This window comes from Streptomyces sp. NRRL S-337 (genome assembly GCF_000720175.1).
Lineage (GTDB): Bacteria > Actinomycetota > Actinomycetes > Streptomycetales > Streptomycetaceae > Streptomyces > Streptomyces siderophoricus.
The window spans coordinates 112,061-152,811 of record NZ_JOIX01000014.1 but is presented as its reverse complement, the minus strand read 5'-3'; the positions used below and the strand labels follow the sequence as shown (position 1 = coordinate 152,811).

The window sequence follows — 40,751 nt, the reverse complement described above, 5'->3', positions numbered from 1 at the left end:
TCGCCCAACTCGTCGCCTCCCTGCGCGCCCAAGGCGACGGCGGCCTGGACCACTCCGCCCTCCTCCGCGGCGTCGAACGCCTCTCCGGACACCCCACCGAAGGCTGAGCCGGTCCGCGGGCACGTCCCGCGACGGTCCCGGAACGGCCGGCGCCGCGACCGCCGCACTGCGGTCGCGGCGCCGGTGTACCCGTGTCCCACGTCCCCGTGGAGTCTCCCCGTTCCTGCGGCTCTCCGCCGAGCCCCCGTTCCCGACTCCCCGTCGAGTCAGCGGACGAATGTCACCGGCAGGCGCGCCGGACCGCGCATCAGACGCGCCCGCCGCCATTCCACCGCTTCCGGTCCGTGGCCCGCGGGACGGATGTCGGTCCAGCGGGTCAGCAGCACCTCGAACGCGATCCGGGCCTCGACGCGGGCAAGCGCCGCGCCGAGGCAGTGGTGCGGGCCGTGCCCGAAGGAGAGGTGCCCGCCCGCGCGGCCGAGTCGTACGGTGTCGGGTGCGTCGAACCGTGCCGGATCGCGGTTGGCGGCGCCGGGCGCGACCTGCACGACATCGCCCGCGGCGATCGTGACGCCGCCGAGGACCAGTGGCTCGGTGGCGAAGCGGAAGGTCGCGACGGTCAGCGGTCCGTCATGGCGCAGGAATTCCTCGACCGCGGCGGGCAGCAGTCCCGGGTCGGCCCGGAGCCGGGCGCGCAGGGCGTCGTCACGGAGCAGGGTCACCATGCCGTTGCCGATGAGGTTGGCCGTCGTCTCGTGCCCGGCGACCACCAACAGGGCGGCCAGCGAGACCAGTTCGGGCTCGGAGAGCCGATCGTCGTCGTCCCGGGCGGCGATCAGCCCGCTGAGGACGTCGTCCCCGGGCGCCGCGCGCCGGTCCGCGATCAGCCGGGTCAGATAGCCGCTCAGGGCGTGGGACGCACGGTCCACGGTGTCCGGGGCGGCCGCGGCGAACAGCTCGTTGGACCAGCGCCGTACCGCCGCTCGGTCCGGCTCGGGGATCCCCAGCAGCTCACTGATCACGGCGATCGGCAGCGGCACCGCGAAGCCCTCGACCAGATCCGCCTCGTCCCGCTGCGCCAGGGCGTCGGCCAGTTCCCCGGCCAGCACCCGGATGCGCGGTTCCAGGCGTGCGACGGCCGCCGGGGTGAACGCCGTCATCGCCAGTTTCCGCAGCCGGCCGTGGTCCGGCGGGTCGGTCGCGAGCAGGGTGCGGCTGACCGCCGGCGCCAGGTTGCGGTTGCTCGGCCGGTCGGCGAAGTAGCGGGCGGTGTCCTTCGACAGCCGGGCGTCGGCCAGCGCCGCCCGCGCCTCCGCCCATCCGGTCACCAGCCACGTCGTCCGGCCGTTCCCGGTCCGGATCCGCTGTACGGGACCGCGCGACCGCACGGCGGCGAGCAGCGGATACGGGTTCCGGAAGTACTCCGGCGAGGCCAGGGGATCCGCTCCCGAGGCGTTTCTCTGCACGGCAACACCATTCCTTGTGGGGTGTCTCTGTCGGGAAGTCCCGGTACGCAGTCCTCGTCACGCAAGCATTCCTTGCGTGGGCAACGATTGCTGCCCCTGGGGGCGGTCGACGTGCGGGAGTGCGCTGCCCGTCGCACGCTGGAGGCATGACCGAGCACCCGCCAGTCATCGTGCACCCGCCGACGCCGTCCGGTGGACGGCGGGTGACCGTGCGTGGGCAGATCGTCGGCCTGGCCCACGGCCGCGGCGACGTCGCCGAATTCCTCCGCCGGGCGGGGGTCGCCGGTCCGGCGGAGGACATCCGGCTGGACGACCCGCGGCTGGTCGAATGGCGGGGCGGTTCACTGGACGACTGGCCCATGCCGTCCGCCTGAGCCGCCGGCCGGGCACGAGGCCGCGTCCCCCCCCCGCAGCACGACGTCCGATTTCCGCCGGTGCACCCCGGCGACCTGCGGCACAGTGGTTTCCGTGACACTCATGACGCTCTACACCACCCTCGACAGCCCACTGGGCGAACTCCTGCTGGTCGGGCAGGAGTCGGCCACCGCACGGGGCGGTACCGCGCTTCGCTCGCTGTCCCTGCCCGGGCAGAAGGGCGGTGCGGCCGTGCAGGACGGCTGGGTCCGCGACCCCGCCGCGTTCGACGGGATCGCGCAGCAGCTGCGGGCCTACTTCGACGGGACGCTGACCCGCTTCGACATCGAGTACGCCGACACCGCGGCCACCCGTGGCACCGCCTTCCAGCGGCGCGTCTGGCAGGCCCTGGAGGCCGTTCCGTACGGCACCACGACCACGTACGGGCGCATCGCCGAGGCGATCGGGGCGGCGCCGGCGGCGGTCCGTGCGGTGGGGACCGCGATCGGCCGCAACCCGCTGCTGATCGTGCGGCCCTGCCACCGCGTGATCGCCGCGAACGGCTCGCTCTCGGGCTACGCGGCCGGCCCGGAACCCAAGCGGCGGCTGCTCGGCCTGGAGGGCGCCGCCCCGCGCCCCCTCTGAGCCCGCCGCCGGGCGCCGCACTCAGAGCATGGACCCGCCGGTGACGTCGATGCGCTGCCCGGTGATCCAGCGGGAGTCGTCGGAGGCGAGGAACGCGGCGACGTCGGCGATGTCGGCGGGGCGGCCGAGCCGGTTGAACACCGAGATCGCCGCCAGTGCGGCATGGGCTTCGGGCGTCGCCCGCATCGCGGCGTTCATGTCCGTCTCGATGAAGCCGGGGGCGATGGTGTTCACCGTGATCCCGCGCTCGCCGAGGTCCTTGGCGAGGGTGAGGGTGAGGGTCTCCACCGCGCCCTTGGAGACCCCGTAGGCGATGGTCGATGGGAACGCCGTAGTGGTCACCGCCGACGAGATGTTGATGATGCGTCCGCCGTCACGCATCCGGCGCAGCCCGTGCTGGGTGACGAAGAACGGCGCCTTGGTGTTGACCGCGAGGATGCGGTCGAACTCCTCGGGGGTCACCTCGCCGATGTGCCCCGGCAGGCTGATCGCCGCGTTGTTGACGAGGATGTCGAGGCCCGCCCGTGCGCCGTGCGCCGCCAGTCCGTCGTCGAAGGCGGAGAAGAGGGCCTCGGCGTCGCCCGGCACTCCCAGTTCCGCGCCGATTATGAAGGCCTGGCCACCGGCGCCTCTGATGTGTTCGACGGTCTCCTTTGCCGCGATGTCGTTGCTGCCGTAGTGGACGGCGACCAGTGCGCCGTCCTGGGCCAGGCGCTGGGCGATGCCCCGGCCGATGCCCCGGCTGGCGCCGGTCACCAGCGCGGTCTTTCCGTTGAGGTCACCCATGAGTGTTGGCCTTCCATGTAGGCGAGGCGGGCATGCGGCCGCCTATGACTGTGGCATGCGGGGGATTGCTGCGCTGTCGGCTGGGCCGCGAAGCGTGTGGCGGATGAGCCGCGTCGCTCAGTCGCGGGCGTCCAGCGCCGTCAGGGTGGTCACGAAGACCGGCTCGTCGTGCTGCGTGCCGGTGACCTGGACGGTGGTGCTGCCGGGCAGCGCCGAGGGGACGCGCCGGGCCTCGATCACGCAGGGCACGCCGTGCTCGGCGTAACGGCGGAATTCGGTGCCGACGGCGTACGGGACGAAGCCCCCGGGCGTGGTGCGGGCGCGGGCGGCCTGTTGCGCGGCGTCGAGCAGCACCATTCCGGGGATGTGGTCGTTCGCCGGGTTGACGACCGCGGCGTGACCGGGGGCGACGCGCAGCACCCAGCGGTCCGGCCGGTCGGTGGGGGAGAGCAGGACGTCGTGCTCGGTGGCGCTGCCGGTGAGGTGCGGCGGGACGGCCGGCGGTAGCGGGCGGAGGTCGCGCCGGGCGGTGAGGCGGTCGCCGCGGATCCGGCCGTAGACACCGGGCGAGGTGACGGTCACATTGGAGTGGCCCGTCGCGACGATCCGGCCCGCCTTACGGATGGTCATGTCGAACCGGCCGCTCACCAGAGTGCCGGCCCGCATCCGCAGCTTGCTGCAGGTGACGTCGATCGTCAGAGAGGTGGGGCGGTCGCCCACGGCGAGGTGTTCGGGGTCCATGGTGTAGACGAGGTCGCCGAGGATGAAGTGGTGTCCGACCGGAACGCCGAGTTCTGTGTGGCAGAGCAACAGCCCTGCCTGGCGGATGGTCTCCCCGGTGAGAATGGGATGATGCCGGCCGTGAGGGGTGGTGAAGTACCCGTGTTCGTGGGGCCACTCGGCGGTCAGCGAGAAGTGCGCGTCGTCCACGCGCCGCCAGGAGGTGACCAGCACGTCGTCGAGGAGGGGGCGATGGACCCATTCCCGGGGGACGCGGGTGCGGGCGGGGGGCGGAAGGCTGTCGCCGGGGTTGCGGGGGTGGTGCAGCTGCTGTGGGGTCGTGGGCTGAGCGGTGCCGCTGACGTGCATCGTGTCGCTCATGGCTGCCCCCAGGCGTCTCTACGGGATGAGGTCCATCGCTGTTAAGATACGTACCATCCGGTTTTATTTTCAATGCCGGGCTGAGGGAAGGGGGAAATACGCTGGTGGCGGGGCGACTTGCAGTGGTGGCCACACCGGCGGCAACGGAAGATTTCGAGAGACAGGAGGCGTCCTGTGGCACAACAGGACCGCGCGATCAGGACCCGGCGAGTGATCTTGGAGTCGGCCGCCGCGGTGTTCGACGAGCAGGGTTATGACCGTGCGACGATCGCCGAAGTCCTCGAACGCGCCGGGGTGACCAAGGGCGCCTTGTATTTCCACTTCGCTTCCAAGGAGCAGCTCGCGCTCGCCATCCTTCAGGAACAGGTGGTCGATATCGCCGTCGCGCCGCAGCCGATCAAACTGCAGGAATTCGTCGACTCCGGTCATGTGCTGGCCTTCCGGCTGCGCACCGACCCGATTCAGCGCGGGGCCGCGCGGCTGGCCGTCGAGCAGGGCTCCAACCACCTGGACCGCAGGCAGTCGATGCTCGCCTGGAGCCAGTTCGTCGAGGGGTTGTTCGACGAGGCGAAGGGGCGCGGCGAGGTGCTGGAGAGTGTTGACGTGCGGGACACCGCCGAGCTTTTCGTCGGCGCTTTCGCCGGGTTGCAGATGATGTCGCAGGCGTTTTCCAACCGGGCCGACCTCTCCCACCGGCTGACCGTTTTCTTCCAGCACACCCTGCCCAGCATTGCCGTGCCCGCCATCCTCGCCAAGCTCCAACTCGGCCCCGAGCGCGGGGAGAAGCTGGATGCCGAACTGCAGCAGAAGGCGCAGCCCGTGGCGCAGGCCGGCGCCGGGCTGGATGTCGCCGCGGGCTGAGAAGCGCCCTGCGGGACGATTCGCGTAGAGCGCAGAATTCGGGCAGGAAAACATACCGCGCACGCGGTGTTGATCGGTCGCGGTCCGGAGGCCTTGCGAAGACCTCGGGAAGGTGTCGCGGAAAAGCCGCGGCGCCTTCTTCGTGCGTCGGATTGTCAGTGGTGTGCGCTTCACTGGTTCTCGTCGGTCCGGTGGGCGGCGTGAGGCAGATCACCGCGCGGTGATGCGGATGCCTCCCGACGTGCGGAATAGACCGCCGAGTTGAAACGTTCGTCATGCACGTATCAAGGGCTCGCCGTGTCGACGCCCTGCCCCGTTCCCTGACGACTTCTCGCGCTTCTCACCCTTCGCACGCTTCTCACGACTTCTGACGACAGTCCTTCCGCCGCCTGGAGGCCGCACGTATGACGCAGACGACGACGGATCAGCTCCCCGGAAGGGGCGTGGGTGCGGTGGGCGCCACCGAGGCCCCCGCGGTGTCCGGACCGGCCGTGGGCGGACAGCGCAGAGCCGGTGGTGCCATCGTCCCGGTCCTCGCCTTCGCCGGCATCGTCGTCGCGGTGATGCAGACGCTGCTCGTACCGGTCATCAAGGACCTGCCGGTGCTTCTCCGCACCGCACCGAGCAACGCCACCTGGGTCATGACGGCCACCCTCCTCGCCGGTGCCGTCGCCACCCCCATCATGGGGCGGCTCGGTGACCTCTACGGCAAGCGGCGGATGCTGCTGACCAGCCTCGCGGTCATGGTCGTCGGCTCGCTGGTCTGCGGGTTCACCAGCGACCTGGTCACGATGATCGTCGGCCGGGCGCTGCAGGGTTTCGCCATGGGCGCGATACCGCTCGGCATCGGCATCATGCGGGACGCACTGCCGCGCGAACGGCTCGGCTCGGCCATGGGCCTGATGAGTTCGTCGATCGGCGTCGGTGGTGGACTCGCGCTGCCCGCCGCCGCCCTCGTCGCCCAACACGCCGACTGGCACAGCCTGTTCTTCGGCGCCGCCGGACTCGGCGTGCTCTCCATCCTGCTCACCCTGCTCCTCGTGCCCGAGACGCCGGTCCGCGCCCCGGGCCGCTTCGACGTGGCGGGCGCCGTCGGGCTCTCCGCGGGGCTCGTGGCGCTTCTGCTGCCCATCACCAAGGGCAGTGACTGGGGCTGGAGTTCACCCACCACCCTCGGGCTGTTCGGGATCGCGCTGCTGGTCCTGGTGCTGTGGGGCGTGATGGAACTGCGCATCGCCGACCCGCTGGTGGACCTGCGCACCACCGCCCGCCGCGAGGTGCTCCTGACCAACCTCGCCTCGATCACGGTCGGGGTGGCCTTCTACGCCATCTCACTGGTGCTGCCGCAGCTGCTGCAGCTGCCCGAGTCGACCGGCTACGGCCTGGGCGAGTCCATGGTGGTGGCCGGCCTGTGCATGGCGCCGCTGGGTCTGACCATGATGCTGGTCGCGCCGGTGTACGCACGGATCGCGGCCCGCCGCGGCCCGAAGGCGACGCTGCTGCTGGGCATGCTGGTCATCGCCGTCGGATACGGCGCGGGCATCGGCCTGATGAACGCCGCCTGGCAGACCGTCATCATCGCCGTGGTCGTCGGCGCCGGCATCGGGCTGGCGTACTCCTCACTGCCCGCGCTGATCATCGGCGCCGTCGACGCCTCCGAGACCGGCGCGGCCAACGGCCTGAACACCCTGATGCGTTCGATCGGCACCTCGGTCTCCAGCGCGGTGATCGGCATGGTGCTGGCCCATATGTCCCAGCGGATGGGCCCGGTCACGGTGCCCACGATGGCCGGCTTCCGGGTCTCCTTCCTGATCGCCACGGCCGCGGTCGTCCTCGGCGTGGCGCTGGCCTCCTTCCTGCCGTCACAGCGCAAGCCCTCCCGGCCGACCCTGGTGGCCCAGAGCACGGACGATGCCGAGCAGGGGATGGGTGAGGGCAGCGAGGACGACATCGACCACGGGACCGGTCAGGACAACGGCGAGGACACCGACCGCGGGACGGACCAGGGCAACGGCGAGGACACCGACCGCGGGACCGGCCGGGGTGGCGCGGAGGGCGGGGCCGCGTACGACCCCCGGTCCGGATTCCGGGGACGTGTCCTCGGGTCCCACGGCGGGCCGGTCCCCGGTGCGACCGTCACCCTGATCGACCATCAGGGGCGGCAGGCCGGCGTCACCACCGCCGCGTCCGACGGGCGGTACGCGCTCGCCGCCCCGGCGGCCGGTACGTACGTCCTGACCGGCGCCGCGCCCGGACACGCCCCGTACGCCACCTCCGCGACCTACCGCGGGGCAGGTACGACCGTCGAGACCGTCGAGACGGATCTGCTGCTCACCGCCAGCGGCCGGCTCCACGGCACGCTGCGCGGCGGCCCCGAGGGAACCCCGCTCGCCGGCGGCGGCATCGTCGTCACCGACGCGGCGGGCGAGGTGGTGGCCCGTACGGCCGCCGGGACCGAGGGGCGGTGGGAGGTGACCGAACTCCCGCCCGGCAACTACACCCTGGTCCTCAGCGCCCCCGGCCACCAGCCGCAGGCCCTTGCCGTGAACGTGACCGGTGACGCCGGCCCGGAGCGCCAGGACGTCCGGCTGCGGCCGGCCGCCACCGTCCGCGGCACGGTACGCGGACCGGGCGGCCGCCCGCTGGCCGACGCCGCGGTGACCCTCCTCGCGGACGGCACGGTCACCGGGCACACCGTCACGGGACCGGACGGCGCGTTCGCCTTCTCAGACCTGAGCGGGAGCCGGTACACCCTCACCGCGGCCGGCTATCCGCCGCACGCCACCCCGATATCCCTCCCCGGCGGCGCCGAGCAGACCCACGACCTGACCCTCACCCAGCCGTCCGCCCCCGATCTCCGGCCGGCAGCGACCGACCTCCGACCGTCCACCCCCGATCTCCAGTCGCCCGCCCCCGACCTCCAGCCGTCCGCCACAGACAGCTGAGCGAGGGGGCAGCGTACCGGCCCGGGCCGCACGCTCTCCCTTTCACCGCTCCGCCAACTGCCCCAGGGTTTCGTCGAATTCCTCCCGCAGGATCCGGCTCGCCGTCGTACCGTCGCCGTCCGCGACGGCGTCGACCAGCGCCGCGTGCCGGGCGTCGCCGGGCTGCGGGTCCCGGCCGCGCAGGTCCAGCAGCTCGACGAGGTCGATCAGACCCTGGCGCAGGGCGGGCACGAACTCGGTGAAGAGATCGGTCAGTACGGGGTTGTGCGCGGCCGCGACGACGGCCGCGTGCAGGGCGATGTCCGCGTCCACGAACGCCGCGGTGCCGGACCCGGCGGCGGTACGGCGGCCCTCCAGGGCGGCGCGCAAGGCGGCGACATCGTCGTCGGTGCGCCGGACGGCGGCCAGTTGGGCGGCCTGTACCTCCACCATGGCGCGGACCTCGTAGACGTCCCCGACGGCCGCGCGGCGCAGCCGGGCCGGCCAGTCCTCGGTGGGCTCGGTCGCGATCACGAACACCCCGGCGCCCTGCCGCGGCTGGACCAGTCCCGCGCCCGCGAGCGCCCGTAGGGCCTCGCGCACCGTGGAGCGGCCGACGCCGAGGGTCTTGGCCAGGGTGGTCTCACCGGGAAGCCGGGTGCCCACCGGCCAGTCGCCCCCGGTGATCTGGTCCTGCAGCCGCTGGGCGGCCTGTTCGACCAGGGGGCTGGGGCGGAGCGCTTCGAGCGGCATGCCGTGGTACCTCGCACCTTCCGAACACTCAGTTCCGGACACTCAGTTCCGAACATCTCGGTTCTAACTCCTCAGGTTGTCTGAGGAGTTGATGTGTGGTTACTGTACCCGGCATGACGCTGCGTGGTCTCCTTCTCGGCCGCCGTGGCGGGGCCTGACGCGACCGGCACCCCGCCGCGGGGTTCGGTGCTGCCGGTCTCCCTCCGGCTCCTGTGAAGGAACGCGATGTCCCACGAGATCTCCCGCGAGATGTCCAGCCCCGACCGCAGTACCAGCAACTCCCGCCCCGCCACCGGCACCAGCGGCACAGAAACGACCGCCGCCACCACCACCGCCACCTCCCTCGCACCCACCCCCGTCTCCGTCCCCATCCCCATCCCCATCCCCGCCCCCGCCCTCCGTACGCCCACCGGCCCCGTCCCCGCCGACGCGCCGGTGTGGAACCCGCAGCGCCACAGCGCGATGCCCTCCTACCGCTACCGGCCCGCCCATCAACGCGTCGAGGTGCCGCGCACCGCCCGGGCCTGGCCCGCCGCCCGGATCGTGCGGGCCCCGCTGTGGGTGCCGGTCGACCTGCGCGACGGCAACCAGGCGCTCGCCGAACCGATGGACATCCCGCGCAAGCGCCGGATGTTCGATCTGCTCGTCTCCATGGGCTTCAAGGAGATCGAGGTCGCCTACCCCTCCGCCAGCCGTACCGACTTCGACTTCGTCCGCCATCTGGCCGAGAGCGACGCGGTGCCGGACGACGTCACCGTGGTCGTCTTCACCCCGGCCCGACGCGAGCTGATCGAGCGGACCTTCGCCGCCATCGACGGGCTGCCGCGCACCGTCGTGCACCTCTACACGGCCACCGCACCCACCTGGCGCGAGGTGGTCCTCGGCCGCAGCCGGACCGAGGTGCGTGACCTGGTGCGGGACGCGGCAACCCACATGGCGCGGCTGGCCGCGGCCCGCCCGCAGGCCGACATCCGGTTCCAGTTCTCGCCCGAGGTCTTCAACCTCACCGAGCCCGATCTCGTCCTGGAGATCTGCAACGGTCTGACCGAGCTCTGGGACGCCTCCCCGGACCGCCCGGTGACCCACAACCTCCCGGCCACGGTGGAGGTCGCCACGCCCAATGTGTACGCCGATCAGATCGAGTACATGCACCGCCATCTGGAGCGGCGGGACGCGGTCGTGCTCTCCGTGCATCCGCACAACGACCGTGGCACCGGCGTGGCGTGCGCGGAACTCGCCGTGCTGGCCGGGGCGCAGCGCGTGGAGGGGTGCCTGTTCGGGAACGGCGAGCGGACCGGGAACGTCGACCTGGTCACCCTCGCGCTCAATCTGCACACCCAGGGCGTCGACCCGATGATCGACTTCTCGGACCTCGCGACCGTGCGCCGCACCGTGGAGGACTGCATCCGGCTGCCCGTGCACCCGCGGCACCCCTACGCCGGCTCCCTGGTGCACACCGCCTTCTCCGGCACCCACCAGGACGCCATCAGCAAGGGCCTGGCCCACCACGCCCGGCGCGCCGCCGAACTGGGCGTACCCGAGTCCGAAGCGCCGTGGGCGGTGCCGTACCTGCCGGTCGACCCCGCGGATCTCGGGTGCAGTTACGAGGCGGTCATCCGGGTCAACAGCCAGTCGGGCAAAGGGGGGATCGCGCATCTGCTGCGGCTGCACCACGGCCTGGACCTGCCGCAGGGGATGCGGCCGGACTTCTCCCGCGTGGTCCAGCGGGCGACCGACGACAGCGGGCAGGAGGCGACGCCCCAGGAGCTGTGGGAACTGTTCCGCGGCAGCTATCTCGACCCGGGGGAGGAGGGGCCGCTGATCCTGGCCTCCTGGACCGCGACCGAGCCCGTGCCGGGTGAGCACCGGATCCGCTGCACGCTGGGCCGCGCCGGGCGTCCCGCGGACGCACGGCAGGCCGAGGGCACCGGCAACGGTCCGCTCGCCGCCTTCACCGCGGCGCTGGCGGCCGCCGGCCATCCCGCCGAGATCCTCGACTTCGCCGAACACGCCCTCACCTCCGGGCCGGACAGCGCCGCCGTCGCCTACGTCCGGTGCCGCATCGGCGGCGTCGCGTACTGGGGCGCGGGCCAGGACACCTCCGTCCTGACCGCCTCCCTGCGGGCCGTGCTCGCGGCCGTCAACCGGGCGGAGCGGGACCGGGAGGAACGGACGTAGCGCCCGGCCGCGGTCCGGCTCCCCGGCGCTGGGGGCGGGCGTAACGGTGCCGAACGGGGGTAACCGGGATTTCTACGGCAACCCGGTCGCCGATCCGCCGACCACCGGAGCCGACCAGGGCCCCGGGAAGTAGGCCGAAGCTGGTGGTGCCGCGTCCGCAACTCGGGGATTTTCTGCGAGCCTGAGCGGCGCCCCGGAATCCCGGCTGGTCAATGACGTGCCGGAGGTATCGGCGCGCCGCCCGGGCCGGCTCGTTAGTGGTGTGTTAGTGCCTCGTTAGCGGACCGGCAGCGCCCGGGGCCACGCTGGAAGAGCAACGGACGGACCGTACGCAACCAAACGACGAGCTCGCACCTACCAGACGAGGGGGAGACACTCATGTCGCTCACCACCAAGACACTCGGCCGTGGCCGCCGTGTCGCCGCCGGATCGCTGATCGCCGTCGCGGCGCTCACGCTCACCGCCTGCCAGGACGGGACCGGCGCCGCCTCCCGCCCCTCGTCGGCCGCCGCATCCGACACCTCCCAGGAGGCCGGCAGCGGTGCCAAGCCGTCCGGCAGCACGACCGGCGGCGCCCAGCAGTCGGCCGGTGGCGAGCGGCCCTCGGCGAATTCGGCGTCTGCCGGCAGCAAGGCGAAGGGCAACGTGCCGGGCACCACGAAGTCGCACGCCTCGGCCATGACGGCGTCGGACCGCTGCACCGCCGCCAACATGTCGCTGCGGCTGGGCGCCTCCGACATCGGCGCCGGCAACATCCGCTACCCCCTGGTCTTCACGAACAAGGGCAAGAAGGCCTGTACGCTGCGCGGCTTCCCCGGCGTCTCGCTGATCCAGCGGGACGGCTCGCCGGTCGGCAAGCCCGCCACCCGCGAGGGCGGCCCGGGCGGTGCGGTCCGTCTCCAGCCGGGGCAGAGTGGGCACGCCGTGCTGCACACCGTCAACGAGGGCGTGTCGGACATCCCCTGCTGGAGTCGTTCGCAGCTCGTCTTCGTCTACCCGCCCGGCTCCAAGGAGTCGATGACCACCGGCAGCCGCGGCTTGCGGGTGTGCGGCGGCCGGTTCGACGTGACCGCGGTGCAGGCCGGTTCGCTCGGCTGACGGCCGGCACGGTTTTTGAGGGCGCCCGGTACTTCCGGGCGCCCTCGAACCATTTCCGGCCCTTCACCGCAACGGCCCAGCCCAACCGGCCGCGCACCGCGCGGGGTGTTACCAAGGTGAACGGAAGTCCTGTATGGGGCTTTCGTTGTAGATTCGCCGAGGAGACCCCATGTCCGCAGCATCGAGCGTGGCCCCCCAGTCCGCCGCGGACGGAAAGCCGTCCGCGGAGGACCAGCCGCCGATCCACATCCTCTGGATCAACGCCGGCCTGAGTTGTGACGGTGACTCGGTGTCGCTGACGAACGCGACCCAGCCGAGCATCGAGGAGATCGCGCTCAGCGTGCTGCCCGGCCTGCCCAAGGTCGCCGTCCACTGGCCGCTGATCGATTTCGAATGCGGGCCGGTCGGCGGCGCGGACACCTTCATCGAGTGGTTCTTCAAGGGCGAGCGCGGCGAGATCGACCCGTTCGTGCTGGTCATCGAGGGATCCATCCCCAATGAGGCCATCAAGCCGGAGGGTTACTGGTGCGGATTCGGCGACGACCCGGAGACCGGCCAGCCGATCACCACCAGTGAGTGGATCGACCGGCTCGCCCCCAAGGCCCTCGCCGTCGTCGCCATCGGCACCTGCGCCACGTACGGCGGGATCCACGCGATGTCCGGCAACCCGACCGGTGCCATGGGCGTGCCCGACTACCTGGGCTGGGACTGGAAGTCCAAGGCCGGCATCCCGATCGTCTGCGTGCCCGGCTGCCCGATCCAGCCGGACAACTTCGCTGAGACCCTGGTCTACCTCCTCTACCAGGCGGTGGGCGCGGCCCCGATGATTCCGCTCGACGACCAACTGCGGCCCACCTGGCTCTTCGGCGCCACCGTCCACGAGGGCTGCGACCGCGCCGGCTACTACGAGCAGGGCCAGTTCGCCACCGCCTACGACTCGCCGAAGTGCCTGGTGAAGATCGGCTGCTGGGGTCCCGTGGTCAAATGCAACGTGCCCAAGCGGGGCTGGATGGACGGCATCGGAGGCTGCCCCAACGTCGGCGGCATCTGCATCGCCTGCACCATGCCCGGCTTCCCCGACAAGTTCATGCCGTTCATGGACGAGCCGCCCGGCAGCAAGCTCTCCAGCACCGCCAGCGCCGCGTACGGCGGGATCGTCCGCCGCTTGCGCGACATCACCGCCAAGACCGTCGACCAGGAACCCAAGTGGCGGCACCGCGGCGACCAGCTGACCACCGGATTCCGCAGGCCGTGGTGACCGTACGGCCCCCTGAGCGGCCGGCCCGCCCCCGCTCACCGTCCGGCGCTCCCGCCACCCCGTCCGACCCCACCTCCCGCCTACAGAAGGGCAACGGCACACACGATGGCACCGACGACTAAGGCGGCCGGTGACGGCAGCGGTCTGACGGAGATGTCCTGGGACCCGATCACCCGGATCGTGGGCAGCCTGGGCATCCACACCAAGATCGACTTCAAGCAGAAGCGGGTCGCGGAGTGCTACAGCACCTCGTCGGTCTTCCGCGGCTACAGCGTCTTCATGCGCGGCAAGGACCCGCGCGACGCGCACTTCATCACCAGCCGGATCTGCGGCATCTGCGGTGACAACCACGCCACCTGCTCGGTCTACACCCAGAACATGGCCTACGGGGTCAAGCCGCCGCACCTGGGGGAGTGGATCATCAACCTCGGCGAGTCCGCGGAGTTCATGTTCGACCACAACATCTTCCAGGAGAACCTGGTCGGCGTCGACTACTGCGAGAAGATGGTCCGCGAGACCAACCCGGGCGTCTGGGAACTCGCCCGGCGCACCGAGGCCCCGCACGCCGGCGACCACGGCTACCGCACCATCGCCGACATCATGAGCTCCCTCAACCCCATCGAGGGCGAGTTCTACCGCGAGGCGCTCCAGGTCAGCCGCTACACCCGGGAGATGTTCTGCCTGATGGAGGGCCGCCATGTGCACCCCTCCACGCTCTACCCGGGCGGCGTCGGCACCATCGCCAGCGTCCAGCTCTTCACCGACTACCTCAGCCGGCTGATGCGCTACGTCGAGTTCATGAAGCGGGTGGTCCCGCTCCACGACGACCTCTTCGACTTCTTCTACGAGGCGCTGCCCGGATACGAGGAGGTCGGCCGGCGGCGCGTCCTGCTCGGCTGCTGGGGCGCGTTCAACGACCCCGACCACTGCGACTTCACCTACCGCAACATGACGGACTGGGGCCGCAAGATGTTCGTGACCCCGGGCATCATCGTCGACGGCAAGCTCGTCACCAACGACCTCACCGAGATCAACCTCGGCATCCGCATCCTGCTGGGCAGCTCCTACTACCAGGACTGGGCGGACCAGGAGAAGTTCGTCACCCACGACCCGCTCGGCAACCCGATCGACGCCCGCCACCCGTGGAACCAGCACACCATCCCCGCCCCGCAGAAGCGCGACTTCGCCGACAAGTACAGCTGGGTGATGTCCCCGCGCTGGTTCGACGGCAAGGAGCACCTCGCGCTGGACACCGGCGGCGGACCGATCGCCCGGCTGTGGTCCACCGCGCTCTCCGGGCTCGTCGACACCCCCTACGTCAAGGCCACCGGCCACAGCGTCGTCATCGACCTGCCGCGCAGCCTCACCCGCCCCGAGGCCCGCTTCGAGTGGCGGATCCCCAAGTGGAGCAACGCCCTGGAACGCAACCGCGCCCGCACCTACTTCCAGGCGTACACCGCCGCCATGGCGCTGCACTTCGCCGAACAGGCCCTGGAGGAGGTCCGCGCCGGACGCACCCGGACCTGGGAGAAGTTCGAGGTCCCCGACGAGTCCATCGGCGTCGGCTTCACCGAGGCTGTCCGCGGCGTCCTCTCGCACCACATGGTCATCCGGGACGGGAAGATCGCCAACTACCACCCGTACCCGCCGACCCCGTGGAACGCCAGCACCCGTGACAGCTACGGAACTCCCGGCCCCTACGAGGACGCGGTGCAGAACACCCCCATCTTCGAGGAGAACCCCCCGGAGACCTTCAAGGGCATCGACATCATGCGCACGGTGCGCAGCTTCGACCCCTGTCTGCCCTGCGGCGTCCACATGTACGTCGGCGACGGCAAGACCGTCCGGACCGAGCACGTGCCCACCGGCCTGAGCGGACTGGCCGGATGAGCGCCCCCGCCGACCGCCAGGCACCGCCCGCCGCCCCGAGCGCCGAAGAGGCCGGCCGCCGCGTCGAGGAGGTGCTCGACCGGCTCACCCGGAACGGCGACCACGAGACCGGCGCCGCCGCCGAGGAACTAGTCCGCGTCCTGATGGACTTCTACGGCGCCGGGCTCGCCCGCATCATGCACCACCTGGAGCGCACCCCGGACGGCACCGGCCCGCACCCCGCCCTGCGCACCGCGCTGCTCGGCGACCCCCTGGTCACCAGCCTGCTCGCGCTGCACGACCTGCACCCCGAGGACACCGAGGCCCGCATCGGACGGGCCCTGGAGAGCGTCCGTGGCCGGCACCCCGCACAGACCGCCGGCTTCGACCCGGACACCGGCACGCTGCGGCTGCGGGCGGCCGACTCCGGCGGCTGCGGCTGTTCCGGCGCGGACGGAACCGGCCGGCAGGCCGTGGAAGCAGCGGTCAGCAGCTTCGCCCCCGAGGTCAGCACCGTCGAGTGGGAGGCGGCCCCGGCCGCGGAGGAGCCGGTCCTGCTGCAGATCTCCCGCCGACCGCCGGCCCCTGCCACCGCCTCATGACCGGCCGTCAGCCGGTGGCCACCCGCCTGGGCCCGCACACCGCCCACCGCGGGCTGCGCCGTTTCCGCGCCCCGACCCCGGCCACCCCCGAACGCTGCGAACTGTGCGGCGTGGTGCTCGCCGACCACAACCACCGCCACCTCGTCGACACCGAAGGCCGGGCCCTGGCCTGCGCCTGCACGCCCTGCGCCCTGCTCTTCGAACAGCCCGGCGCCGGCCACGGACGGTTCCGCACCGTCCCCGACCGCTATCTCACCGACCCCGGCCACACCCTCGACGAGGCGGCCTGGGACCTGCTGCGGATCCCCGTCGGCGTCGCCTTCTTCCTCCGCCACACCGGCCTGGACCGGCTGGTCGCGCTCTACCCCAGCCCGGCCGGCGCCACCGAGAGCGAACTCGACCCCGCCGCCTGGGAAACCGTACTCGCGGGCAGCCGCCTCGCCCCGCTCCTCCAGCCCGACGTCGAGGCCCTGCTGCTGCGCCGCACCGACGACCGCACCGACTGCTACCTCGTACCGATCGACATCTGTTACGAACTCGTCGGCCGGATGCGGCTGTTGTGGCGCGGCTTCGACGGCGGCGCCGAAGCCCGCGCCGCGCTCGCCGACTTCTTCACCACGGTCGCCCGCCGGGCCCGTGAGCCGAGGGAGGACGACCGGCCGTGACCGAGCTGTCCTTCGACTGCACCGGCGTCCGCGCCGACCGCCGCGCCGCCGCCCCCACCCTCCTCTTCCGGCTGCGCCTGTCCACCGCCGACCCCGCCGACCGGGTGCACGCCGTCGCGCTGCGCTGCCAGATCCGCATCGAACCCGCCCGCCGCGACTACCGGACCGACGAGGCCGAGGCGCTCACCGACCTCTTCGGCGACCGCTCCCGCTGGAGCAGCACCCTGCACCCCCTGCAGTTCGCCCAGGTCTCCCACGTCGTCCCCGGCTACACCGGCACCACCGAGATCGAGCTGCCCGTCCCCTGCAGCTACGACCTCGACGTCGCCGCCGGCCGCTACTTCCACGCACTCGCCGACGGCGAGGTCCCGCTGCTGCTGCTGTTCTCCGGCACCGTCTTCGCCGGTGCCGGCGGCTTCCGGGTCCACCCCGTCGCCTGGCACAAGGAAGCACAGGTGCGGATGCCGGTGACGGTCTGGCAGGAAATGATCGAAACCCACTTCCCGGGCTGCGGCTGGCTGCGGCTGCCCCGCACCACCCTCGACGCGCTGCTCGCCTACCGCTCCCGGCACGCCCTGCCCTCCTGGCAGCAGGCCGTCGAGGCGCTGCTCGCCGCGGCCGGCGACGATCCGCCACCCCCGCCGCCCGCCCGGCACGCACGGCCGTTCCCCGGCACCGCCGCCCGCCCGCTCGCCGAGAGGACCGCCCCATGACGACCGGCATCCGGCCCGACGAGGCGACGGACCGCTTCGCCGCCGCCCGCCAGGTGGCGGACGCCGTGCTGTTCGAGGGCTACGTGCTCTACCCGTACCGTGCCTCCGCCGCCAAGAACCGGCTGCGCTGGCAGTTCGGCGTCCTCGTCCCGCCCGGCTGGACCGCCGCCGGCGCCGAACACTCCCACCAGCGCACCGAATGCCTGATGGAACCGAAGCCCGGCGCCCGGCTCTCGGCCGAACTGCGGTTCCTGCACGCCCAGCGCCGCACCGTCCAACGCCTGCGCCCCGACGGCGAGTTCGAGACCGTCGACGAACTGGAACTGCCCGACCGGGTGCTGGTCCCCTGGGACGAGGCCACCGAGGAACGCCTCACCCTCGACGCCGCCGTCACCGAACTGACCGGCACCGGCCGCGCCCTGCCGTTCACCCGGCCGGCGAGCGAGGAGACCGAGCCGGTGCACGACGCCGACGGACGCCTCATCGGCCGGCTGGTGCGCCGCCGCGCCCGGATCGACGGGCGGATCCGGCTGACCGCGAGCCCGCTCGACGGACCGTACGCCGCGCTGCGGCTGACCGCGACCGTCGAGAACACCGGCGACTGGACCCCCTCCGGCACCACCGACCGGACCGCAGCACTGCCGCACGCGCTGATCGGCGCCCACCTCTTCCTCGGCCTGAGCGCCGGCCGCTTCCTGTCCCTGACCGACCCGCCGGAATGGGCCCGGTCCGCCGTCGCATCCTGCCGCAACGAGCACACCTGGCCGGTGCTGGCCGGCGAACTGGACCGCGCCGACGTGGTCCTGTCCTCGCCGATCATCCTGGAGGATCACCCGGCCGTCGCCCCCGAAAGCCCCGGCGCGCTCTACGACGCCCTGGAGATCGACGAGATCCTCGCCCTGCGCACCGCGGCCCTCACCGACCAGGAGAAGCGTGAGGCCCGCGGCACCGATCCGCGCGCAGCCGACGTCATCGCACTCGCCGACACCATGCCCCCCGAGGTCCTGGAGCGCCTGCACGGGGCCGTACGCGCACTGCGCGAGGTCACCGGCCCCGGCCCTGAGGCACCCGGCGAGCGGGCCCCCGACGTGCCCGGCACCCGCCCCGGCACCCCTTGGTGGGACCCGGGCGGCGACCGCGGCGTCGACCCCGCCACCGACCGGATCAGCATCGACGGACGGCCGGTCGGCGCCGGGAGCCGGGTGCTGCTGAAGCCCGGCCGGCGCCGCACCGACGCCCAGGACCTCTTCCTGCACGGCCGCACCGCCCTCGTCGAGGCCGTGCTGCACGACGTGGACGGCGGGGTGCACCTCGCGGTGACGCTGGAGGACGACCCGGGCGCCGACATCCGGCGCGAACAAGGCCGCTTCCTCTACTTCCAGCCCGACGAACTCGCTCCCCTGGAGGACATGTGAGCGCCCCCGCCCCCGGCGCCGCCCGGCCGCCCGCGAAGACGCTGATCGCCGGCGTCGGCAACATCTTCCTCGGCGACGACGGCTTCGGCGTCGAGGCCGTCCGCCGGCTCGGCGCACACCCCCTCCCGGACGGCGTCGAGATCGTCGACAGCGGCGTACGGGGCGTCCACCTCGCCTACCAGATACTGGACGGCTACGACACGGTGCTGCTCGTCGACGCCACCGCCCGCGGCGCCGACCCCGGCACCGTCCACCTCCTCGACGCCACCGAACCGGCCACCCCGCGCCCGAGGGCCGCCGCCCTCGACGCCCACCACATGACCCCCGACGCGGTGCTCGCGCTGCTCGACACGCTCAGCGCCGGCACCGGTGGCCGCCCGCCCCGGCGCGTCCTCGTCGTCGGCTGCGAACCGGCCGACACCGCCGAGGGGATCGGCCTGAGCGACCCGGTCGAGGCCGCGGTCGACGAGGCCGTGGCACTCATCCTGCGGCTGGTCGGGGCCGACGCGCACGCGTACGCAGACGCTGACGCGGAGGAGGACGTGGACACCGACGCGGACACCGACGCGGACACCACCGAGAGGAGCACCACCCCATGCTGAAACTGATCCTCGGCACGGCGGCCGCCGCCGTGCTCGCCCTCGCCCTGAAGAGCAACCTGCCCGACATCAAGCGCTATCTGCGCATCCGCGCGATGTGACCGCGGCGGCGCTGCACCGAACGAAGGACGCCGCAGCGCCGCCCGGCGAGGCACCCCGGCCCACCCGCGCCCGCGCCGTCTAATGAGCTCAAGGGCCCGGGGCGGGCCCGCGCGAATCCGCGGACCGGCCCGGCGGCACCCATTAGTCCCGCAGCAGAGAGGGACCGATGCACGAGATGTCCATCGCGCTCGCGGTCGTCGACCAGGTCGACGGCGCGGCCCGGCCCGCCGGAGCCACCGCGGTGCGCAGTGTCCGCCTCCAGGTCGGCGAACTGGCCGGAGTGGTCCCCGACGCACTGACCTTCTCCTTCCAGCTCGCCTGCGCGGGCACGGCGCTGGAGGGCGCGGATCTCGACATCGAACCGGTACCGGCCCGCGCCCGCTGCGGCGCCTGCGCCCGGATCTGGCCGCCCGGCATGCCTCCGCGGCTCACCTGCCCGGGCTGCGACGGGACGGACACCGAGCTGCTGTCCGGCCGTGAACTGCAGATCGTCCGTGTGTGCTGGCACGACACCGCGCCGCACCCACCGATTTCCCAGGAGCGCTGAACCATGTGCCGTGTCGTCGACCTGCAACAGGCGGTTCTCGCCAAGAACGACGCCTGCGCCCACACCCTGCGCGAGGACCTCGCGGCCCGCGGCACCGCGCTGGTCAACCTGCTCTCCAGCCCCGGCAGCGGCAAGACCGCCCTCCTGGAGCGCGAACTCACCCTCGCCCGCGAGCGCGGCATCCCGGTGGCCGCGCTCACCGCCGACCTGGCCACCGAGAACGACGCGGTCCGCCTGGCCCGCTCCGACGTACCCGTCAAACAGATCCTCACCGACGGGCTGTGCCACCTGGAGGCCGAGATGCTCGGCGGGCACCTGAAGGACTGGCTCCCCGCCGACACCCGGCTGCTGTTCATCGAGAACGTCGGCAACCTGGTCTGCCCGGCCTCCTACGACCTCGGCGAGACCCTGCGGGTGGTGCTGGCCTCGGTGACCGAGGGCGAGGACAAGCCGCTGAAGTACCCCACCGCCTTCGGCCTCGCCCACCTGGTCGTGGTCACCAAGACCGACATCGCCGAGGCGGTCTCCTTCGACGGGGAGGAGTTCCGCGCCAACGTCGAACGGGTCAACCCCGGCGTCGAGGTGCACCTCACCTCGGTGCGCCAGGGCGTCGGCGAGGGAGTGCTGCTGGACCGGGCACTGGCGGCCCGCGACGGCGCGCCGGTCCACATCCCCGTGATGACCCGCACCTCCCACCACGTCCACGACGACGGCGAACCCCAGCCGTGCGACGAGCACTCCGCCGACCTCGGCACCGTGGCGTCGAGCCGCTCATGACCACCGGGCAGGTCGACCGGGCCCCCGCGGGCGCCCCCGCCCCGGTCACCGCACGCCGCAGGATCACCGTGCGCGGCGTCGTCCAGGGCGTCGGCTTCCGCCCGTTCGTCCACGCCCTCGCCACCGAACTGGGCCTGGCCGGCCATGTGACCAACACCGGTGAGGGCGTGCTCGCCGAGGTCGAGGGCCCGCCCGCCGCACTCGCCGCCTTCGGCGCCCGGATCGCCGGCGAGGCGCCGCCGCTGGCCGTCGTCGACGCCGTGGAGGGCGAGGACCTCGCCGCCACCGGCGACACCGGATTCCGCATCCTGCCCTCCCACGGCCAGGGCCCCTCCCGCACCCTGGTCGCGCCGGACGCCGCCACCTGCGACGCCTGCCTGGCCGAACTCGCCGACCCGGCCGACCGCCGCCACCGCCACCCCTTCATCACCTGCACGCACTGCGGTCCACGCTTCACCATCGTCACCGCGCTGCCCTACGACCGGGCCCGGACGACCATGGACCGCTTCCCGATGTGCCCGCGCTGCGCACGGGAGTACGCCGATCCGGCCGACCGGCGGTTCCACGCCCAGCCGATCGCCTGCCACGACTGCGGCCCCCGGCTGCGGCTGCTGCTCGCCGACCCCGCCGACCCCACCGCCGCGCCGCGGCCGGCACCGGACCCCGCCCCGGTCGCCGCCACCCGTCAACTGCTCGCCGCCGGCGCGATCGTCGCCGTCAAGGGCCTCGGCGGCTACCACCTGGTCTGCGACGCCACCGACGACACCGCCGTCGCCCTGCTGCGCCGCCGCAAGGCCCGCGGCGACAAACCCTTCGCTCTGATGGCCCGCCACATCGACGACGTCGCCCACCTGGTACGCATCCGGCCCGCGGAACGCGCACTGCTCACCGGACCCCAGCGCCCCGTCGTCCTGCTCCGCCGCAGCCCCCACCCCGCGCCGCCCGCCCCGGACGCGCCGGTACCGTCCTCCGCGGTCGCCCCCGGCAGCCCCGACCTGGGCGTCATGCTGCCGTACACCCCGCTGCACCACCTGCTGCTCGGACTGCCCGACGCCCCCCATGGCCCCCGGCTGCTCGTGATGACCAGTGGCAACATCGCCGGCGAGCCGATCGTCACCGACGACGAGGAGGCCGTGCGGCGGCTCGCCGGACTGGCCGACGCCTGGCTCACCCACGACCGTCAGATCCGCGTCCCCTGCGACGACTCGGTGGTCCGGGTCACCGACGACGGCGAGCCGCTGTTCGTCCGCCGCTCCCGCGGCTACGCCCCGTTCCCGGTCCCGCTCCCGGTGCCGGTCCGTCCCGCGCTCGCGGCCGGCGGGGACCTGAAGAACGTGCTCTGCCTGGCCGAGGGCCGCCGCGCCTGGCTGTCCGCACACATCGGCGACATGGACGACCTCGCCACCCAGCTCGCCTTCGAACGGGCCGAGGCGCACCTGGAGACGGTCACCGGGGTCCGCCCCCAGCTGCTCGCCGCCGACCGGCACCCCGGCTACCGCTCCGGCCAGTGGGCCCAGCGGCACACCGACGGCCGTCCGCTGGTCCGCGTCCAGCACCATCACGCCCACATCGCCGCGGGCATGGCCGAACACGGCCTGGACGGCAGCCGCCCGGTCATCGGCGTCGCCTTCGACGGCACCGGCTACGGTGACGACCAGGCCGTCTGGGGCGGCGAGATCCTGCTCGCCGACTACGACGGCTACCGCCGCTTCGGCCGCCTCGCCTACGTACCGCTGCCCGGCGGCGACACCGCCGTACGCCGCCCCTACCGGATGGCCCTGGCCCACCTGCGCGCGGCCGGCATCGACTGGGCCGCGGACCTCCCGCCGGTCGCCGCCTGCCCGCCCGACGAACGGCGGCTGCTCGCCCGGCAGCTCGAACGCGACCTCAACTGCGTGCCCACCTCCAGCATGGGCCGCCTTTTCGACGCGGTCTCCTCCCTGGCCGGGATCTGCCACCGCGCCGGATACGAGGCGCAGGCCGCGCTCGCCCTCGAAGCCGCGGCCCTGACCGCCGGCGAGGACCCCGCACCCGGCTACGCCTTCGCCCTGCACACCGGCACCGACGCCCCGGCGGACCGCGCGGCCGCCGACACCGTCGCGGACCCGGCGCCGCTGCTCACTGCCGTCGTCGCGGACCTCCGGGCCGGCACCGCACCGGCACTGATCGCCGCCCGCTTCCACACCGCGGTCGCCGGACTCGTACGGCGCTGGTGCGCGCTGGCCCGGGAACGCGCGGGCCTGACGACCGTCGTCCTGACCGGCGGGGTGTTCGCCAACACGCTGCTCGCCGAGGCCGCCGCCCGGCTGCTCGGGCAGGACGGCTTCACCGTGCTGCGGCACCGCCGGGTCCCGCCCAACGACGGGGGCCTGGCGCTCGGCCAGATCGTCGTGGCGGCGCGCACCGCACCCGTGCACGGCGGGGTGGGCGTGCCCTGAACGGCGCCGCGGCCGCGGCGGACGACGCTTGACGACGAGGAGAGGCCCATGTGCCTGGCGGTACCCGGCAAAGTACTGGACATCGAGGAACGGGACGGCACCCGGATGGCCACCGTCGACTTCGGCGGGGTGGTCAAGGAGGTGTGCCTGGAGTACGTCCCCGACCTCCAGGTCGGCGAGTACGCGATCGTCCACGTCGGCTTCGCGCTGCAGCGCCTGGACGAGGACTCGGCCCGCCAGACCCTGGCCCTCTTCGAAGAACTGGGGCTGCTCCAGGAAGAGTTCGGCGACCCTTGGGAGGCGGCGGCCGCGGAGGCGGGCGCCCCGCCTGCGGCCGTCGGCGGCGACACGGCGCGGGAGGCGCGGAAGTGAAGTACATCGACGAATTCCAGGACCCCGAGCTGGCCCGCCGGCTGCTGGACGACATCCGGGCCACGGCGACCCGGCCGTGGGCCCTGATGGAGGTCTGCGGCGGCCAGACGCACACCATCATCCGGCACGGCATCGACCAACTCCTGCCGGAACAGGTCGAGTTGATCCACGGGCCGGGCTGCCCGGTGTGCGTCACCCCGCTGGAGGTGATCGACAAGGCACTGGAGATCGCCTCCCGCCCGGACGTGATCTTCTGCTCCTTCGGTGACATGCTCCGGGTCCCCGGCAGCGACCGCGATCTGTTCCAGGTGCGCGGCCAGGGCGGTGACGTACGGGTGGTGTACTCCCCGCTCGACGCGCTGAAGACCGCCCAGCAGAACCCCGACCGCGAGGTGGTGTTCTTCGGCGTCGGCTTCGAGACCACCGCCCCGCCCAACGCCATGACGGTCCATCAGGCCCGCAGGCTCGGCATCCGCAACTTCAGCATGCTGGTCTCGCACGTCCGGGTCCCGCCCGCCATCGAGGCGATCATGAACTCGCCCAGCTGCCGGGTCCAGGCGTTCCTCGCCGCCGGCCATGTGTGCAGCGTGATGGGCATGGCGGAGTACCCCGCACTGGCCGAACGCTTCCGGGTCCCGATCGTCGTCACCGGCTTCGAACCGCTGGACATCCTGGAAGGCATCCGCCGCACCGTCCGCCAACTGGAGCGCGGCGAACACACCGTGGACAACGCCTATCCGCGCGCCGTCCGCAGCGAGGGCAACCCCGCCGCGCAGGCCATGCTCGAGGACGTCTTCGAGGTCACCGACCGCGCCTGGCGCGGCATCGGCACCATCCCCGCCAGCGGCTGGCGGCTCTCCGAGCGCTACCGCGACTACGACGCCGAACACCGTTTCTCCGTCGAGGGCATCGCCACCCGCGAACCGGCCGCCTGCCGCAGCGGCGAGGTCCTCCAGGGGCTCATCAAGCCGCACCAGTGCGAGGCGTTCGGCACCACCTGCACCCCGCGCACCCCGCTGGGCGCCACCATGGTCTCCAGCGAGGGCGCGTGCGCCGCCTACTACCTGTACCGCCGACTCAGCACCCCGCCCACCCCGCTGGAGGCGAGCCCCGTTGCCTGACACCCCGCACACCCCGCTGACGACGTCGCACGCGTCCCACGCCCCCGCCGACGCTCCCACCCCGGCCGACCGCGGACTGCCCACCGTCGACATCTCCGGCTGGACCTGCCCCACCCCGCTGCGCGACCAGCCGCGGGTCGTCATGGGGCACGGCGGGGGCGGCGCGCTCTCCGCCGAGCTCGTCCAGCAGATCTTCGTGCCCGCCTTCGGCGGCGAGGTCCTCGCCCAGCTCGGCGACTCCGCGGCGGTCTCGCTGGGCGGCGCCCGGCTCGCCTTCTCCACCGACTCCTTCGTGGTCCGGCCGCTGTTCTTCCCCGGCGGCAGCATCGGCGATCTCGCCGTCAACGGCACCGTCAACGACCTCGCCATGAGCGGCGCCCGGGCCGCCTACCTCTCCTGCGGCTTCATCCTGGAGGAGGGCGTGGAGATGCCGGTGGTCGCCGGGGTCGCCGATGCGATGGGCGCGGCCGCCCGGGTCGCCGGGGTCGAGGTGGCCACCGGGGACACCAAGGTCGTCGAGGCGGGCCACGGCGACGGCGTCTACATCAACACCGCCGGCATCGGGCTGATCCCGGAAGGCGTCGACCTCCGCCCGCAGCGCGTCGTCCCCGGTGACGTGGTGATCGTCAGCGGCGACATCGGCGTGCACGGCGTGGCCATCATGAGCGTCCGCGAGGGCCTGGAGTTCGGCGTGGAGATCGAGAGCGACTGCGCGGCGCTCGGCGGGCTCGTCGAGACCATGCTGGCGGTCACCCCCGACCTGCACGTCCTGCGCGACCCCACCCGCGGCGGCCTGGCCGCGGCGCTGTGCGAGATCGCCTCCGCGTCCTGCACCGGCATCGTCATCCAGGAACGCGCCGTCCCGGTACCGCCCGCGGTCGCCAACGCCTGCGCCATCCTCGGCCTGGACCCGATGTACGTCGCCAACGAGGGAAAGCTCGTGGCCTTCGTCCCGCGCGAGCACGCCGACGCGGTACTGGCCGCGATGCGGAGGCACCCGTTGGGTGCGGGTGCGGCGATCATCGGCGAGGCCGTGGCCACCCACCCCGGCATGGTCGTGGCCCGCACGCCGCTGGGGGGCACGCGGGTGGTGGACCTGCCGCTGGGGGAGCCGGGCCTGCGGGGCCGGTGTTTGGGACTGCTGTCGCTTTACGTCCCAAACACCGGCCCCTCCGGCCCGTCCCCTCCCGTGAGTGGAGTGGGAAGAGGTGAGTGGGGGTGAGCGTTGGGGGTATCAGGGGCCCTTGGAACCCGTAGGGGACGGTCGAACAGATCCCGTAGGGGATGCGGGCGCCCCTTGCAAGGCCTCAACTCGACGGGCAGGGGCGGTATTCCCGCCACCGACGACCCCACGACGCGACGTACAACCAGGACGACGACGCCCACCCCCTCCGGCCTCCCACCCCCCACCAACGGGAGGGGACAGACCGGAGGACGAAGTCTGTAGGGCTGTCACCGCACCCAAAAACACCACGCCCGCCGCCAGGCGCAACGGCGAGCAACCCCCGCGGCGGGACGGCCGACAACGTGCGGGGCGCCGCAAAGCGCAACGGCGAGACGCCCCGCGGCGGGAAAGACAGGTACGTGCGGCGCGCCGCAAAGCGCAACGGCGAGCAAGCCCCGCGTCGGGACGGCCAACTACGTGGGAGGCCCCGCAAAACGCGTCAGGGTTTCAGGAGGTGGGAGCCGAACCAGTCGTCCTCGTCGCGGACGCCCGGCAGGACGAAGAAGTAGCCGCCGCCGATGGGGGTGATGAACCGCGACAGCGGCTCGTGTTCGAGGCGTCGTTGTACGGTCGCGAACTGGCGCTCCGGGTCCTGCTGGTAGCCGCAGAAGACCAGGCCGAGGTCCATCCGGCCGGTGTGGTCGAAGCCTTGGTCGTAGTTGTAACTGCGCCGCAGGAAGCGGGAGTCGTCCGTCTTGTGGGTGCGCGGGTTGGCCAGCCGGATGTGGGAGTCGAGCGGGACGATCCGGCCGTGCGGGTCGTGGCGGTAGTCCGGAGCGTCCGTCTCGTGCTCGCCGTCCAGGGGTGCCCCGCTCGCCTTGTGCCGGCCGAAGATCTTCTCCTGCCGCCGCAACGGCACCTTGTCCCACTTCTCCACGTGGAAGCGGATCAGCCGCAGCACCTGGTAGCAGCCGCCCAGCGCCCAGTCCGGTTCGCCGCAGGGCGGTGTCACCCACATCAGCCGGTCCATCTCGCGGGCCGATTCGGTCTCCGGGTTGACGATGCCGTCCTTGAAGCCCAGCAGGTTGCGCCGTGCTCCGGACGGCCGGGACGGGTTGAGGAAGGCGTCCGTCCGCCAGCGTGGCCGCAGCAGGCCGTCCGTCTCCCGCGCCAGGTCGCGCAGTACGTGCACGATGGCGTCCGGGTGCTCGCCGCAGATCTGCAGGGAGAGGTCGCCGTGGCAGCGGGACGGCTCCAGCCGGTCGTCGGGGAACGCCGGCATCGCCTTCAGGTGGCGCGGCTTGTGCCCGGACAACCCGTAACGGTCGTCGAACAGCGAGGCGCCCACGCCGAGCGTGATGGTGAGCGAGTCCGGCGTCGGGCGCTCCGACGACACCCGCTCGTCGCGCGGCTTCACCCCGCCCGTCAGGACCCGGGAGCGGTGGGTGAGCTTCTGGAACAGCTCCACCAGACCGTCCCGGTTCTCGGCCAGCACGTCGAATCCGACGAAACCCGCGAAGAGCTGCTGCGGCGTCAGCACACCGGCCTGGTGGTGGCCGTGGAACGGCACGCGGTCGGGCAGGTCCTCGCGGCCGTCCCGCCGCCCGGCCGCCGGCCGGTCCGCGGCGACCGCCTCGCCGCCGAGGCCCCCGGCGGCCGCCACCCCCGCGACGCCGGCCGCACATCTGAGGAATTCCCGTCGCCCGTCGCCCCGCGCCGCGGCGCGCCCGTCTCCGGCCTGATCACATCTCATCGTCCCGCCCATCCTGACTGCGTCATCCGGCACCCCTTGCCTGCACATACCTGTGCGTGATGCTCGCCGCCCGGGGCGCGCCCGCCGGGACCAACACGGCCTCGGCGCCGGATATCACGCCTGGGCCCCCGCCCGGTCGCCCGAACGGCGCAGCCGACCGCCGCCCCGCGCGCGGGGGCGCCGGGGCGCTCTTAGCGTCGCCCGTGTGACCTGCCCGAACACGGCACGGGCCGGGGCCGCCGCGGCACCCGGCAGGGCCGCCCCACGCGGCGGGCGGGCACCGGCCGCGCCCCGTCCCCGACTCCAGGAACCCCCGCACATGAACGCCTTCACCGACGAGAGCACCCAGACCGCCGAGAGCCCGCCGGCCGGCGCGCGGACAGCGAACGGCCGGCCGCGGCCGGACGACTCCGGCAGCATTCCGCTGGACCTGGTCACGGTGCTCGGCGCGCAGCCCCTCGACGAGCAGGGCCCGCCGGAGGAAGCACCGCCGGGCCTGACCTTCCGCATCGAACGGGGGCATGCCGAGCCCGAGGAACTCGCCGCGCTCACCGTCGTGCTGACCGCCCGGCTCGCCGGACTGCGGGCCCTCGTCGACGGTCAGGAGCCGGCAGAGGAAGAGCGCCCGGCCGACCGCCGGCACGCACCGGGGCACCACCCGTACCGTTCCGCCTGCTGGTCGGGCTGCTGGACGTGTGCCTGAGCTGTGACCGGGCCGTGCCTCGTCAGCCGAAGAAGGCCAGCAGCAGGGCCACCGCCGTGACCACGATGGCGCCGAGGACGAAGCCGAGGATCACCTTGCGCTGCCAGGGCGCGACATAGCTGCCGCGCAGCGCGCTGCCCATCCTGCCGTACTGGTCGATCCGTCCCATGGGCGTCAGCGGCTCCGCCGGACCCTGCGGCATGCCCTGCGTCCAGTCGGGGCCCGGCTGCGGGTAGCGGCGGCGCCAGCTCTCGTCCTCACGCCATGGCAGTGTCATCGGCTTCTCCTTGCCTCGTGCGCCGGCCACGGACGGATCCCCCCGTGCACCGCTCCTCTGTTCCCGTCTTCCTTCCTACCCGCTCCCGCCGGTTGATGCCCGGAATCCAGCGCGCGGCGAGCGCGGCCGCGACGAGGAACCCCGCGGCGCCGATGACCACCGAGGTGTGCAGGCCGGTCACCAGGCCGCCGGCGACCAGCGTGCCAAACAGCGCCACGCCGAGTGCGCTGCCGGTCTGGCGGGCGGCGTTGAACACCGCGGCCGCGGCGCCGCTCCGCTCGCCCGGCGCGGCCTCCATCACCGCCGCGGTGGCGGCCGGCATGGTCAGCGCGGTGCCGAACCCGGCGGCCGCCATCGGCGCCACCAGCACCGCGTACGGCGTGCCCGGCCCCGCGGCCAGCCAGCCGGCCAGTCCGGCCGCGCCCACCAGCAGGCCCCCCACCATGGGCAGCCGCGGGCCCGTACGGGCGGTCAGCCGCCCGGCGAGCGCCGAACCGGCCGCCACCACGCCCACGGCGGGCAGCAGCGCAGCCCCCGTCCGCAGTGCGCTGTAGTGGTGCAGCTGTTGGAAGTACAGCGGGGCCAGGAACAGCAGCCCGTAGAAACCGGCGTTGAGCAGTACGCCGATGACCGCGGAGGCGGAGAAGGCGGGCGTGCGGAAGAGCGTGAGCGGCAGCATCGGCGCCGGCGAGCGCCGCTCCAGCACCAGGAACGCCACCAGACCCGCGGCGCCGGCCGCGAACCCTCCGAGGACCACCGGATGGCCCGGGCCCAGCGCCCCGGCCTCGATGCAGCCGGCGGCCGGCCCGCCCAGGCACACCGCCGCCGCCAGCTGGGCCGGGAGGTCCAGCCCCGGCCGCGACCGGTCCGCCGGGGGCCGCGGCACGTACCGTACGGTCAGCAGCAGCGCGGCCAGGCCCACCGGCAGGTTCAGGAAGAACACCGACCGCCAGCCGAGCCCCGCGACGAGTACCCCGCCCAGCACCGGGCCGGCCCCCGCGGCCAGGCCGGCGACCGTGCCCCACACGCCGAACGCCCGGGCCCGGGCCGCCCGGCCCGGGTACGCCGTCCGCAGCAGCGCCAGCGAGGACGGCACCAACAGAGCCGCGCCCAGGCCCTGCACCAGGCGGGCGAGGACCAGCACCGCCGTCGTCGGGGCCAGCGCGCAGCCGGCCGAGGCGAGGGTGAACACCAGCAGACCGCCCAGGAACACGGACTTCCCGCCCAGCCGGTCGCCCAGGCCGCCGCAGAACAGCAGCAGACCGGCGAACACCAGGGTGTAACCGTCCACCACCCACTGCAGGCCGGTGACCCCGGCGTGCAGCCGGGCCCCGATGACCGGCAGGGCCACGGTGCCGACGGTGACGTCCAGAATGACCATGAAGTACCCCAGACACACCGCGACCAGCGGCAACGACGAAAGCCGGGCGGAGCCGTCGCAGTCGGGGGCGGGGTCACGGAGCAGGGCTGACGGAGGACTCATGCGGCCAGTCTCGGACCGGATCGGTACGGCATCCGCCGAAACGTCGTCGGCGTACCGTCGAGACATGGACCCCCGGACCCGAGACGCGGAGACCGGCACCGACGCCCGTACCGAGACCGACGTCGCCCACGTCGCGGCGGCGATCGGTGACCCCTCCCGCGCCAAGGTGCTGCTGGCGCTCGCCGGGGGCGGCGCACTGCCGGCCAGCGCACTGGCTGCCGAGGCCGGCGTCAGCAACTCCACCATCAGCGGCCACCTTGCCAGGCTCCTCGACGCCCGGCTGCTCACCGTCGAGCACGACGGCCGGCACCGCTACTACCGGCTCGCCACCACGGACGTCGCCCGCGCCCTCGAACAACTCGCCCTGATCGCCCGCCCGTTGCCGGTCCGCTCGCTCAACGCCGACACCCGCGCCAAGGCCCTGCTGCGCGCCCGCCTCTGCTACGACCACCTGGCGGGCCGGCTCGGCGTCGCCCTGATGGACGCCCTCCAGGAGCGCGGCGTCCTCACCGCCGAGCACCCCGCGGCGGGCGGCGACCGCACCGGCCCCGGCGCCGTCAGCTACGTCCTCACCCCGCACGGCCGCCGGGAGCTCACCGCCTTCGGCGTCGACACCGACCGGCTGCCGCGCCGCCGCCCCTCGGTCCGCTACTGCGTCGACTGGGGCGAACAGCGCCACCACCTCGCCGGCGCGCTGGGCGCCGCCCTCACCACCCGGATGTTCGCCCTGGACTGGCTGCGGCACGGCACGTACCGGCGGGTGGTGCGCCTCACCGAGGCCGGCCGGGAGGGCCTGACCGCGACCTTCGGGGTGCCCGCGGACCGCCTCTCCTGACCCGCCGCCGGCCCGTAGTGCGGACGGGCGATTCCTCTCCGGTGCCGGTCAAGTAGGGTCCGGCCCACCGGGACACCGGCCGGGACCCGGCCGGGACAGTGCGACGAGGAGTCTTTTGTGGCGGAGCGTCACGTATCAGCGGGGTCCGACGGGGCCGGCGCGCCGGAAGTCCAGGCCGAGGAGCGCCGGCTGCGCCGGGATCTCGGCTTCTGGGGACTGACCGGCATCGGCTTCTCCAACATCGTCGGCTCCGGCTGGCTGTTCGCGGCCCTGTACGCGGCGCAGACGGCCGGCCCGGCGGCGCTGCTGTCCTGGGTCGGCGCCGGTCTGCTGTGCGGTCTGGTCGCGCTGGTCCTGATCGAGCTCGGCGCGTCCCGGCCGGAGGGCGGCGGCACGGTCCGCTGGCCGCTGTTCGCCAGCGGCCGGCTGGTCGGCACCCTCATCGGCTGGTCGACCCTGCTGTCCGTGGGCGGCACCGCGGCCGAGATCAGCGCGATCATGCAGTACACGGCGCACTACCTCCCCGGCCTCTACAACGGCCACACCCTCACCCTCGGCGGGCTCGGCCTGGCCGCCGGGCTCAGCGTGCTGCTGACGGCGCTGAACTGGTACGCGGTGAGGTTGTTCGCCCGGATGAACAACCTGATCTCGGTGTTCAAGATCGCCGTACCGGTCGTCACCGTGATCGCGCTGCTCGCCTCCGGCTGGAACTCCGGCCGGCTCACCGACCACGGCGGCTTCGCCCCGTACGGCTACGTGGCCTGCCTGACCGCGCTGGCCGGCGGCGGCATCGTCTACTCCGTCAACGGTTTCCAGGCCCCGCTGGACTTCTCCGGCGAGACCCGCAACCCCCGCCGCACCATCCCCTGGGCGGTCCTCACCGGCATCGGCCTGGCCGTGGCCATGTACCTCGCGCTGCAGCTGGCGTTCCTCTTCACCGTCCCCGAGAGCCTCCTGGGCCACGGCTGGCAGGGCGTCTCCTTCGACTCGCCGTTCGGCCAGCTCGCCCTGATCCTCAACCTGCACTGGCTGTCCAGCCTGCTCTACGCGGACGCGGTGATCTCGCCCGGCGGCTCGGCGTACGTCGGTGTGGCCATCGACGCCCGGCACACCTACGCGCTCGCCAAGAACGGCACGATCCCGCGGTACTTCATGAAGGTCAACGAGCGGTTCGGCGTCCCGCGCCGGGCGCTGGCCGTCAACCTCCTGGTCATCGTGGTCTTCCTGCTGCCCTTCGGCGGCTGGCAGGACATCGTGAGCGTCATGGGCGACATGTACCTGCTGATCTACGCCGCATCGGCGGTCGCGGTCGCGGTGTTCCGCGCCGACCCGGACGAGGAGACCGCCGGCTGGGTGCCCGGCCTGCGCTGGATCGCGCCGGTCAGCTTCGTCGTGGCCAGTGAGTTCGTCTACTGGTCGGGCTGGCACGACCTGCGGCTGGCCCTGCCACTGGTCCTCGCCGGCCTGCTGATCTTCCTCGTCATGCGGCGCCCGGGCGCCCGCGGCGGTACCGCGGCTGTCGAGAGCGACGGCGCCGGGCCGCTCCGTCCGCTCTCCGCCGAACTGCGCACCGGCGCCTGGCTGGTCGTCTACCTCCTCGCCCTGACCGCCCTCTCCGGGCTCGGCACCTTCGAGGGCTCCGGCCGGCTGCCCGCCCCGTACGACTCGATCGCGGTGGGCGTCCTCGCCCTGGGGGTCTTCTTCTGGGCCGTACGGTCCGGCGTCCGTCATCTGGCGGTGAACCGCTCTGCGGCCGGAGAAGGCCCGGCGTCGTGAAGCGGAAGTCCCCCCGCAGAAATATGATGAACCGGACAGGCGGGCTCCCTCTGAGAGCCCCGTGAGCCCAGGTCAGGAGGCCCCGCGGATCCGCCGCGCGGAGCGCGCCGCCGCGGTGGCCCGTGCACCGATGCCCCCGGGAGCGATCCATGCCTCGGCGTCGTCCCCCGCGGTCGGCGAGCGCCGACGATCTGCTGGCCACGCTCGGCCGGCTGACCGCCCAGGCACGGGAGGGCGCCGAGAAGCAGCGGGCCCGTGTGGAGCTCGCCGAGGCGCTGCAGCGCGAGATGCTGCCGGCCCGGCTGCCGCAGCTCCCCGGGCTGCGCGCCGCCGCCACCTACGCCCCGGCCCGGCACGGCCTGGACATCGGCGGCGACTGGTACGACGGCTTTCCGCTGCCCGACGGGTCACTGGCGTTCTGCATCGGCGACGTGCAGGGCCACGACGTGGAGGCGGCCGCCTTCATGGGCCAGATCCGGTTCGGGCTGCGGGCCGTCGCCGTGCACGCCGCCGACCCCGGCGAGGTGCTCAGCCGCGCCAACGATCTGCTGCTCTCCGTCGACTGCGGGCTCTTCGCCACCTGCACCTTCCTCCGCTTCGACCCGGCCACCTGGGAGCTGACCAGCGCCCGGGCCGGCCATGTACCGGCCATCTGGGCCACCACCGACGGCCGGTTCGGCCTCGCCGACGACCCCGGGGGCCTGCCGCTGGGCATCGTGCCGGGGGAGGAGTACCCGGTCACCCGCCGCCGGCTCGCCATGGCGGGCGCGTTCGCGCTGGTCACCGACGGGGTCGTGGAGGGACCGTCGTTCCCGATGGAGGCCGGGCTGACGCAGGTGATGCGGCTGGTGCGGGCCAACGCGGACAGCGATCCGGCGGCGGTCGCCGCGGCGGCGATGAGCGTGGCGGAACTGACCGGGCACACCGACGACTCCGCGGTGCTCGTGCTGCGCTTCGACGGTGCCGGCGGCCAGGAGTGGGTGAAGCGCGAGCGGGGCGCGCGTGTCGTGGCCGGCGCCCGGTCACCGGCGTTGTCTGATGGCTGATGTGGTGCGTACCGAGCAACTCCGCCGTCTCGCACCGGCAGCCCTGACGATCCTCGTCCTCGCAGCCGTCTACTACGCGTCCGCCCGGATCGGGCTGCTGGAGCAGGTGGTGGTCGCCGGTGCCGTGGTCACGCCCTTATGGCCGCCCACCGGCATCGCGCTCAGCGCACTGCTGCTGATCGGGCTGTGGACCTGGCCGGCCTACTTCCTCGGCACGCTTCTCGTCGTGGCCTCGCTCGGCCCGCTCGACGGATCCGTCGTCGCCATCATGACCGGCAACACCCTCGCTCCGGTGTGCGCCTGTCTGATGCTGCGCAAGGTGGGGTTCAGGACCGAACTGGACCGGCTGCGGGACGGCGTCGCGCTGGTCGCCCTCGGGGCCTTCGCCGGCATGGTGATCAGCGCGACCTTCGGCAGCGGCACCCAGGTGATCACCGGTGACCTGCCGGCCGGGGACTTCTGGCGGACCTGGGCGGCGTGGTGGGTGGGTGACGCCATGGGTGTCCTCGTCGTCACCCCGCTGGTGCTCGCCTTCCGCACCCTGCGGCCGCCCCGGGAGCTGCTCGTGGTCCGGTCGGTCGAGGCGGCGGCGCTGCTGGCCGCCGCGGTCCTCGTCTCCCTCCTGGCGGTGCACAGCTCGCTGTCGCTGCTGTTCCTGGTCTTCCCGGTGATCGTGTGGGCGGCGCTGCGCTTCCAGCTGGCCGGGGCGGCGCCCTGTGTGCTGGTGCTGTCCGTCCTGGCGATCTCGGCGGCGACCGACCGGACCGGCCCCTTCGAGGGCCAGAGCCTGCTGGAGGCCATGGTCAACCTGCAGGCGCTGAACGCCTCCGCCGCGCTCACCGCGCTGCTGCTGTCGGCGATCGTCACCGAGCAGATCGCCATCCGCCGCAAGATCGAGCTGGCCTGCACCGAACTGGCCGAGGTCGTCGACCGCCTCGCCCCGGGGGAGAGCCGGCGGCGCTGGCGCCCGGAGGAGGACGGGCGCTAGGCGGAGACGCCCGACGTCCCCCGCGGCGTCAGCCCCGCAGCATTTCCCCCAGGTCGTAGCCCACCGGCTCCTCCAGCTGGGCGTAGGTGCAGCTCTCCGGCGTACGGTCCGGACGCCAGCGGCGGAACTGGGCGGTGTGCCGGAACCTGCTGCCCTCCATGTGGTCGTAGGCCACCTCGCACACCCGCTCCGGGCGCAGCGGCACCCACGACAGGTCCTTGCCGCCGCTCCACCGGCTCGGCCCGCCGGGCATCCGCCGGGACGCATGCGCTTCCTCGTCCGTCCACGCGCCCCACGGGTGTTCCCCGGCATCGTCCGTCCGCAGCGGCGCCAGCTCCTCGACGAGTGCGCGCCGCCGGGCCATGGGGAAGGACGCGCACACCCCGACGTGCTGCAGCTGACCGGCGTCGTCGTGCAGGCCCAGCAGCAGCGAGCCGACCACCGGGCCGCTCTTGTGCAGCCGGTAGCCCGCCACGACGCAGTCGGCGGTGCGGGCGTGCTTCACCTTGAACATCACCCGGTCACCGGGCCGGTACGGCAGGTCCAGCGGTTTGGCGATCACCCCGTCCAGCCCCGCGCCCTCGAACTGCGTGAACCAGCGCCGGGCCAGCTCCTGATCGGTGGTGGCGGGCGCGGTGTACACCGGCGGCCCGGCCGTCCGCAGCGCCGCCACCAGCGCCTCCCGGCGCGCCGCCTGCGGCTCGCGCAGCAGCGAGTCGGAGCCCAGGGCCAGCAGGTCGAAGGCGACCAGGGAGGCCGGGGTGCGCTCGGCGAGGGTGCGGACCCGGGAGTCCGCCGGGTGGATGCGTTCCAGCAGCTCCTCGAAGTGCAGCCGGCCGTCATGGGCGATGACGATCTCGCCGTCGACGACGCAGCGCGGCGGCAGCTCGTCCCGGACCGCCGCGATGACCTCGGGGAAGTAGCGGCTGAGCGACTTCGTCGTACGGCTGGCGATCTCGACCTCCGTACCGTCCCGGAAGACGATGACCCGGAAGCCGTCCCACTTGGCCTCGTACTGCATGCCGGCGGGGATGCCGGACACCGGCTTGGCGAGCATGGGGGAGACCGGGGGCATGACGGGCAGGTCCATGGTCCCGATCCTGAGGGCTCGGGCCGCTTCCCGCGCGCCGGGCGGAACCCCCGGGCACGCTCTAGCGTGGAGGCATGACCGGAGGTCGGGCCAACGAGGCCGTCGAGCTGGACGTCGCGGGGCGCACGGTGCGGGTGTCCAACCCGGACAAGACGTATTACCCGGAGCGCGGCTTCACCAAGCTGGACGTCGCCCGGTACTACCTCGCGGTCGCGGACGGGGTGTTGCGCGGGCTGCGCGACCGGCCCACCACGATGCAGCGCTTCCCCGACGGCGTGGAGGGCGAGTTCTTCTACCAGAAACGGGCGCCCAAGGGCCTGCCCGACTGGCTGCCCACCGCCCGGATCGCCTTCCCCAGCGGGCGGTTCGCCGACGAGATGTGCCCCACCGAACCCGCCGCCGTGGTCTGGGCGGCCAACCTCGGGTGCCTGACCTTCCACCCGTGGCCGGTCCGCCGCGACGACACCGAGCACCCCGACGAACTGCGGATCGACCTCGACCCGCAGCCCGGCACCGACTTCGCGGACGCCGTACGGGTCGCCCACGAGCTGCGGGGACTGCTCGACGAGCACGGGCTGCGCGGCTGGCCCAAGACCTCGGGAGGGCGGGGCGTGCACGTCTATGTGCCGATCCGGCCGCAGTGGACGTTCACCGAGGTCAGACGGGCCGCGATCACGGTGGCGCGGGCCATGGAACGGCGGCTGCCGGACCTGGTCACCTCGGCGTGGTGGAAGGAGGAACGCGGCGCGAAGATCTTCGTCGACTACAACCAGATGGCCCGGGACCGCACCATCGCCTCGGCGTATTCGCTGCGCGCCCGGCCGCGCGCCACGGTCTCCGCCCCGCTGCGGTGGGAGGAGCTGTCCGACGCCGTGCCGGAGGACTTCGACCTGCGCACGATGCCGCGGCGGTTCGCGGAACTCGGCGATGTGCACGCCGACATGGCGGACCACGCCTTCGGGCTGGAATCCGTCTTCGACCTCGCGGAGCGGCAGGCGGCCGACGAGGGGCTGGGCGATCTGCCCTATCCGCCCGACCACCCGAAGATGCCGGGGGAGCCGACCCGGGTGCAGCCCAGCCGGGCCCGCAAGCGCTGACGCCCCGGCCGGTCCGGCACCGGATGCCCCGGACGGCCGTACCCGCCCCGGCCGGTGCACCTCCGGCACGGCCTCGTGGTTCGCACGCCCGAGGCGGCCCGCGGCCGGTCGCCCGGTGTGCGCGGCCGCCCGCCGGACGAGATCATTCCGCACGTGGCGAACGAGAATGCGGGCGGGCCGTGAACGAGTTCCCGATCGATTACGCGGCGGTCTTCCAGGCGCTGCCGGGCGGCGCGCTGCTGCTCACCCCGGACCTCATGATCGCCGACGCCAACGAGGCCCTGCTGCGCCGGGCCGGCCGGCAGCGGCGCCAGGTGATCGGGCACCACCTCTTCGACGTCTTCCCCGACAACCCCAAGGACCCCGGCGCCACCGGTATGCGCAATCTGCGGGCGTCCCTGGAGCGGGTGCTGGCCACCGGCCTGACCGACACAATGGCCCTGCAGCGCTACGACGTCGAACTGCCCGGCCGCCCGGGCGTGTTCGAGGAGCGCTACTGGAGCCCCGTCAACGCACCGGTCCTCGACGCGGAGGGGCGGGTGCGGCTGATCGTGCACCGGGTGGAGGAGGTCACCGAGACCATCCGGGCCGGTGCCCGGCGGGAGGACGGCGGCGACCTGCAGCGGATGACGACCGAACTCTACGCCCGGGCCCAGGAGCTCCAGCAGCTCAACGACCGGCTCCGCCAGGCCCACGCCCGGGAACGGCTGGTGGTGCTGGCCCTCCAGGAAGCGATGCTGCCCGCGCCCCGCCCGGTGGGGCACCACCGGGCCGCGGTGCGCTACCGGCCCGCGGTCGGGGCGCTCAACGTCTGCGGGGACTGGTACGACCTGGCGGAACTGTCCGGGGACCGGATGGCGGTGGCGGTCGGCGACGTCGTCGGCCACGGGCTGGAGGCCGCCTGCGTCATGGGGCAGCTGCGCAGTGCGCTGAGCGCCGCCACGCTGGTCACCCCGGGGCCCGCCCAGGCGCTGGAGGTGCTGGGCACCTATGCCCGCTCGGTGGAGGGCGCCGAATCCGCCACCGCGGTGGAGGCGTTCATCGACTGGACCACCCACACCATCGCCTACAGCAGCGCCGGGCATCCGCCGCCGGCGCTGCTGCACCCGGACGGCCGGGTGGAGTTCCTGGACGGGGCGACCGATCCGCCGCTGGGCGCGCGGCCCGAGCACGTGGACCGCCCCGAGGCCCGGGTCTCCTTCGCCGACGACGCGGTGCTGGTGCTGTACACGGACGGGCTGATCGAGCGCCGTCGCGAGGACATCGACGTCGGGCTGGCACGGCTGGCCGCCTCGCTGACCCGGCACCGGGGCGCCGGGGCGGAGACGCTCGCCGATGCGCTGCTGGCCGAGCTGCTGCCGCCCGACGGGGCCACCGATGACACCGCGCTCGTCGTCATCCGACTCTGACCTGTGCGTCCGCCGCCCGCCCTTGCCTTTTCATTGCCGCGACTGGAGCAATTCTTGGGGCCGTTGGAGTGGCTCTTCGTCGTGTCTGCGCGGATCGGGACTCCGCGCGGTACTCATCGGAATGTCAGATTTCCTGCCAAACAGGAGAAACGCAATGCGCAAGATCATAGGTCGCTCCGTGGCCGCCGCGGCGATTGCCGCTGCCACCGTCGTCCCGCTCGCCGGTGTGGCTTCCGCCGCTCCCGCCAAGCCGGCGGCATCTTCGTCCAGCCACGACCACTTCGGTCGTCACCACCACCACCGTCACCACCACGACTGCCGCCACCACGGTTACGACCGTTTCGGCTACGGCGGCTTCGGCAACGGCTACGGCAACGGGTTCGGCTACGGGAACGGCTACGGGAACGGCTTCGGCCCGTTCGGGTTCGGTGGCCTGTTCGGCTGGCTCTGACCAGCAGTAGCACTCGAGGCCGCCGCAGCGCTGAGCTGCGGCGGCCCCACTGCGTCATCCGGCCGCAGCGGCCTCCCGCTCGGCCCGGCGGCGCAGCTCCTTCTTGTCCGGCTTGCCGGCATCGGTCAGCGGCAGCGCGTCGACGAACGTGAGGTGCGCCGGCTCGTACATCGCGCCGCGCTCGGCGCACACCATCGCGCGCAGCTCCTGCGCGTCGACCGTGCTCCCCGGTGCCCGCACCACCGCGGCGTGCACCCGCTCCATGCGGTCGGCGTCCCGGACCCCGAAGACGGCGCTCTGGAGTACCTGCGGGTGCGTGTTCAGCAGGTCCTCCAGCTCGGTGGTGTACACATGGCCGCCGACCACGACGATCATGTCCTTGATCCGGTCGACGATGGTCAAGTACCCCTCGTCGTCGAGGAATCCGATGTCGCCGGTGTGCAGCCAGCCGTCCCGCAGCACCTCGGCGGTCAGCTCCGGCTGCTTCCAGTAGCCCTGCATGATCATGGCCGAGCGCACACAGACCTCGCCGTGCTCGCCGTTCGGCAGATCGCGGCCCGACTCGTCGCGGATCGCCACCTCGACGTCGGGCAGCACCTTGCCCGCGGACCGGAGCCGGTCGGGCCGGTCCGGGTCGTGGTCCTCGGGGGTGAGCACGCTGATGCCGCCGGCCTCGTTCTGCCCGTACCCCTGCATCAGCACCGGGCCGAACGCCCGTATCGCGTCGGCTATCCGGGCCGGGGACGCCTGGCAGCCGCCGTAGGCCACCCTCCGCAGGCTGGAGGTGTCGGTGTGCGGCCGGTCCGGATGGTCCATCAGCTGGTAGAGCAGCGGCGGCAGCAGGAACAGGTCGGTGATGCGCTCGCGCTCGATGGCGGCGAGCGCCTCGGCGGGGTCGAAGTCGTCGAGCAGGACGACCGTGCCGCCGGCGTACAGGGTGCTGTCGGCCATCGCGCCGGCCGCGTGCGCCAGCGTCGTCACCACCAGCTGCCGCCGCTCGCCCTCCTCCTCCGGCAGCACACCGCGGAACCAGCGGGCCTGCTCGAAGGTGGTGCAGATGCCCTTGGGGTGCCCGGTGGTGCCCCCGGTGTGCCGGATGGTGCAGACGTCGTCCGGCTTGGCCAGGCTCGCGAACGGCTCGTCGGACTGCTCGGCCGCCAGCTCCAGCAGGTCCGTTCCCAGCTTCGCGGGGCCGAGGACGAGGACGTCCGGCACCGGCGCCAACTCGGTCACCTCGGCGGCGCGTTCGGCGTACCGCGGGTCGACGATCAGCGCCCGGGTCTCGACGTCGCGGACGATGTCGGCCTGGGACTCGGCGGACAGCTTGTTGTAGAGGTGGTTGACCCGGGCGCCGATCAGGTTGGCCGCGTAGCGCGCGACCAGGGCCTCGGGGAGGTTGCCGCTCAGCAGGGTGACGGTGTCCTCGCGGGCCACGCCACGGGCCCGCAGCGCCCGTGCCATCCGGTGGACCAGGGTGCGGAACTCGCCCGCCGTTACCCGGCGGCCCTGGTGGACCACGGCTTCGTGTGCCGGGTCGGAACTAAGTACATCGAGGTTCTCCTCCACGTAGGTGCTGAATGTCCGGTCGACGATGGACATGATGTCGGGCTTCCTCCTGGCGCCGGCGGGCCCGGTCACGGCCGCCGGGTGCGTTCGCAGATCTTTAGTTGCTAGAGGCAACTAAAGATGCAGGGTAATCCCTGGTGATCGACATCTCCAACTCGGAGGTCCCGGCCGGGAGGTGGCGCGGCGGCCCGTGGGGCCACCACCACGGCCATGACCTGCCCGTCCCGTCGTGCCACCGGCTCCGCGCGACGGCCGGAATCCTCGCCCCCAATATCGTCGACAAGGTCGCCGAGCCGGCGCCCGCGGCGGATAATGCTCCCTCGCGCACCGGGCGCTCCGGCCCTGCCGCTCCCGCTCTCCCTGCGGGGCCGTCCCGTGGCGAGAGATGATGGAGGGCAGCGGAAACACGGCGAGAATCGGCCGATGTACGGAGAGCGCCACGGCTGTCGGTCCCAGAGGGACCGGCGG

36 protein-coding genes and 2 pseudogenes are annotated in these 40,751 nt (G+C 73.0%); 29 read left to right on the top strand and 9 right to left on the bottom strand.

All coding sequences use genetic code 11. The annotated features are described in order from the left end of the window. A pseudogene (locus IG62_RS46265) lies at positions 1–107 on the top strand (2-hydroxy-3-oxopropionate reductase); the annotation flags it as partial. A gap of 159 nt (positions 108–266) precedes the next feature. On the opposite strand, the gene IG62_RS0113265 reads toward IG62_RS46265, so the two are convergent. Next, the gene (locus IG62_RS0113265; RefSeq protein WP_063755360.1) at positions 267–1,466 is read right to left on the bottom strand and encodes a cytochrome P450 family protein; all 1,200 of its coding nucleotides are present in this window, start codon (positions 1,464–1,466) and stop codon (positions 267–269) included. Between the two features lie 146 nt (positions 1,467–1,612). Here IG62_RS0113265 and IG62_RS0113260 point away from each other — a divergent pair, with 146 nt between their 5' ends. Together IG62_RS0113260 and IG62_RS0113255 are read left to right on the top strand one after the other, a co-directional pair. Continuing rightward, entirely contained in the window at positions 1,613–1,840 is a 228-nt protein-coding gene (locus IG62_RS0113260; RefSeq protein ID WP_030417114.1) for a hypothetical protein, read from the top strand. Between the two features lie 103 nt (positions 1,841–1,943). Continuing rightward, positions 1,944–2,465 carry a methylated-DNA--[protein]-cysteine S-methyltransferase gene (locus tag IG62_RS0113255; protein WP_030801367.1) on the top strand — a complete coding sequence of 174 codons (522 nt, stop codon included), beginning with the start codon at positions 1,944–1,946 and terminating at the stop codon, positions 2,463–2,465. A 21-nt stretch (positions 2,466–2,486) separates the two neighbouring features. Here the strand turns inward: IG62_RS0113255 and IG62_RS0113250 are convergent, their stop codons facing one another. Both IG62_RS0113250 and IG62_RS0113245 read right to left on the bottom strand, forming a co-directional pair. Continuing rightward, the gene (locus IG62_RS0113250; protein WP_030801364.1) at positions 2,487–3,251 is read right to left on the bottom strand and encodes an SDR family oxidoreductase; all 765 of its coding nucleotides are present in this window, start codon (positions 3,249–3,251) and stop codon (positions 2,487–2,489) included. A gap of 117 nt (positions 3,252–3,368) precedes the next feature. Further along, the gene (locus tag IG62_RS0113245) at positions 3,369–4,352 is read right to left on the bottom strand and encodes a ScbA/BarX family gamma-butyrolactone biosynthesis protein (protein WP_030801362.1); all 984 of its coding nucleotides are present in this window, start codon (positions 4,350–4,352) and stop codon (positions 3,369–3,371) included. Between the two features lie 174 nt (positions 4,353–4,526). On the opposite strand from IG62_RS0113245, the gene IG62_RS0113240 reads away from it, so the two are divergent. Next, positions 4,527–5,213, top strand: a complete 687-nt coding sequence (locus tag IG62_RS0113240) for a ScbR family autoregulator-binding transcription factor (protein WP_030801359.1) — start codon at positions 4,527–4,529, stop codon at positions 5,211–5,213. Between the two features lie 404 nt (positions 5,214–5,617). Continuing rightward, on the top strand, positions 5,618–8,158 hold the full coding sequence (locus IG62_RS44585) for an MFS transporter (protein ID WP_078871979.1): 2,541 nt from the start codon (positions 5,618–5,620) through the stop codon (positions 8,156–8,158). 42 nt (positions 8,159–8,200) lie between these two features. On the opposite strand, the gene IG62_RS0113230 is transcribed toward IG62_RS44585, so the two are convergent. Further along, positions 8,201–8,890 carry a FadR/GntR family transcriptional regulator gene (locus IG62_RS0113230; protein ID WP_030801353.1) on the bottom strand — a complete coding sequence of 230 codons (690 nt, stop codon included), beginning with the start codon at positions 8,888–8,890 and terminating at the stop codon, positions 8,201–8,203. Between the two features lie 225 nt (positions 8,891–9,115). On the opposite strand from IG62_RS0113230, the gene IG62_RS0113220 reads away from it, so the two are divergent. The 16 genes and pseudogenes from IG62_RS0113220 to hypE all read left to right on the top strand — a co-directional run. Continuing rightward, positions 9,116–11,068 (top strand): 2-isopropylmalate synthase, encoded by a 1,953-nt coding sequence (locus IG62_RS0113220; RefSeq protein WP_420711063.1) that lies wholly within the window; start codon positions 9,116–9,118, stop codon positions 11,066–11,068. Between the two features lie 378 nt (positions 11,069–11,446). Beyond that, positions 11,447–12,166, top strand: a complete 720-nt coding sequence (locus IG62_RS0113215) for a DUF4232 domain-containing protein (RefSeq protein WP_030801348.1) — start codon at positions 11,447–11,449, stop codon at positions 12,164–12,166. 169 nt (positions 12,167–12,335) lie between these two features. Beyond that, positions 12,336–13,424: a hydrogenase expression protein HypE gene (locus tag IG62_RS0113210; protein WP_030801347.1), complete on the top strand. Its 1,089-nt coding sequence runs from the start codon at positions 12,336–12,338 to the stop codon at positions 13,422–13,424. A gap of 105 nt (positions 13,425–13,529) precedes the next feature. Next, positions 13,530–15,314: a nickel-dependent hydrogenase large subunit gene (locus tag IG62_RS0113205; protein WP_030801345.1), complete on the top strand. Its 1,785-nt coding sequence runs from the start codon at positions 13,530–13,532 to the stop codon at positions 15,312–15,314. After that, positions 15,311–15,895 carry a NifU family protein gene (locus IG62_RS0113200; RefSeq protein ID WP_030801342.1) on the top strand — a complete coding sequence of 195 codons (585 nt, stop codon included), beginning with the start codon at positions 15,311–15,313 and terminating at the stop codon, positions 15,893–15,895. The genes IG62_RS0113205 and IG62_RS0113200 overlap by 4 nt, the downstream gene beginning before the upstream one ends. Next, entirely contained in the window at positions 15,892–16,560 is a 669-nt protein-coding gene (locus IG62_RS0113195) for a DUF5947 family protein (protein WP_051798024.1), read from the top strand. The genes IG62_RS0113200 and IG62_RS0113195 overlap by 4 nt, the downstream gene beginning before the upstream one ends. Next, on the top strand, positions 16,557–17,273 hold the full coding sequence (locus IG62_RS0113190; RefSeq protein ID WP_030801339.1) for a DUF6084 family protein: 717 nt from the start codon (positions 16,557–16,559) through the stop codon (positions 17,271–17,273). The genes IG62_RS0113195 and IG62_RS0113190 overlap by 4 nt, the downstream gene beginning before the upstream one ends. Continuing rightward, a complete protein-coding gene (locus IG62_RS0113185) occupies positions 17,270–18,688 on the top strand; it encodes a hypothetical protein (protein ID WP_030801336.1) in 1,419 nt (472 codons plus the stop codon). Before IG62_RS0113190 ends, IG62_RS0113185 begins: the two co-directional genes overlap by 4 nt. Further along, the gene (locus IG62_RS0113180) at positions 18,685–19,290 is read left to right on the top strand and encodes a hydrogenase maturation protease (RefSeq protein ID WP_078871978.1); all 606 of its coding nucleotides are present in this window, start codon (positions 18,685–18,687) and stop codon (positions 19,288–19,290) included. Before IG62_RS0113185 ends, IG62_RS0113180 begins: the two co-directional genes overlap by 4 nt. After that, positions 19,284–19,388 (top strand): DUF6893 family small protein, encoded by a 105-nt coding sequence (locus IG62_RS50090; protein WP_393571331.1) that lies wholly within the window; start codon positions 19,284–19,286, stop codon positions 19,386–19,388. The genes IG62_RS0113180 and IG62_RS50090 overlap by 7 nt, the downstream gene beginning before the upstream one ends. A 167-nt stretch (positions 19,389–19,555) precedes the next feature. Then, a complete protein-coding gene (locus IG62_RS0113170; protein ID WP_030801331.1) occupies positions 19,556–19,936 on the top strand; it encodes a hydrogenase maturation nickel metallochaperone HypA in 381 nt (126 codons plus the stop codon). Between the two features lie 3 nt (positions 19,937–19,939). Then, complete coding sequence (gene hypB, locus IG62_RS0113165) at positions 19,940–20,713, top strand: hydrogenase nickel incorporation protein HypB (protein WP_030801329.1); 774 nt, start codon at positions 19,940–19,942, stop codon at positions 20,711–20,713. After that, positions 20,710–23,151, top strand: a complete 2,442-nt coding sequence (gene hypF, locus IG62_RS0113160) for a carbamoyltransferase HypF (RefSeq protein WP_030801328.1) — start codon at positions 20,710–20,712, stop codon at positions 23,149–23,151. The genes hypB and hypF overlap by 4 nt, the downstream gene beginning before the upstream one ends. 48 nt (positions 23,152–23,199) lie before the next feature. Continuing rightward, positions 23,200–23,523, top strand: coding sequence for a HypC/HybG/HupF family hydrogenase formation chaperone (locus tag IG62_RS0113155; RefSeq protein WP_030801327.1), 324 nt, complete (start codon positions 23,200–23,202; stop codon positions 23,521–23,523). Beyond that, complete coding sequence (hypD, locus tag IG62_RS0113150; RefSeq protein ID WP_030801326.1) at positions 23,520–24,644, top strand: hydrogenase formation protein HypD; 1,125 nt, start codon at positions 23,520–23,522, stop codon at positions 24,642–24,644. The genes IG62_RS0113155 and hypD overlap by 4 nt, the downstream gene beginning before the upstream one ends. A gap of 76 nt (positions 24,645–24,720) precedes the next feature. After that, positions 24,721–25,755 (top strand): annotated as a pseudogene (hypE, locus tag IG62_RS0113145) (hydrogenase expression/formation protein HypE); the annotation flags it as partial. Between the two features lie 553 nt (positions 25,756–26,308). Here hypE and efeB read toward each other — a convergent pair. Further along, entirely contained in the window at positions 26,309–27,562 is a 1,254-nt protein-coding gene (gene efeB / locus IG62_RS0113140; protein ID WP_030801324.1) for an iron uptake transporter deferrochelatase/peroxidase subunit, read from the bottom strand. A gap of 319 nt (positions 27,563–27,881) precedes the next feature. Between efeB and IG62_RS44580 the strand changes: the two genes are divergently transcribed. Continuing rightward, positions 27,882–28,265 carry an acyl-CoA carboxylase subunit epsilon gene (locus IG62_RS44580; protein WP_078871977.1) on the top strand — a complete coding sequence of 128 codons (384 nt, stop codon included), beginning with the start codon at positions 27,882–27,884 and terminating at the stop codon, positions 28,263–28,265. 22 nt (positions 28,266–28,287) lie between these two features. Here the strand turns inward: IG62_RS44580 and IG62_RS0113130 are convergent, their stop codons facing one another. Both IG62_RS0113130 and IG62_RS0113125 read right to left on the bottom strand, forming a co-directional pair. Further along, positions 28,288–28,542 (bottom strand): YtxH domain-containing protein, encoded by a 255-nt coding sequence (locus tag IG62_RS0113130; protein ID WP_030801322.1) that lies wholly within the window; start codon positions 28,540–28,542, stop codon positions 28,288–28,290. Then, entirely contained in the window at positions 28,523–30,025 is a 1,503-nt protein-coding gene (locus IG62_RS0113125) for an MFS transporter (protein ID WP_078871976.1), read from the bottom strand. Before IG62_RS0113125 ends, IG62_RS0113130 begins: the two co-directional genes overlap by 20 nt. 64 nt (positions 30,026–30,089) lie before the next feature. Here IG62_RS0113125 and IG62_RS0113120 point away from each other — a divergent pair, with 64 nt between their 5' ends. The 4 genes from IG62_RS0113120 (at position 30,090) to IG62_RS0113105 (ending at position 34,670) form a co-directional block, all read left to right on the top strand. Further along, on the top strand, positions 30,090–30,860 hold the full coding sequence (locus tag IG62_RS0113120) for an ArsR/SmtB family transcription factor (RefSeq protein ID WP_037838272.1): 771 nt from the start codon (positions 30,090–30,092) through the stop codon (positions 30,858–30,860). 189 nt (positions 30,861–31,049) lie between these two features. Further along, complete coding sequence (locus IG62_RS0113115) at positions 31,050–32,636, top strand: APC family permease (protein WP_030801319.1); 1,587 nt, start codon at positions 31,050–31,052, stop codon at positions 32,634–32,636. Between the two features lie 149 nt (positions 32,637–32,785). After that, the gene (locus IG62_RS0113110; RefSeq protein ID WP_078871975.1) at positions 32,786–33,682 is read left to right on the top strand and encodes a PP2C family protein-serine/threonine phosphatase; all 897 of its coding nucleotides are present in this window, start codon (positions 32,786–32,788) and stop codon (positions 33,680–33,682) included. 1 nt (position 33,683) lies between these two features. After that, on the top strand, positions 33,684–34,670 hold the full coding sequence (locus IG62_RS0113105; protein ID WP_030801317.1) for an MASE1 domain-containing protein: 987 nt from the start codon (positions 33,684–33,686) through the stop codon (positions 34,668–34,670). A gap of 28 nt (positions 34,671–34,698) precedes the next feature. Here IG62_RS0113105 and IG62_RS0113100 read toward each other — a convergent pair whose 3' ends face one another. Then, positions 34,699–35,760 carry an ATP-dependent DNA ligase gene (locus tag IG62_RS0113100; RefSeq protein WP_030801316.1) on the bottom strand — a complete coding sequence of 354 codons (1,062 nt, stop codon included), beginning with the start codon at positions 35,758–35,760 and terminating at the stop codon, positions 34,699–34,701. Positions 35,761–35,834: 74 nt separating this feature from the next. On the opposite strand from IG62_RS0113100, the gene ligD reads away from it, so the two are divergent. From ligD to IG62_RS41800, 3 genes are all read left to right on the top strand, one after another. Further along, positions 35,835–36,857: a non-homologous end-joining DNA ligase gene (gene ligD / locus IG62_RS0113095; protein WP_030801315.1), complete on the top strand. Its 1,023-nt coding sequence runs from the start codon at positions 35,835–35,837 to the stop codon at positions 36,855–36,857. 179 nt (positions 36,858–37,036) lie between these two features. Next, positions 37,037–38,266 carry a PP2C family protein-serine/threonine phosphatase gene (locus IG62_RS0113090; protein WP_030801313.1) on the top strand — a complete coding sequence of 410 codons (1,230 nt, stop codon included), beginning with the start codon at positions 37,037–37,039 and terminating at the stop codon, positions 38,264–38,266. Between the two features lie 154 nt (positions 38,267–38,420). Beyond that, positions 38,421–38,717 carry a hypothetical protein gene (locus IG62_RS41800; RefSeq protein WP_037838230.1) on the top strand — a complete coding sequence of 99 codons (297 nt, stop codon included), beginning with the start codon at positions 38,421–38,423 and terminating at the stop codon, positions 38,715–38,717. A gap of 54 nt (positions 38,718–38,771) precedes the next feature. Here IG62_RS41800 and IG62_RS0113080 read toward each other — a convergent pair whose 3' ends face one another. After that, positions 38,772–40,316: an AMP-binding protein gene (locus tag IG62_RS0113080; protein WP_030801312.1), complete on the bottom strand. Its 1,545-nt coding sequence runs from the start codon at positions 40,314–40,316 to the stop codon at positions 38,772–38,774. Positions 40,317–40,751 lie beyond the last annotated feature (435 nt).

Coding starts and splice junctions, on each gene's coding strand:
- IG62_RS0113260 (WP_030417114.1), top strand. CDS start 1,613: ATGACCGAGCACCCGCCAGTCATCGTGCACCCGCCGACGCCGTCCGGT.
- IG62_RS0113255 (WP_030801367.1), top strand. CDS start 1,944: ATGACGCTCTACACCACCCTCGACAGCCCACTGGGCGAACTCCTGCTG.
- IG62_RS0113250 (WP_030801364.1), bottom strand. CDS start 3,251: ATGGGTGACCTCAACGGAAAGACCGCGCTGGTGACCGGCGCCAGCCGG.
- IG62_RS0113245 (WP_030801362.1), bottom strand. CDS start 4,352: ATGAGCGACACGATGCACGTCAGCGGCACCGCTCAGCCCACGACCCCA.
- IG62_RS44585 (WP_078871979.1), top strand. CDS start 5,618: ATGACGCAGACGACGACGGATCAGCTCCCCGGAAGGGGCGTGGGTGCG.
- IG62_RS0113230 (WP_030801353.1), bottom strand. CDS start 8,890: ATGCCGCTCGAAGCGCTCCGCCCCAGCCCCCTGGTCGAACAGGCCGCC.
- IG62_RS0113220 (WP_420711063.1), top strand. CDS start 9,116: ATGTCCCACGAGATCTCCCGCGAGATGTCCAGCCCCGACCGCAGTACC.
- IG62_RS0113215 (WP_030801348.1), top strand. CDS start 11,447: ATGTCGCTCACCACCAAGACACTCGGCCGTGGCCGCCGTGTCGCCGCC.
- IG62_RS0113210 (WP_030801347.1), top strand. CDS start 12,336: ATGTCCGCAGCATCGAGCGTGGCCCCCCAGTCCGCCGCGGACGGAAAG.
- IG62_RS0113205 (WP_030801345.1), top strand. CDS start 13,530: ATGGCACCGACGACTAAGGCGGCCGGTGACGGCAGCGGTCTGACGGAG.
- IG62_RS0113200 (WP_030801342.1), top strand. CDS start 15,311: ATGAGCGCCCCCGCCGACCGCCAGGCACCGCCCGCCGCCCCGAGCGCC.
- IG62_RS0113195 (WP_051798024.1), top strand. CDS start 15,892: ATGACCGGCCGTCAGCCGGTGGCCACCCGCCTGGGCCCGCACACCGCC.
- IG62_RS0113185 (WP_030801336.1), top strand. CDS start 17,270: ATGACGACCGGCATCCGGCCCGACGAGGCGACGGACCGCTTCGCCGCC.
- IG62_RS50090 (WP_393571331.1), top strand. CDS start 19,284: ATGCTGAAACTGATCCTCGGCACGGCGGCCGCCGCCGTGCTCGCCCTC.
- IG62_RS0113170 (WP_030801331.1), top strand. CDS start 19,556: ATGCACGAGATGTCCATCGCGCTCGCGGTCGTCGACCAGGTCGACGGC.
- hypB (WP_030801329.1), top strand. CDS start 19,940: ATGTGCCGTGTCGTCGACCTGCAACAGGCGGTTCTCGCCAAGAACGAC.
- hypF (WP_030801328.1), top strand. CDS start 20,710: ATGACCACCGGGCAGGTCGACCGGGCCCCCGCGGGCGCCCCCGCCCCG.
- IG62_RS0113155 (WP_030801327.1), top strand. CDS start 23,200: ATGTGCCTGGCGGTACCCGGCAAAGTACTGGACATCGAGGAACGGGAC.
- efeB (WP_030801324.1), bottom strand. CDS start 27,562: ATGAGATGTGATCAGGCCGGAGACGGGCGCGCCGCGGCGCGGGGCGAC.
- IG62_RS44580 (WP_078871977.1), top strand. CDS start 27,882: ATGAACGCCTTCACCGACGAGAGCACCCAGACCGCCGAGAGCCCGCCG.
- IG62_RS0113130 (WP_030801322.1), bottom strand. CDS start 28,542: ATGACACTGCCATGGCGTGAGGACGAGAGCTGGCGCCGCCGCTACCCG.
- IG62_RS0113125 (WP_078871976.1), bottom strand. CDS start 30,025: ATGAGTCCTCCGTCAGCCCTGCTCCGTGACCCCGCCCCCGACTGCGAC.
- IG62_RS0113120 (WP_037838272.1), top strand. CDS start 30,090: ATGGACCCCCGGACCCGAGACGCGGAGACCGGCACCGACGCCCGTACC.
- IG62_RS0113110 (WP_078871975.1), top strand. CDS start 32,786: ATGCCTCGGCGTCGTCCCCCGCGGTCGGCGAGCGCCGACGATCTGCTG.
- IG62_RS0113100 (WP_030801316.1), bottom strand. CDS start 35,760: ATGGACCTGCCCGTCATGCCCCCGGTCTCCCCCATGCTCGCCAAGCCG.
- ligD (WP_030801315.1), top strand. CDS start 35,835: ATGACCGGAGGTCGGGCCAACGAGGCCGTCGAGCTGGACGTCGCGGGG.
- IG62_RS41800 (WP_037838230.1), top strand. CDS start 38,421: ATGCGCAAGATCATAGGTCGCTCCGTGGCCGCCGCGGCGATTGCCGCT.
- IG62_RS0113080 (WP_030801312.1), bottom strand. CDS start 40,316: ATGTCCATCGTCGACCGGACATTCAGCACCTACGTGGAGGAGAACCTC.